Source organism: Vagococcus hydrophili (assembly GCF_011304195.1).
GTDB classification, from domain to species: domain Bacteria; phylum Bacillota; class Bacilli; order Lactobacillales; family Vagococcaceae; genus Vagococcus; species Vagococcus hydrophili.
The window spans coordinates 2,881,117-2,938,787 of record NZ_CP049887.1; the positions used below are offsets into that span (position 1 = coordinate 2,881,117).

The following is a 57,671-nucleotide window of genomic DNA, read 5'->3' on the forward strand; positions in this document are numbered from 1 at the left end:
AGTTGAATTAGCTGTCCATGGGCGTAATTTCAAATCAAACATTGGGATAATATCTTGATTTTCTTTAATCCACTCCATAGAAGGATGGATAGCATCAATTTCAGCGGTTTCTCTAGCAAAATTTATTTTTCTTTCTGATTTATCCATAATCATCGCTTTAGGACGCTCTTGATCTAGAGAAATCACTCGCTTCATTGTTTCCATGTTAAAACTTGAGAATATAATTTGGCAAGATAACTGATATTTTTTCAAGCTTTCAATGACAGATTTTTCAATCCCATCATAATCATATTCATCCGTTTTAATTTCAATATTTAAGATACCGGGATAGTTACTCTCTTCCAATAATGCCAGTACTTCATCAAAAGACGGAATTGTTTCTTCTTGATATTTAGCATCAAACCAACTACCAGCGTCTAATGTTTTAATTTCTGCTAAAGTGTAATTTTGAACTAAGCCTTCTTTGTTAGTTGTTCGGTTCACGTCACCGTCATGAATAACAACTAATTCTTTATCTTTTGTATACTGAACGTCTAATTCTATTCCGTCAGCTTGCACTCTAATCGCTTCTTTAAAGGCAATCAATGTATTTTCAGGATGCGTTCCTTTACTTCCTCTATGGGCAAATACTAATGTCATCAAATCACTCCATTTCAGATAATAGTTTAACATTTTTTTGTTAGATTTAACATGAACAATCTATGATATGACTAGATTTTTTTGTTAAAATGAGGGATAATGGTATTGTACAAAATATAGAGGATGTGTGAAAGATATGAAAAAATTTACTTCAGGATTTTTAACAGGTACAACAGTAACCCTTGCTGCTTTAGCTGGCGTTGCCGTAGGTATCAAAAAACTTGTGATTGAACCAGTCGAAGAAAAAGAAATGATTATTGACGATAACCGCAAGAAAGCAATGCGTAAAAGTCGCGCACGCTAATTAATAATAAAAAAGAAAGTGATTACTGTAAAAAGCAATCACTTTCTTTTTATTTTTTCTTTGTTTTACCTGACCAGTCACTATATCCACCTTTTAAAATGTAAATATTAGTGTAACCTTCTTTTTTTAATAACTTCGCCATAAACGATGACATATTTGTTCTATTATCATAAAGATAAATTGGTTTATCTTTTCTAATAGCTGTCAAATACTCTTTGTGAGCTTTTGAAATCGTGTAGGGAACACTGCGAGCGCCCATAATGTGACCACGATTAAATTCTTCTTTTTCACGAACATCAATGACCTGTGCATTTCTCATATTTTCTTTAAATTCGTCTTGTGTTAGTAACGTTGCACTTCTTTTTCTCATGATAAAGAAATACGTGCGATATAAACCGTAGATCAAAATAATTGAAAACAAAAAAATGTTAAGTGTTGCTATAAATCCCATGAACTAATTCCCTCTCTTACACTATTATCTTATTTAAACTGCAATGCTAAAGAAGCAGCTCCAATCACACCAGCTTCATTACCTAAAATAGCCAATTTAATTTTAGTACTTTCTCTAACTTGTGGGAAAGTAAATTGTTCAAAATAAGTTTGGATTCTTTCAAGTAAAAAGTCGCCAGCAGCTGAAACGCCACCACCAATGACAATGTCGCTTGGATTTAACATATTACCAATATTACCACATGCAAGGCCTAAATAGAAACAAACTTTGTCAACAACTAATAAAGCAAAGTCATCACCTTCTTTAGCTGCATCAAAAACGTCCTTACTTGTGACCGTTTGCCCATCATCAATTTTGTATTTCAATTCAGAGTTTCCTGAGTATTCTTCAGACATAAAACGAGCTAATTTTACCACACCTGTTGCACTAGCGACGGTTTCTAAACAACCTTTTTTACCACATGTACATTCAAAGCCGTTTGGTTCAACTGTAATATGACCAATCTCACCAGCTGCTCCGTTAACACCATGTAAAAGGTTACCTTCAGCGATAATACCGCCACCAACACCTGTTCCAAGAGTCATGAAAGTTACTTCTGGAGAATTTTCCCCAGCACCTTTCCATCTCTCACCTAAAGCTGCCACATTGGCATCATTATCAATGGCAAACGGAATATTAAGTGCTGCTTCCACCGGTTTTTTAATTTCTTGAAGTGTTTTCCAGTTTAAATTGTAAGCTCCAATAACTGTTCCTAATTCACGATTTACTGTTCCAGGCGTTCCCATACCGATTCCGATAAAGTCTTCTGAAGTCATGCCGTATAATTCTAAACGGTGTTTTATAGACGCGATAATTTCTGGAACGATATGTGTTCCCTCATCGTTAATGTTTGTTTCGATACTCCATTTTTGTTGGATATCACCTGATTCTGTTAGGATTGCAAATTTTGCTGTTGTGCCTCCTAAATCAATACCAATTAATTTCTTACTCACTGTAGCCCCTCCTGATAGTCTGTTTCTAGACGATGTTCTCTTTTTAAGATCATCATGGCATTAATATAATCATTTCTTTCAATCAATTCGTTGTCATATATTTTCTTAAGTTCAATCATCATTAATTCGATATCCCATAAGCGGTTACCTACGTAAATATATGCACCAAATCTCTTTAATAGTTGTTGTACATCATACATTGTTCTCATATTAACGCTCCCATATCATTATACAGATAACAAATTTAAAATCATAGTCGCTTTTCTCATTTTTGGTCAATCTTACCAACTTTTCATCACTTTAGTATTTTAAAATTTGGAAAAGCCATAAAACAGACAAAATCCGATTAGAAAGACGGTAAAAATCCCAGTAGCAATTCGTTGGTGAACATTCATTTTGTTTTGCAAATGATTTTTAGGCACACCGATAACCACCATTATTAACAATCCGCCAAGTGCACCGCCCATATGTCCAAACATATCCACCCCTGTTGAAAATAGATTCATCACTAGGTTCATAATAATCAACATAGTCATTGTTTGTGACATTTGACGAATCATCGGATGATAACTATAGATTCGCCCTAAAACAATGAAGGCTGCAAACATCCCAAAGATTGACGTACTTGCCCCAGCAGAAACACCACCTGAGTTATTAAATGCAAAACTTAATAAATTACCGATAATCCCACTCATCATATATAGAAAGAAGAAACGTAGATGACCGATAATCGGTTCTAACAATCTTCCCGCAAAATATAAAGTTAAGGAGTTTATCGCGATATGAGTTAATCCTATGTGGACGAAGATTGGGGTTACAAAACGCCAATATTCGTGGTTTTCAACGATTAATTGAGGCGACATAGCTCCAAATAAGGTTAGGATATAAGGATTTTCTGATCCGCTAAAAACCCCGAATCTAGCCCCAAAAATCTCCATTAAAAGATAAACCACAATTTGTATGGTTAAAAACAAGTACACCATGTATGGTCCTCTTTTTATTTTGTTCCATGTATCTGACAATTGATTCATCGACTTCCCCCTGTTGTAGTTGCTGTAATCATTTCTTTGACAGGAATATCATATTGACTTGGCTGCCAATCATATCCTGTTTGTTCTTTAAAAACTAAGCTATAGGTCTGCCCTTTAAAATCAGGTAAGTAACGATCATAAAAACCACCACCAAAACCAACACGATACCCTTCTTTAGAAAAAGCCACCCCTGGCACAATTAACAAATCGATTTGTTCCTTTTCGAACTTTTGATTATTTGTTGGCTCTAGGACACCAAAATTGGTTTCTTCTAAAGGTTCTTCCAAATCATAATAGTAAAAATCCATCTTACCTAAACCAAATGTTTTAGGAACACAGATAGTTTTCCCTTCTTCAATCGCTTGTTTGATTAGTGGCAATGTATTAAATTCTTTATCCATTGCGAGAGTTGTTCCAATCACACTAGCCTCTTGCCAAGCTTTCGTTTGAAATAATTGATTTAAAATATTTTCTTCTATTTGTTTCTTTTCCACAGAACGTTTACTTAATTCTTTTAAATCATGTAGTACTTTTTTTCGAATTTCTTTTTTCATGAAGAAACCTCCTGTCTTGATTTTTTTCGAATTACTATCATTATACTCAATTTATGAGCTATGACAAAACAAAATCTAAAGTTTTTCATAAGGGCATTTGCATTTACTGAACAGACATGCTATGATATATCTCACATTAGTTATATTTATATGCAAGATTGAAATATGTTTTAAAGAAGTTTATTTACGAAGAGGCGTAGCTTGAGAGCTACATCGGTGTTTTAGAGGTTGGGACTACACCACTTAGACGAGAAATATTTTAGAAATTAAGCAATAGTAATCGCCACACTTTAGATATAAATAAAAAATTAATCAGATAGCCATTCTTATCAAGCAGATAAGGATGGCTATCGTCAATTATAGAGTTATTTTGGTCCAAACTCCTATTTTATGATACACTAAAAGAAAAGGAGTTGTTTAAGATGAAAAATAAATTTTTACCTACTGAAAATACTAAATTAGTTCGCAACATACGATTATTGAATAGAATCATTTTTTCTTTCAGTATAACTAGTCTCTTACTGATAACAACAAAACTTTATATCAATATGAGTCAGCGTAGAGAATTAATAAATATGATGTCCGAGAACGAAAAGCCTTTCACAGAGAGCCTATCACCATCAGCTTCACCTGTTTTAGATAACTCAATTCTTTTATTTATTTTAGTATTCGGGGTAGTTCTTGCTTTCTTCCTCAATTACTTGATCGAACTTTCCATCAGACATTTTGAAAATGTCGCTAGCTTAAAAGCAATGAAACAAAACGAGCAACCAGAAGAAGAAATTGAATTTTTAAATTAAATAGTAAAAAGAGAAAGATGATGACTTTTGTCATTGTCTTTCTCTTTTTTACTCGATTAAACCTAGTTCTTTCGCCAGTATCATAAACTCGTTGTATTTAATTACGTGAGGTTTCACATCTGCTTCATCCACATACTCCGATAAATCATAACCAACTAACTCACTCCAACTTTCAATGGTCATTTTGCCTGGGATTAAGGTAACCACAACATCGTCACCTTTTTCTTTCATTGAATAGCCAGGTAACTCCTCAGAACCTTCTACCTGATCATCAATATATGTATCATAGTAGATCATTTCAACTTTATTAATGACTTTAAAAACATTGGCACCTTTTGTATAGATAATCATCTCACTTGAACTCTCATCATCTGAAAAAGGAAAATGTTCAGTACCAGTTACTGCCGCTGAATAAATTAAAAAAATCGTTATGGCTAAAACAATGCTTAAGGTGATTGTTACTTTTTTCTTCACAAGAAACACTCCTTTCATTAGTTTAACCCCCATCTCTTAACTCTGCAAATTACTCTTCTCCAGATATCAAAGATAATACAAAAAATACCCACACAATTATATTCACGGGAAACCAAACATAGCTAAATGCTACTACCATTTCTTTCATTCCTGAACCAGTATTACCTGTTGATATTAATGCTATGAACAGAGCAACTGGTTCTATAAACAGCATTATTGTTCCTTGAATCATTAGATAAGTTCTTAATTTCTTAGTTGGAATAGCCATTTGTTTAATCAAAGAAGTTTTAAAACAAACAACATATATCAACGCACTTGATAAGATTCCAGGTAACAGTATCATAGGTACCATCATTTCTCCAAATAAGTCCGCTATACCTATGACTAAGATTTTAACTAGCAAACCACCTACAATTAAATTGGATAAGTATAAGAGAACCAATATAATGACTGCACTGATATATTTATTTAACTTAGCTTTCTTATTCAAAAAAACTCACCTCCATGATAACATTTGTTAAACTAATAATAGCATAACTTGTATACATTAAAGAACATCCATCCTTTTATAATGTGTATTTTTATTTAAAATGTTAATTTATATTCTAAATTAAAAAGCTAGCAACCTCACTTAATAAGGTTGCTAGCTCATAGTTATTAACTATTATTTTGTTTCACGGTGTAAAGTAACTTTACGTTCACGTGGACAATATTTTTTAACTTCTAAACGATCAGGGTTGTTACGTTTGTTTTTATTTGAAAGATAGTTTCTTTCTTTACATTCAGTACATTCTAAAGTGATATTTATACGCATGATTATTTCCTCCAATAATTATATAATTCAAGTACCTTTACTTGACACTCAAATATAATACCATGACTTTTTCTAAATTTCAAGCTTTTTGTAAAGGAGTTTCCCTTTACAAAAATTATTGATGCGTTTCAGCATAAGCATTCACCACTTGTTTCAGGATAGCCACATTAGTAGCATCTTTATCATCCTTAATTTTCGGAAGAACTACACTAACAGCAATTTGTGGATTATCATAAGGTGCAAAACCAACAATTGTACTATTAATCACTGTTTCTACATTATTGTTTGTAGGATTCACAGCAAATGTTTCGGCTGTCCCTGTTTTAGCTGCAATTGGTAAACTTGCTCCTTGGGCCCCGTGAGCCGTTCCCATAGGTCCATTAACTACTTGAACCATTCCTTGATGAATAATATCAAATTCAGATTCTTTACCTTCAATTTTGTTCAATGTTTTAGGTTTAATTTCTTTTTTAACTTCACCTAAGTTACCTGAGTTATCGTTGCCATACACCCCTTTTACAACGTGAGGCGCGACCCTAGTTCCTCCATTAGCAACAGTTGCCACATATTGGTTTAACTGCATTGGTGTATAAGTATCGTAGTTACCAAAAGATAAATCAAGTAAATTACCCATAACACCTGGTAAATAATTACCGTTTTTATCTTTATAGTTTGTTCTCACAATTCCAGTTTCCTCACTTGGTAAATCAATTTCTGTTGGAATTCCTAAACCAAACTCTTCGTAGGTTTTTCTTAAAGTATTATAAACATCTGTTCTAAACGGTAATGACATATTAGGTGTATATGTTGCATCCATCATGCCTAATGCAATCTTCATCATGTAAACGTTGGAAGATACTTCTAGTGCTTGCACTGTTGTAAGTGGATAAGAACCGTACTGATTGAATAATGATGATTTTGTTTGACCGCCTTCAAAGACTAAAGGTTCATCAATCATTGTTTCATTTCCACTGATAATGCCATTTTCATACCCTGACATAATCGTTGCTGCCTTGATTGATGATCCTGGTTCGTAAGCTTTTTTATATGTTCCTAACGCATCATCGACTAGTTCACCTGTTTCAGGATCTTTATTTAAACCAACCATGGATAATACATTTCCGGTTGACGGTTCAGTTACAACGACATAAGCACCATCTGAATATTGTGCTTTACCAGAATTGATCAAACTTTGATAATTACTTTCTAATATTTCTTCGACTTTTTTCTGGAATTCTAAATCAATGGTTAAAACAAGGTTGTCCCCTTTTTCACCCGGTTTGACTTCTTTTTTAGAAGTAATTTTTTGGTTTTTATCTGTAGTAATCTCAGACTCACCACGTTTACCTTTTAAGTCATTTTCGTAAGATTCTTCTAAATAACTCAAACCAACACGGTCATTGATTTTATAACCTTTTTTAAGGTACTCTTCTGCTTTTTCTTCTGGTAAACCTTGTTTCTCAGTCGAAACAGTACCTAGAATCGATCTAATTTGATCTTTTTCAGGATATTCTCTTTCCCAATCTGTTCCTGCTGAAAGACCAGGAATTGTTGCCGTATTTTCTCCGACAACCGCAATTTCTTCTGGTGTTACATCTTTATTTTTAACGGTAACTGGTTGTAAGGCATAAGCACTATTGATTTTTTTAAAGACTGTGGCAATCTTCTCGTCTTCTTTTGTGAATTCATAGTCTTTAACATCAACTTTATCTAAAGTTTTCTTATACAGATCACTTGATGATAATTGCTCGCCCTTTGTATTTAATTTATCTGAAACCGTTAATTTACCTTCTGCTTTTTTTAATTCTTTGGGATCTGACAAAATATAATCTTTTTTATCTCGCTCAGATAATTTTTCTGGCTCAATCGCAATTAAATCGACGATTTGCTTGCTTATTTTTTTTATCTCTTCAGCTGTCATGCCCGTACTTCTTGTAAAAAGAATGGCTTGATTTGCTTTATTTCCTACTAATACTTTTCCTTTGGCATCATAGATATAACCACGAGGAGCATTCTCTTCTATAATACTTTTTTGACCTTTTTCGACAATTTCAGCAAATTCATCGTGCTTATTGATTTGAAGGTAAGAAAGTCTAACTACTAATGCGGTAAATAAAAGAAAGACGATAAAGAAAAGAAAATCCAATCTAAATGGAACGTGGGATTTTTTTGTATCTTGTTCTGCTTTATTTTTCTTTGAAAAGGGACGCCATGGTGTTTTATTATTTCTCATTTATATAAAAAGTCCTTTCGAAATCACAATTAATTATATTTTACACTTTTATCTGATTAAATTTCTTAATAATTTCTGAAATTTAACGAATTCTTATTCTAAAAACTCATTATTGAGTATCTCATGCTTTCCCTTGTTTTTCAATGAAATTCACTTTCTTTTCATAAATTTTTATAATTTAAAAATCATTAAAAAAAGAGCTAAAACACAAGTTTCAAACTTATGCTTTAACTCTTCATAATTCATTATTTACGGCTATAGTTTTTCACGTCAGCGACAACTGATTCAACAAACATATCAACGTTCATCTCACTTGTTTCTTTGCTTCCGTAACGACGAATATTTACGCCACCGTTTTCTAATTCTTTATCTCCAACCACAATTTGATATGGTACTTTTTGAGTTTGAGATTCACGAATCTTGTAACCCATTTTTTCATTACGAGTATCCACTTCAAAACGCAAACCATGCATATCTAATTTTTCTTTGATTTCAAAAGCATAATCACTATGTAAATCTAAGTTTACAGGAATGATTGTTCCTTGAACTGGTGCTAACCAAGTTGGGAATGCTCCTTTATGAACTTCAGTTAAGTGAGCTACAAAACGTTCCATTGTAGACACGATACCACGGTGAATAACTACTGGACGGTGATTATTTTCCCCATCTTCACCCACGTAAGTTAAATCAAAACGCTCTGGTAATAGGAAGTCTAATTGAATAGTAGACAATGTTTCTTCTGTTCCTAAAGCTGTTTTAATTTGAACGTCCATCTTAGGTCCGTAGAAGGCTGCTTCTCCTTCTGCTTCGAAGAATTCAACGCCAGCTTCAACTAAGGCAGCACGTAATGTTGTTTCTGCTTTTTCCCACATTTCATCATCATCAAAGTATTTTTCAGTATTTTTAGGGTCACGTAAACTTAAACGCAAACGATAGTTATCGATGTTAAAGTCTTCGTATACTTTAACCATTAAGTCAAGTGTTCTCATAAACTCATCTTTAATTTGATCAGGACGAACAAATGTATGACCATCATTTAAAGTCATTTCACGAACACGAGCTAAACCAGATAACGCCCCAGATTTTTCGTAACGGTGCATCATACCAAGTTCAGCAATACGAATTGGTAATTCACGGTAGCTATGGATATCATTTTTATAAACCATCATGTGATGTGGACAGTTCATTGGACGTAACACTAACATCTCGCCGTCACCCATATCCATTGGTGGGAACATGTCTTCATGATAGTGATCCCAATGACCTGAACGTTTGTACATTTCTACATCTGCCATAATCGGAGTGTATACATGTTGGTAACCTAAACTAATTTCTTTATCCACGATGTAGCGTTCAACGACACGGCGAATAGTCGCACCTTTTGGTAACCAGAATGGCAGACCAGAACCTACATCAGGGTTAACCATGAATAAATCAAGTTCTTTACCTAATTTACGGTGGTCACGTTCTTTGGCTTCTTCACGCATTTTTAAGTATTCTTTTAATTCTTTTTTATCAAAAAAGGCTGTTCCGTAAACACGTTGCATCATTTTATTGTCTGAGTTACCTCTCCAATAAGCACCAGCTACTGATAATAACTTGAAAACTTGAATGCGTCCTGTTGAAGGAACATGAACCCCGCGACATAAATCAACAAAATCACCTTGGTCATAAACAGTGATTGTTTCGTCTGCTGGAAGGTCGTTGATTAACTCTTCTTTGTAAGGATCCCCTTTAAAAATTTCTAAAGCTTCTTCTTTTGAGACTTCTTTTCTAAGGATTGGGTTATTTTCTTTAACAATCTTCATCATTTCTTCTTCAATCTTAACTAAATCTTCTTCTGAGACCGCTTGACCTTCATTGTCAGTGTCGTAATAGAAGCCGTTGTCGATTGCTGGACCTACACCAAAATGAATATTTGGGTATAAACGTCTCACAGCATTTGCCATTAAATGGGCTGTTGAGTGACGTAGGATTTGAAGCGCATCATCATGTCCTGGTGACACGATTTCTAAAGAACCGTCCTCTTCAATCTCACGGTTTAAATCGATTAACTCACCATTTAATTTTCCTGCTAATGCTTTTTTAGCCAAACTATTACTAATTGTTTTTGCAATATCATATGTTGTCGACTTCGCCTCAAATTCTTTCACTGCGCCATCTGGGAATGTAATTTTAATCATTGACATCTTGTTTCCTCCTATTTTTTGAAATAAAAAAAGCCCTATTAAGCATATAGCTTAATAGGACGAATTAACGTGGTTCCACCTAACTGTTGAATCACTAAATAAGCTGATTCTTCTCGAACGTGATAACGGTACGACCGGCTTAGTTTCGACTAAGCTCTTGAAAGTGGTCAATCATTGGACTTGTTTAGGAAACTTTCAGTCTAGGTTTCCCTCCCTAACAAACAGTTTTCAATCATCGGTGTCTTTCGCATCAATCTATATTATTAATGTTATCCATATTTAAACACTTTTTCTAAATTTTATCAAGTTGAAATGTCTAATTTTTTAATTTAAATGTTTTAGGTGCAAATCTAACAATCACCAACATCCCGATTATAAAGTAAAGAATAGAAATGCCTGAAACTATCATCCCATACATTAAACCGACTGATTTTAATTGTAAACTCAAGTAAGATAATCCGTAGAACACACCATCTACTACTTTGTAGACAGGATTCTTCACCTGAAAATCACTAGTAAAGGGTTGTAGAATATAATAAACAAATAATTCATGGAAGGAAAACAAAATAGTTAAACTCGTCATTACGAACAATAAAAGTAACATAAATGATAGGCTTAAAAAGTGCTGATTAACCACATTAAAAATCACAACCCATCCATAAATTGCTAGTGAGATAAGCCCATTATAGTAAAAAATTTTAAAGAAACGGTAGAAAAAACCACTGACAATTGCCTTTGATTCTCTATAAAAAGGATACGCCAGCATAGAATAGTCACAATTGACAAACAGTGTTTGCACCATTTTCTTTCCAAAGGATAATAAATATAGGATAAAAAACATGACAGGAATCATATTGTAAAGAATTTCTTCTAGTTTATCTCCTTTAATTTGAATAGGAAATACTTGACTTGCAACAACAACACTTAGCATCACAACAGATATGCCAACCAACCTTATAAAAAGTTGCTTACGTAAAGTTGTTTTAAATCGGTTGAATAATAAGGCATTTAAATACTTACTACCTGTGTATTTAGCTAGATTTTTATCACTCTCATTTTTTTCAAGTTTTGTTTTCTGACCTTCTCCTAAATAATAATTATTATCTTTTTTCTGTTTATCTGAGTGATCAATCACTGTTTCTGAAGATTCAAATATTTGTCTTGCATACTCTTCAAAGCGGTTAAATCTAACGTACAAATAGAACAAAGGAAAACTTAAAATCACCCAAATAAAAGCTGTTAACCAGTTAATCGTCAGACGTTCAACTAAATGAACTTGATCAGTTTGATGTAGTGCAAATAATCCAATAAAAGTTAAGGCAATATAACTTAAACAAAGGATGGCTTTTGAAGCGAATCGCCTTTTAAACAGTGTCATACGTAAATTAATAACTGACCAAAATAATGATAAGCTGATTTCTGAAAAGATCCCAATTAATAAATATAAGCCTAAATTTTTCTCTATCAACCCGATAATCACAATACTAGGTAAACCATACACTGTACTTTTTATAATATTTAGAATTGCCGTTCGCTTGATATATTGTTCTTTAGATATTCTAAAATTAGCGATAAAACGAACTTCTTGTTGTTGCAGTATTGGAAAAAGATAGCCAATGCAACAACCGATTCCCACAAAAATAATGAACCAAACCGTAAAAATTGAAATATCCTGATTCAATCCTGAGTTTATTCCCTTACTTATAAAAAAGCTTAAAACAAAAGGAATACCATATATCCCAAAAGAAACAAATAAAGCGATGATAAGTTTAAACAATGCAATAAATTTCTTTATATTGTATTCACGATATAACATGGTTGTTGGAATGATTTTTCCAACTAATGGAATTCGTCCTAAATAATAAATCAAACCATTCGCAAATAAAATCGCCTTAAAATTTCGGTACTTCCATTCTAATTTAAAGAGTTCTTTGATTTCATTCATTGCTGATTCCGCCGTCTTCTTCAGATAACAAACGAACGATTTCTTCTTCGAAGTCAGCGTCATGAATTGAACTTGCTGGGATGCCTCTTAATTTACCGTTATGCAGTAACACGATTTCATCACATAAATCTTGAGCTAGCTGTAAAATATGTGTGGAGAATATTACCACTGATTCTGATTTCATAGAAAGAATCAGTTCTTTCATCTCATGAGCTGCTACCACATCAAAAGATGTTAAAGGTTCATCTAAGAGTAACACAGGTGGTTGAATCATCATGGTTGCGATCATCTGTACTTTATTTTTCATTCCATGAGAATATTCCTTCATCAAACGATGACGGTCTTCTTTTTTGATTCCCACTTTTGAAAGATACGAATCAGGTGTTCGAATATTTTTCATTTGATGGGCATTCATATCAATGAAAAATTTGATAAACTCGTAACCTGTCATAAAATCAGGGACATTAGGTGTTGCATGAACTAAACCAATGTCTGTTTCTTTATATGCTTTATTTTCTGTCTCATCCTCTAAAAAAATATTACCAGAATCATAGTTTATATCTTTAGAAATACAGTTAAACAACGTTGTTTTACCTGCCCCATTACGGCCTAATAATCCGTAGATTTTTCCCTTTTTGAATTCAAAGGAAGCTTGATCTATCACTTTTTTCTCTTTGAAATCCTTTTCAAGATTATCTATAATTAATTTCATTCTTTCCCTCCAAAAATACTACTTGTTATTATATAAAAATAAGTATACCTAATATAGATTATCTTTTCTATCTTTAAGAACAAAACCTATATTTAGTAACTCTTTTATTTTATAATAAGAGCAGAAATATACAAGGAGGAATTTTTTATGAATATTGGAATTTTTGGCGCAGGCCATATGGGGAGTGCTATGATCAAGGGATGGTTGCGTTCTGAGGCTATATCACCTAATGACTTACTCGTTAGAGGTGGACGACGTGGCACTGCTCAAACACTTCAAGAGGAACTACAATTTAAATTAACCAATGATAATCAAGCTTTTTTAGAACAAGATATTATTTTTCTTGCTGTGAATACACCTTTAATTTTATCTATTTTGAAAGAATTAAAAGAAACATTACAAGATAAAGTCATTCCGATTGTTTCAGTTTCAGCGGGTGTCTCAGTGAAAGAAATGCAAGCTGTCATGGGAGGATCTTATCCTTTAGCTCAAGCAATTCCAAATACACCGGTTCAAATCAATCAAGGTATTACTGGTATTGTATATGCCGAGAATATAGCATCTGAAAGTAAAGAACTCATTCAGACTAGTTTCAATTACTTAGGAGAATTAGTAGAAATAACCGAAGATAAAATCGGGATTTTTGGTACATTAGCTGGCTGTGGCCCTGCTTTTGTGGATGTCTTCATGGAAGCTTTAAGTGACGGTGCTGTCCTTAACGGTATGGACCGAGACATGGCTTACCACGTAGCCGCCAAAATGGTCGCAAGCTCAGCCAACCTTTTACTAGAAACAGGCAAACACCCAGGAGAACTAAAAGACGGCGTAACCTCACCAGGAGGGACAACCATCAAAGGCATCACAGCCCTCGAAAAAGAAGGCTTTAGATACGCCACGATTAATGCGATAGATACAATTATGAACTAGCGTGATGAAAAAGGCGCTTAGCTCCAAGCAATTGGAGGAAAATAAAAATAATTCGTGCTCTTTGAATTAATTTTATTTTTCGAAATTGCCGCAGGAGCTGCCTTTTGAATCCAGACTACACAGAGTGATGAAAAAGGCGTTTAGCTCCAAGCAATTGGAGTCAAACGCCTTTTCCACTATTTTACTGCTCAGACAATTCTTTCCTCACCTTAGCCGGTAATTTCTTCCATACTAACTCATACGAAGTCTGAATCATTCTTTTAATCTCTTCATCACTGATTTCTGTGGATTTCAAATAAATAGAATTCCAATGCTTTTTATTCGCGTAATAGCCAGGAACAACGTCCTCATAAGTTTCTCTCAAAACTTCATTAACCTCTGGCTCACCTTTTAACGTAATCAACGAGTCTTCATCAGCATTTTTTGACATCATCCCAAATTGTTTACCTAGTAAATCAAAATAAATACAGTCCCAATCTTCACGGTAATACACCTTCCCGTGAGGCAATTGATTACCAAACTCTTCAAATCTTTTCATTCGTTCTGTTATCATGTGATCACTCCTTATAAAATTGATTATAACAAAAAAATGACCGCCTAACAGCTTGAGAGCTATTGACGATCATTCTATAAGTTAACTTGCTACTGAACGATATAATTTGTTGAAATAGAAAACTCTTGCGATTAAGTAATACACAATTTGAATAACAATAAAGGCACCTAGAACATAAAGTGCTGTTATTTGTAGTCCTTTGCCAAACAAGGCATACATCGCTGTTAGAGCGACTGCTCCGTGAATACATGACACAACAATGGGCGTAAAGAATAAAATGCCAACTTGTTGATACACCACTTTTTTCATTTCTTTTTTACTAAAACCTAATTTATGAATCATGCTGAATTTCTCAATGTCAACAGCCATATCACTGTATAATCTGAAGTAAAGGAAACTTCCGGCTGAGATGAAGAAGATAATTCCGATAAAGAAGCCGATAAATAATATTGGTGCATAAGAATCTGTAATCATTTGGATCGTACTTGCTTTAGCATCAACTCTCTCAAAGGCTTTATTCTTACCTAAAGCGTCACCTGCTTGTTTTTGTTGTTCAAAACTACCTTCGTTAACTAACCATGCATGCATGACAGTCATTTTGTTGTTCTCTTTTAATTTATCAAAGTTAGTATCGGATACAACATAAGTTCCACTATACGTTGGCCATACAGCTTGTTTCACTTCGACTTGTGTGATACTTAATTTTTGTGATTCACTCATTGTAAATTCTGTTGGTCTATCACTCTTTTGACCTGTCAGCATTTCAGCATCGGGAGCACTTAAATCTTTCAGAGAGACTGCTGACTTGTCATCAACTGTTAATTCTTTTTCACCAATTTTTTTAGCAATCTCATTGTATTGAGAAACTTTTAAAACACTTGGTATCGTTTCTTGACCGACTGAATTAGGAACTGATAAAGGTGTGACTTGATACTCGTCAGCTTTCACCTCATTTTTTTTCAATGTTTCATTAATAATTGAAACGTGTTCTTCTGTTTTATCCGCTTGTTCTGGATTTTCTGTTATTGAGTAATCATATGGCATTGAATTAATACCACTTAACGTCATTTCTTTAAAACCAGTCAATGTTCCAATCGCAGAAAATGCAACAGTTGTAATGACTGCAACTAAGAAGAATGAACGGGCATTGTCTTTCATTCTAAAACTTAAATCAGAAAAAACTAACATATTTGTTTTTTTCCAGAAACGATTTTCATTTTTTTTAAGGGCGTTAACAACAAAAACACTTAATTGATTAAATAAGAAACGTGTTCCTAAAATGACTAAAATGATAACTGGTACCATGGCCATAACAACCTGCATACCTTGAACCATTAAAGCAACGGCGTAACCTACACCAATTAAAACAATCGCTAAAATTGATTTAATCGCAGACGCTTTCACTTCACCTTTACCCATATCTTGGCTCTTTAATAATTCTTGAACGTCCATTTTTGGTATTTTAAATTGGATGAAGAATGATATAATCATGAAAAGTAAAATAAAAGAAACAAAAGTTACAGCAATTGCTTTTACTGGAAAATAAAAACCTAAATCAACACGCATGGTGATTTTACTTAACCATAAAATTAATTGTGAAAAGAAAATTCCCACAAACGTTCCGACAACAGTTGAAAGAAAACCAACGATTGTATTTTCTTGGAAAACCATTTTCCTTAATTGTTTAGGTGACATCCCTTGAATGAGCAACAAACCAAATTCTTTCTTACGAGATTGGAGGAAAATATCCATTGAGTACAATACATAAAAGAAAGAAAAAATGTAGATAATCACACTAGACGTAATCATCCCAGCTTTGACAGCCATATGAAGATCACCATTTAATTTTGGATGAAAAGCAAAGACTGCAAAGGTAAAGAAAGTCATAACAGTCGTTAAGGTACTAAAGAAATACGCCATATAAAGACTCTTATTTCGAATCGTATTTTTAAAGACAAACTCCTTAAATCTCATCTACGTCACCTTCTAACTGTCTTAAGTTTTCTAAAATCACATCATAAAACTCACGACGATTGCCGTTGTTATAAATTTCTTGAACTAATTCCCCATCTTTAATAAAGATAATTTTCTCACAGTAACTTGCTGCAAATGGATCGTGAGTTACCATTAAAATCGTTGACTCTTCTTCTTGATTTAAGCGTGATAATAAGCCCATCACATCTCTTGATGATTTTGTATCTAAGTTTCCTGTGGGTTCATCTGCTAATACTAATTTAGGTTGATGAATCATGGCACGAGCAATTGCCACACGTTGAGCTTGTCCACCTGAAATAGTGGCAATTCTTTTTTTAAGTAAACTTTCAATCCCTAAAGTGACAGCTACTTCGTATAACGCTTTTTTCATCACGCTCACTTTTTCCCCGTCTAATGTTAAAGGTAAAACAATATTTTCCTCAACGGTTAAAGTTGGCATTAAATTAAAACTTTGGAAAACAAACCCTAATTGATTTCTTCTGAATTTAGCAAGCTCTTCTTGATTTAATTTAGCAGGTTCAGAACCATCTAAAGTAATACTCCCTGATGTTGGTTTATCAATGGTTCCAATTAAGTTAAGTAACGTTGATTTACCACTTCCTGAAGGACCCATAACACCAACGAATTCTCCTTTTTTAACTTCTAAATCAATTCCTTTTAATGCTTGGTACTTTACGCTATCTCCATAAGTTTTTGTTACATTATTTATTTTTAACATGATTTCTCCCTCTTTCAATTAATTATCTTGACCTTAGTCTAATGGAAATAGGGGGTTTAGAACATCTAATGGACTAACAACAAACGAACATTTTTGTAAGATAACACATTTTGTCTGAAGAAAAGTACAAAAAAATTAAAAAATAGGTGGTTTTTTTGTTATACTAGAATAGAAATAAATTACGGAGGTGTTTCATGGCAGTGTTAGAAACAATTATATTATTGATATTACTCGTTATTATATCGAATATTATCAGCCATTATTTGGTATCCATTCCAACTGCTCTAATTGAAATTACAATTGGGGTACTCGCAGCAATCGTTTTAAATTTACAAATCGATCTTGAAACAGATTGGTTTATGTTACTCTTTGTTGCACCATTGCTTTACAGTGATGCAAAACATTTTCCAAAAAAAGAACTTTGGGAACTTCGGGCACCGATTTTTGCAAACGCTATATGGCTAGTATTACTAACAACTGTTCTAGGTGGGTTTATGATTAACTTCTTTGTTTCAGAAATTTCATTGCCTTTATCATTTGCCTTAGCAGCTGTTTTATCACCAACTGATCCGGTGGCGGTTCAAGGGATAGCGGAACAAGTTAAGTTACCCAAGCGGATTTTGAGTTTAATTAGTGGTGAGAGTTTAATCAACGATGCCAGTGGGTTGATTACCTTTAAATATGCGATGGCAGCCTTTTTAACAGGTGTCTTTTCATGGAAAGTCGCAACAATTGATTTTCTATACATGAGTATCGTTGGAGTCATCATTGGTTATGTTTTATCAAAAGTCTTTTATTTTGTAGAAAATCTACTTCTTAGACAAGGTATTCAAGATGTTATTCTTCATGCCTCACTTCAAATTTTAACTCCCTTTGTCATCTTCATTGCGGCTGAAATATTCCACGCATCAGGCGTGATCGCAGTTGTGGTTGCAGGGGTTGTCTCGATTCAACAAGAACCTTTATACAGACGACAGTATTCAGAAATTAAATTAGTAACCAACAAAGTTTGGGATATTATTATTTACCAATTGAACGGGGTTGTATTCGTGGTCTTAGGGGCACTTTTACCTTTTGCTATGCACTCAGCAATCATCAACCCAACCATTAATAACTGGACATTAATCGGTTACGTTATTTCAATTTGGCTTGTTTTATTAACAATCAGAACATTCTGGTCATACGGTTATATGTGGTTTAGCTACCTTAAATCACGTAACATGGTTAATCACAAACCTAAGTTCTACACTGCCCTTTTAACTGGATTAACTGGGGTTAGAGGTGCGGTTACAATGGCAATGGTGCTTTCGATTCCTTTCTTCTTAGAAGACGGAGAAGTCTTTAAAGAACGCTACTTAATCATTTTCCTAGCCAGTGGGGTTATCTTAACTAGTTTAATCGTCGCAGTTGTGACGCTGCCTTTCTTAACTAAGAAAAGAACCCGCTTAATCTTAACAGGAGATAGTGCTTTTATTGATGAAGAACGAGAGGAAAGTGAAGATGATTCTGATCTTTCAGAAATTGAAGCGAAAAAACTAATGACGAAAAAGGCAATACGTTCACTTAAGAACGACCTCGCTTCTGATAATAAAACCGTCATTACAGATTTGCTCAATGATTTAGATAAACAACTTAAAAATCTTTATTTAAATGATACAGTGACATCTAATGAGCTCTACCATGAAATTGAAATGGGCTACCGTAAAGATGCGGTGCAAAGTGAATTTAACGCTGCTATGTCTTTAATCGAGAAAAATAACTTCCCGAAAATTTTAACAAAGAATTACATTCAAATGTTAAATTATAAAAAGCGTGCCCACAGCACTAACTTCTCAATTATCATGAAACAGTCTTTCTTTAAAGCTAAAAAGAAAACCAAACGAATTATTGTAGAAACGTTCTTACGTCAAAATTATAAACCAGAAGGTACTCATCGGGATGTGATTCTTTTGGAAAGCGAATGTTCTAAGTACGCGATTATGACATTAACAGATATCAAAGAACGTCTAGATGAAACAGAAGAGAATTTTATTTTAAAAAAATCAATCTTAGACCAAATTACTTTAGAATACCAAAGTAAGATGGACCGAATCAAAAATTACCAAACTCGTCAAAAAGATGAGTATCAGACAGCTTATCAAGAGTACTTCTTAAAAACACTTGACGAAGAAAGATCAGTCGTCCAATGTTTACTAGAACAAGGAAAAATTTCAGCTAGCCTAGCAAACCAACTACGACAATCACTAAACTACAACGAAACAACCTTCCTACAAGGCTCGTTTGATGAATAAGCGTGATGAAAAAGGCGCTTTGCTCCAAGCAGCTGGAGGAAATAAAAAATAATCGGTGCTTTTTCCGATTAATTTTTATTTTTGAAGTTGCCGCAGGAGCTGCCTTTTGAATCCAGACTACATAGCGTGAATAAAAAATCATTTTGCTCCAAGTAACTGGAAGGTATATCAAACAATGAACTGTGAAAATAAAAATCACGGTTCATTGTTTTTTTGCTATAATACAGCTAAATTAATCAAAATAGGAGGAAACTTTTATATGAACTCATTGGACTGGACTCATTACCAAGTCTTTACTACCACAAAAGATAAAGGAAACCCTGCTGCTGTCATCAATCTTTTAAAACCCTTAGCAACAAAGGAGCAACAAGCCATTGCTAAAAAAATCAACTTTAATGAGACGATCTTTATTTCAAAGAACTCAACAGTTGACTTTAGTTTTAGATTTTTTGCCCCAGAATCTGAAATGGATTTTTGTGGGCATGCCTTGTTAGCTGGTGTTAGGTACTTATTAGATGAAAAAATAACAGATAAATCTTCGCTAAATATCGAGACCAAGGCTGGAATAGTTCCTATTTCTATTGACTCAGTTGGTAAAATAACCATGTATCAACACCCACCTATATTCCAAAAATTTGAAAGCTCTATTGAAGAATTAGCCAATGTTATGAATATTTCAGCTGATGATATTGACTCAACTTATCCGATTTGCTACGGTTCAACCGGCACTTGGACATTAATCGTTCCTATTAAAAAAATAGAAACATTCAAAAAAATGATTCCACAGAACAAAGAATTTATTCATATTTTAAAGGATTTTCCGAACGCTTCTATTCACCCGATTTGTTTGGAAACGAAAACCAAAGAAGCCTTGATGTATAGTCGTCATTTCTCTGGCGCTTTAACAGGTTCTGTGGAAGATTCAGTGACTGGTTCGGCTTCTGGTGTTATGGGGGCTTATTATGAAAAATATGTAGCTCCTATTCAATCAGGAGAAACGACCTCTTTTTTAGTTGAACAAGGCTATGAAGTCAAAAAAGAGGGCTTTGTACAAGTCCAACTAAAAAAAGATAACGAGCAACTTCACGTGAGTATTTCTGGAGACATTACCTTTGTTTCTAAGAACAATATTTTGATTTAAACTAAAAAAGACCACTGAAACTAGCCTAAAAATCTAGTTTCAGTGGTCTTTATAGTTTATAAGTCTTCGTCAACGAAGGTCTCTTCTTCTGGAATATAAGTAAGCAACACTTTCCGTGGTTTACTTCCTTCTGAAGGTCCAACCACACCGTGCTCTTCTAGTTCGTCAATTAGACGAGCCGCACGATTATAACCAATTCTAAAGCGACGTTGCAAGAGAGAAATACTTGCGGTTTGCATCTCAACAATCAATGCTTTCGCCTCTTCAAAATACTCATCAACTGCTGCACCCCCACCAGATGACGTTTCCACTTCTTCTGAAGGCATCATGTGCTCTTGATAATCAGCTTCCTGTTGATTCGTTACAAAACTAACGATATTTTCCACTTCTTCGTCGGAAATAAAGGCGCCTTGAACACGAATTGGTTTATTTTCACCCATTGGCACAAAGAGCATATCTCCTCGTCCCAGTAATTTTTCAGCCCCATTACCATCGATAATTGTTCGTGAATCAATCCCACTCGATACTGCAAAAGCAATTCGAGAAGGGACATTGGCTTTAATAATCCCAGTAATAACGTCCACACTTGGTCGTTGAGTTGCTAAAATCATATGAATCCCAGCCGCACGAGCCATTTGGGCTAAACGAATAATCGCGTCCTCCACTTCATTACTGGCAACCATCATTAAGTCGGCTAACTCATCAACAATCACAACAATGTAAGGTAATAAAGCTTTATTCTCACCAGTTTGGGCGTTATGTTTTTTCACCATATTGTTATAACCAGTCATATTTCTAACGCCAAATCCTGCAAATAATTCATAACGGCGTTCCATCTCTTCCACTACTTTTTGAAGAGCTTGAGCCGCTTTTCTTGGATTAGTAACAACTGGCGTTAATAAATGAGGAATCCCATTATAAACGTTTAACTCCACCATTTTTGGGTCAATCATCATTAATTTAACTTCATTTGGTTTAGCTTTCATTAATAAACAAGAGATAATACCGTTAATACAAACCGATTTACCACTACCAGTTGATCCAGCAATTAGTAAATGAGGCATTTTCGTTAAATCCGCAGACATGACTTCACCTGAAATACTACGTCCTAATGGCACTTCAAGAAGTGATTCAGGATGACTTTCTTGAGCATCAATCACATCTCTAAATGAAACCATACTCGTTGTTTGGTTCGGTACTTCAATACCGATAAGTGATTTACCTGGAATTGGCGCCTCCATTCGAATATCTTTCGCTGCTAATGCCAGTGCTAAGTCATCGGTTAAACTGACCACTTTACTCACTTTAACACCCACAGCTGGTTGAATTTCAAATTTAGTAACAGAAGGACCCAGGCTTGCACGAACCACCTTAGCATCTACCCCAAAGCTATCGAAAGTTCTCTCTAACACTTTGACGTTTTTCTCGACTAATTTGTATTCTTTACTTTGATCTGTTAAAGGAATATCCTCCAACAAGTCACTAGAAGGTAAGATATAATCTAAATTTTCCACTTCATCAGGGATATCAAATTGTAACTTACTTTCCACTTCTTTAGGTTCTTCACTTGCTACTTTTGGTTCTTTTTTAGGTCGTTCAATTTGCTGACGTTGATAGTTATCTTGATAACTGTCAATTTCTAACTTAATTTGCTCAGGCTCAATGTCTGGTACCTGCTCTTTATTTTTACTAGCCAGTTCCTCACCTGCAGTTGTTTTTCTAACTGAGTTTTCTGAAACTTTCTCATTCTCTTTCGCTATTTTCAGCTTTTTTTTTTCTTCTTTTCGTTCTGCTAATTGCTGCTTTCTTTCATCAACCGAACTAAACAAACTACCTCCCCAGACACGGGTTTTCTCGATGACATCTGACAATCCAACATTTAAAAAGAGTAACACACCTGTCGTCATCCCAATAAATGAAATCACATAAGAGCCAAATTTTGAAACAAGGAAGTAAGTCATGCTATAAAGCGTGGCACCAAGCATTCCTCCACCAACTGATTGACTCACTTGATTTCCTTTAATATCTGCAAATATTTTTTGCCATGTTAATGAAATAATTGCTGTATCTCGATTAATTTGTTTGAATAAACCTATTTCAATGAATAACAGTAAACTAACATAAAAAATCAGCCCACCTATCCAAATTGTTTTTCTTTTAAATTTAGGGTCTTTCCCCATAAATAAAAGCAACACACCATAAATAATGAGTAAAACTGCCATCACTATGTATGTATTCCCAACTAAAAAACGAAAAACATTAGCCATTAGTGTTCCTAAAAAGCCAAGTTTTAAACCACCAATAATACCAAAGACGATAAATCCTACACCAATTAGAAAGTAAGTGGTTTTCTCCTGTTGTTGTTTCTGTTTTTTTGTTGGTGCTTTTCCTTTTTTCTTCGCTGCCATATCTAAACTCCTTACTTTTATCATTCCACATTATACTATAAACAAAGAGACTTGTGAATTTACTTAAAAAAACGGCGAATCAAGTTAGTTTTATCCGCCGTATAAGGTGGAAATAACAAAGGTATCCTTAATAAGGTCGATCTCTTTAAAATTGATTTTGTGTGGGTAAATGTTTCTAAGGTTTTGAAACCATGATAACTTCCCATACCAGAAGTTCCTACACCGCCAAAAGGCAGCTCTTCGTTAGCTAAATGAAGAATGGTATCGTTAATTGTCGCCCCTCCAAAAGGAATTTTTTGGATCAAATACGCCAACTCTTCTTGATCACTACTAAAAGGGTAAAAAGCTAGTGGTTTATCTTTATTTAAAACAAAAGTCACTGCTTCATCTAATTTTTGGTAACTCAAAATTGGCAGAATCGGACCAAATATTTCTTCTTCCATTAAAGCTAGCGGCTCTTCAATGTCGGCTGAGACAATCGTTGGTGCCAAATATTGATCAGATTCATTGAACTGACTACCAAATTCGATATATTCTTTGTCTTGATTTAAAAGTATCAATAATCTTTCAAGAGCTTGATTATTAATTAATCTACCATAATCAGGTGACTTTTCTATTTCTTCTCCAAAAAAGCGCTGGATATTTTTAATTAATAAAGGGATAAATTCTTCCTTTATACTCTCATCAATCAAACAATAATCAGGAGCAACACAAGTTTGACCTACATTTAAAAATTTTCCCCAAACAATCCGTTCTGCCGCAAGTTCTAGATCGGCAAATTTTGTTACTATGACAGGACTTTTCCCACCTAGTTCTAGTGTTGTTGGAGTTAAAAATTCCGCTGCTTTTTTTAGGACAATCTGCCCTATTTTTTGACTGCCAGTAAAAAAAATCTTATCAAAACGATGGTCTAATAATAGCTCATTCGACTCTTTACTACCTGTTAAAAAGAAAAGATAACTCTCGGAAAATGCTTCTGCTATCAGCGTATTTAAAATAAGATTTGTCTTTGTTGTGTGTTCCGACATGCTGACAATAGCTGTATTACCACCTGCAATAGCACCAATTAGAGGATCTAAGGTTAACAGTACGGGATAATTAAATGGCGCAATAATTAACGTATTCCCGTATGGTGCTTGTAGAGTATAGCTTCTAGCAGGTAACAAAAAAAGTGGCGTTTTCACTCGTTTTTCTTTCCCCCACTTAGGTAATTTTTTGATCATCTCATCAATATGACGATAAACAAGACCGATTTCAGTGATATAACTTTCACTTGGGGCTTTCCCTAAATCTTGGTACAACGCATCAAGTAAATCATCCTCATACCGCTTCACTTGTTCCTTTAATTTTTTTAATTGTTTTAATCTAAATTCAATAGGATATGTTCTTTGTGTGTCAAAAAATTGACGTTGCTCAGTTACTACTCTTTTAATTTTTTCTTCCATCAAACAGACCCCCTCACCTGCTCATTATACCATTACTTAGCTAAAAAAGAGGCAAGACAGAGGCTTAAATTTTGATTTAAGTTCCTGCCTTGCTTTTATTTATTGATCTTTCATCGCGGCTTTCAATGCTAATGCAAGTGGGCTTTCTTGCTCTTCTTCATCGGCAGCAGCATATTTCTTCACCAAACGACGTTCTTCATGTTTGGTCATTTTTTTGCCTTTACCACCTTTTTTGTCCATTTTTTCAGATAAATTACAGTTCTTACACTTGAAATAAGCCCCGTTTTTATTCTCTAAAATTTCCATTTTCTTCTTACATTGCGGACAACGTTTATTGGAAACTTTCGGATCTTTACGACGTCTGTATGAACACTCGTCACTACTACACACATAGATTTTTCCATCTCGGGTGTTTTTCTCACGTAATTTAGAGCCACAATCTGGACAATCTTTGGTTGTTAAAGCATGATCCACATATTTATCTTCACTCATTTTTATTTCTTTCACCAAGCGTGCGGTTTCTTGTTCAATTTCTTTAATAAACGTTCGGTGATTCAATTTCCCTTGAGCAATTTTTTCTAAAGAAATTTCCCATTTGGCTGTCAATTCAGGTGTCACAAGAGAAGGATTAACTAAAGTTAAAAGTTGTTTTCCTTTTGGTGTCACACTTAATTTCCCATTATTTCGTTCCATTAAATCAGAACTAATCAATTTCTCAATGATTTCAGCTCTTGTGGCTGGTGTTCCTAGGCTATGTTTTTCCATTTGACCAAGTAGCGTTCCCTCATTTAAAGGTGCTGGTGGTGTCGTTAATTCTTTATTGATTGTAAAATTAAAAGGAATTCCTTGGCCAACTTTAAATGTTAATTGCTCTTTCACTTCTTCTTTTTCTTTTTTCCAACCGTAAGACTCAATCTTTTGTTGGCGGAATAAGAAAGTAAATTCACCTGATTTAGCTGTAATTGTTTGATTGCTAGAAACAAATGGCTCTTCAAATAAACCTAAGAAACGTTCCACAATCAAGCGGTAAATTTTCATTTCTTCATTATCTAATTTTTCTAATCTTGGTGCTTGTTCGGTTGGAATTAATCCGTAGTGATCCGTTACTTTCGCATTTTGGAAGACATTTTTTTGCTTCACAACAGCCCCATCTTTAATAATCGACTTCACTCGTTGACTGTCTAAAGTTGTTACCGCATGGAGTCTATCTTTCATCGTATCTTTCATATCTGTTGTTAAATATTTAGAATCCGTTCTAGGGTATGTCACAATTTTATGAGTTTCATACAAACGTTGAATAATTCCTAAGGTTTTCTTAGCTGAATATTGAAAGCGCTGATTGGCTTCTCGTTGCATTTCAGTTAAATCATAAGGTAATGGTGCTGTTTCTGTTTTTTTCTTATCTTTAATATCCACTACTTTAACTGGATTTTTTTCAATCTGTTTAACCACATTTTCAAGCTCTTCACGAGACTTAAATTGTCTTGGGTTCTGTAATTGAAGTCTTCCGTTTAAGTGTTGAAATTTTAAATCTAGCGTAAAATAATTTTCTGGTCTAAATTTTTCTATTTTCTCTTCTTGTTTTCTAACCATGGCTAAAGTCGGGGTTTGCACACGCCCTGCTGACAAGCTATCTTTGTATTTCACCGTCAAGGCACGAGTCACGTTAAGACCAACTAACCAGTCAGATTCTGCTCGAGCAATCGCTGAATAATACAAATCATCATAAGCTTTACTTGGTTGTAACTTTCTAAAACCATCTTTGATGGCTTTATCTGTTTGTGAAGAAATCCAAAGACGTTTGACTGGCTTTTTAAATTTCACGTACTCTAAAATCCAACGAGCCACAAGTTCACCTTCACGCCCAGCATCTGTTGCGATAACAGCTTCTGAGACATCATTTCGGTTAGCGAGATGACTGATTGCTTTAAGTTGTGGGCGTGTTTTAGGCAAGGGTTTAATCCCTGATTTTTTAGGAATCATTGGTAGTGTGTTCATCTCCCAATTTGCCCAATCTTTATTGTAGTCTTCTGGCATTTTAAGACCTAATAAATGTCCCAATGCCCATGTCACAATGACATTTTTTCCTTCGATATAGTTCTTACTTTTTTGAGTTGCGCCTAATACCTTAGCGATATCGCGGGCAACACTTGGCTTTTCCGCTATTATTAATTGCTTCATTTTTTTCTAAGTCTCCATCATCTAATTTTTGGTAATCTTTCACTAACATTAATCCTTTATAGGCTTGAAGTTCTTCATCACAATCTTCGCAATAAATCAACTCTTCATCATTCCAAAATGCCGCAAGTAAAGGAGGTTTCACTCGATTTTCTTCAAATTCTTTTTCAAATTTATTTGCCAGAGTATCATATCTTTTCTTTGCTTGGCAAAAACAATCGTACTCAAATTTTTCTTTAATATCTTCTTGCCACTCGTCAAAAAACCACCATGGCTCATTTTCACTATACGTTACAATCACTTGATACATGACTACGACCTCCTTAAACGTCTTTTCATTATAACATAAGATAGGCAGCTATAGATTTTTCTATTTCTTAAATAGACACTGTAAAAGATACATTGTATAATGATAGACCAATAACTCTAAAAAGGTGGTAATAACTATGACGAACTATACTTTAGAAGACTATTTAAAAGCTAAAAAATCACTTGTTTCAACTTTAAATAAAATAGAAAAAGCCATTATTTCACTAGAAGAAAAGCAAAATAATGGCAAAAATCTTAAGTCTCAAATTACCCTCTCAAAAGAAAGAGTTTTAGCACTCACTATTTCAATTGAATTAATTGAACTGGAAATTGAAAAGTTATCAAAATAAAGGAGACGCATTATAATGAAAAAAATCTATTTACTTATTCCCATTATATTGATTGGTCTAGGAACTATTTTTTTCAGTCAACACAATCATGTCTACCCATTCTTTCTCATTGCAACAGGTATTGTTCAACTATATTTAGTAAAAACAGACCAACCAACGGAACAAACTGATTCTAAATTTCGTAAAAGTATTGATTTTCTCGATACTTTAGAAGGTGTCCTTTTAATTCTAATCGGTTTTGTTTGGATTTTAACGCTGTTCTTTTAAAGAATAATCATAAGACAAATTAATCCATAGCTTTTCTTAAAATCTTTCTGGCAGTTCGTATAAATCAGTCCTGCTATAATCGAGAAAAATATGGCAAAACCCCCTCCAGATATGCCTTGTAAAAGTAAATGAATCACGCCCCATGTTGCTGCTAAAAAGAAACCTCCCACAGGAATTTTTTTATTTATATTAAACTTATCTTCAAAAAATTTCTGTGAAAAAGCAATGCTTAATGTTATCAAGATTGCTTCACACGCATAATACATCATTCTTAATAAAAGCAGTAAATAATTCTGTTTTAACCCATTATTGAATTCCACCATTGGTTTGATTCCTTTAAATAATAAACTAGTGACTAAAATCACAATAATAGTTAAAATGCTAAGAATTATTTTTTCTTTTCTTCTAAGCTCCGTTTTATTTTTTAAGACATCAAAATCAAAACGATTTTTTGAATAGAAAATTAACCCCAAAGAACACAGCAACCATAGCATGCTAGTCATTAGTAAGTGCCACCCTAAACTTAAGGAACTTCCTTTTATACTTTTCACAACAACATCCAGTATCAATTCCAAACTAAAGCCAGCAAATGCGTATAAACCTAACCATAGAAACTCAATACTTGGAACTTTTTTTTTTGAAACCATTTGAAACCTCCTAAAATAATGTTATGGGGCTAGTGGAACTTGAAAGACGATGAGGTAGGTAAAAAAAAGAAATACTAAAAATGAAGGAGTTACAAGAATTATTCCTAAAATATTCCACTTATCTTTTGTTTTTATTAAAGACACAAGTGAACTAATTAAAATAAGAAATGAAATAAAAGTAGATGCTTGATAATACTCAATTAAGACATAATTCACAATAGATGTCCATGTACACAAACAAATGATAGCTCCAGCAACACAATTAAATACCGCCCATTTTTTCATACCTCTCACGCTTCCTTTCTTTTTTACAAGTGGGACGTGTCATTAAATCTATTAATCTCCTGTTGACCATAATTATTTTGACTTAAAACCGTAACTCCACCTGGAGATGAGGCAAAATAAGCATTACTCAACATTTCAGGTTCGAATTTTAGCCACCATGCCACAATATAACCTAATGTACCGCCATGTGTGACAATTATAATATTTTTTCCTTCTTCACTTTGATAAAGCCTAGTTAAACAGTTAGAAACACGAGTATAAAACTCACCCCAACTCTCACCTTTCTCAAACTCACGGTAATTTAATTCAAACCCTTGTTTACTTTTAGGATTTCGATGTTCTTTGGCCCACGCTTTTGTTTTTCCAGCAGCAATTCCAGTATTAATTTCTCGTAAGCCTTGATCCAAATTAACCTCTAAATTTAAGTGTCCTGCAATAATTTCAGCCGTTTGAGAGGCTCTTAATAAATCTGAAGAATAAAGAACATACTCTTCTTCACTATTAATCAAACCAATCATTTTTTCTCCAACTAAATTTGCTTGTTCTCTCCCTAAACTGGTTAAAGGTGTATCTGTCCATCCGCCTGTCATCTCATTAATGTGATGCTCTGATTGGCAATGTTGAACCAATATTATTTTCCACATTCCTTTCTCCTCCTCATAACATTTTCTTTTTAAGAATCACGATATCCATATTATCTTGCAGTCTGATCAACTCATCCACTCTTTCATAGCCTAATTTCTTATAAAAATGAAGTAACTTTTCTTCTTGAAAAATCGTTGCGATGCACCATTCTTTAACTTTAGGAAATTCATTTTCAATGAGGCCAATGACTTTTGTACCATAACCTAAACCATCAAACTTTGGCAGAATGGCGATAGGACTAAATTTTGCCTCTGTTTCTTCCCTATTCGTCACCACACGAATAAACCCAATAACATCTTGTTGCTGTTTTATTAAATAAAAATAATTATTTGGACGTTGAAATTTCTCTAATAGAATCATTTCTGTCTCGTTATAAGGAGATTCCTTATCTTGGAATTTCTCATATAATTTTTTGAAAGCACCTTTTTGAATCGTATGAATCTGTACTATGTCCTTTTGTATTGCTCTTTCTAACTTAAGCATTTTCCAGCCTCACTAACAAAACATTTATTTTTTTTAGATTAATAATATCTATAGAATCACAATTAAACTTCTTATTTATTAATTATATCAAATTATCATTCAAAAATATGGCAGTAGTCAAAATTTGAACTATCTCTTTTTTTGCTATTCCAAACTGGAATACCTAATCTTATTATGTTAGTAAAAATATTTTCTAAAGCTTTATTTTTACCTGTTTCTATGGGTTTACATGGCTTAAAAAATATATAAAAAAAGAGGCAACACAACTGTGTCCACCTCTAACATAAAATTTACTGATAATGATCTTTTGCTGAAACATCACTGGTTAAGTCTAGCACTTCTAAATTAACTTTAGAAAACTGTTCATCTCCACGACGTATCTTTTTCATCACATAACTATTAGATAATACTCTTAAAGTTTCTTGCATAGCATCATAGTCATTTTTCGAGATTATAACAATTTCCTCTTCAATATTACCGTTTGTCACAATTATTCCATCAGAAGACTCATTCACTTGCTTCACATAATTCCATAAATTTTTTAAAAAGTCCGAATACATTATAGTTTCCAATGTTTTCCCCTCCTTACTTATATTATAATTGTACGAAAAAAAAGAGGCAACACAACCGTGTCCACCTCTCATCTAAAATTTTTATAATAATTCTCCAAAACGTTTTACATAAATTTTCTTAACAAACATAACTAATAGTAGATAAGCAATAACCGTAATTGCTAACCAGCCCCAGTAGTTTGATGGTAATGGTGCTAGGTCTAATCTTTCACCGAAAGCAGTAAATGGTAAAATTGAACCAATCGCAATCCCGATCGTTGTCACTGTTGTTAAAATAAATGATGCGTTACTTTGTAAGAATGGTAATTTTGGTGTTCTTAATGTGTGAATAACTAAAGTTTGTGACCATAGTGATTCAACAAACCAACCGGCATGGAACACAGCAATAAACAAGACTTGTTGTTCTGCTGTTAATGTGTGATATGAACCACCCACAACTGCTGGACAAATCACGAAATACATTAACGCATAAGTTGTAATATCAAAAATTGAACTTGTTGGTCCTAACCACTTCATGAATGAACCAATACTTGATGAATCCCATTTTTTAGGCTCTTCTAAGTACTCTTTGTCCATGTTATCCCAAGGAATTGACATACAAGACACATCATAAATCAAGTTTAAGAATAGTAATTGTAATGGCAACATTGGCAAGAATGGTAAGAAAATACTTGCAACAACCACTGAGAACATGTTACCAAAGTTTGAGCTGGCTGTCATTTTCACATATTTCATAATGTTTCCAAAAATAGTACGTCCTGATAAAATACCACGCTCTAAAATCATTAAATCTTTTTCTAACAAAATAACATCTGCTGATTCTTTAGCAATATCAACGGCTGTATCCACTGAAATACCCACATCCGCTTCTTTCATAGCTGGTGCATCGTTGATTCCGTCTCCCATAAAGCCGACTGTGTGACCTGCGCTTCTTAAAACACGAACTAAACGTGTTTTTTGGGCAGGTGATAACTTAACAAAAATGTTGTGTTTTTCTGCAATTACCGTTAATTCAGCATCACTCATTTTAGAAATTTCACTACCAGTAATTAATTCTTCCTCGGCTAAACCAACTTGTTTACACACTGATTTAGTTACAAGTGCATTGTCTCCAGTTAACACTTTAACGCCAACACCATGTTTCTTAAGTGCTTCTAACGCGTCTTTGGTTGTTTCTTTTGGCGGATCTAAGAACGCTAAGTAACCAATTAAGACCATTTCGCTTTCATCTTTAATAGAAAACTCACCAACAACACTTGGGTTTGTTTTTTGAGCAACTGCAATCACACGTAAGCCGTCTTCGTTTAAGTCATCGACTGTTTTTAAAATCGTATGCTTGATTTCTTCAGTTAAAGCAATAACTTTGCCTTTGTAATCTACATAACTAGAAATTTCAAGCATCTCTTCAACGGCACCTTTTGTAATCATCTGTGTCTTACCGTGATTATCTTCAATCACAACACTCATACGACGACGTTGGAAATCAAATGGAATTTCATCCACTTTATTGTAATTAGCCACATCAATGTCTAGCTCTTCATTAGCTGAATCAATAATCGCTTTATCCATTAAATTACGTAAGCCTGTTTGATAGTAACTGTTGAAGAATGCATGACGTAAGACACGAGCATCTTCTTTACCATCAACATCTAAATGATATTCTAAAATAATTTTATCTTGAGTTAACGTTCCTGTCTTATCTGTACATAAAATATCAATGGCACCGAAATTTTGAATGGAATTTAAGTTTTTAATGATTGTGCCTTTTTTCGCCATTGTTGAAGCGCCTTTGACAAGGTTCGTTGTCACAATCATTGGTAACATTTCAGGAGTTAAACCAACTGCTACTGATAAACCAAATAGGAAAGCTTCTAACCAATCACCTTTCGTTAAACCATTAATTAAGAAAACTGTTGGTGCCATAACTAACATAAAACGAATCAATAACCAAGATGTTTTGTTAATACCAATATCAAAATTAGTTAAGGTTTTTGATTCAGTCACGTCTTTTGCGATTTGACCAAATAAAGTTCTATTTCCTACCGCAACAATAACACCTGTCGCACTACCACTGACAACGTTACTTCCCATGTAAGCAATGTTTTCTAAATCAGTTTCACTGCTGTGTTCCATCATTTCATAAGTCGCTTTTTTCTCAACTGGGTAACTTTCACCTGTCATGGCAGCTTGTGAGATGAATAAATCTTTTGTTTGGAATAAGCGGACATCTGCTGGAATCATGTCTCCTGCAGCTAACTTAACAATGTCCCCACAAACTAATTCTTCAATCGGTAGCTCAATTTCTTGCCCATCTCGTAAAACAGTGGCAGTTACTTTAACTAAATTGCCTAATTTTTCTGCGGCTTTACTTGATCTCACTGATTGAATCAAGGTCATCGTACCACTTAAAAAGACCATAGCTGCAATAATTAACACACCTGTTAAATCTTTATCATCCGCTGGTGCAATCACATAATCTGTAAAGAAAGAAATAATGGCTAATGTGATTAATACAATCGTGAATGGTGTGAAGTATGCTTTTAAAATCTCCACAATCAGTGGTGTTTTTTTACCATGAGAAATCACATTTTCTCCGTGAATTTCTCTTAAATTTTCAGCCTCTTGTGTCGAAAGACCTTTTTCATTACTTTTAAATTTGTTTAAAACGCTCTCTGTGGTTTCTTGTGAGAAAACTGTATAATTAATCTCGTTTTTTTGAACCACTTTTTCTTTGTTTTCCATTTTTATTTTTTACCTTCTTTCCATAAAATATCACCCAAAGAGACAATCCAACACTTACAAATAGTAAAAATACAATTACTTCTGGCATGTAGGCTTCCTCCTCACTTCATTGGGTTTATGAAAGAAGTACGATAAAGAAGCGGATTACTTATTTCTAGAAACAAATAAACAATAATAGATATCTTCTAAAACATAATTCTTATGACACAAACCCCTTTGACTTTCACTCTGACTACTGTCGTCCATTTGTTTCCATCTCCTTTAACTTTATTTGTTATTCATACAAAAAACCTCTCGCCAAAAACTCGACGAGAGGTATGAATTCATCACTAAATAAGCATTCTTAAGATCCTTTCGTTGAGTTTTAGCACTATACAACGTAAAAGCAGATGCTTTAGCTACGTTAAGAAGAACCTTAAATCGGTAATTCCTGTTATACCCATTGGCGTCTCTCGACGTTTTTGGGCAGTAGCCTATGTTCATATAGGAGCCTCACCTAACAAATCTATTTAATTGTCTTAACACCTAAGACTATAAATCATTTTTAAATAACTGTCAACCAATAACTAAAAAAATTTAAACATATTGTCTTTCGACTTCTTCGTTAAAGGCCGCATCAATTAAACCGCCACCTAAACACTCATCTCCATCATAAAAGACTACGGCTTGACCTGGAGTAATAGCTCTCACTGGTTCGTCAAAAATAACAGTCGCTTTTGTTTGATCATCGTTTAAAACAACTTTAACACCAGTATCTTGTTGACGATAGCGGAATTTAGCAGTACAAGAAAATTCTTTTTCAAGAGGAGTATCCACTGTGAAATGAATCTCACTGGCTGTTAATTTTGTAGCATATAAATGTTCATGATGGAACCCTTGTCCCACTAATAAAGTATTCGTTGCGAGTTCTTTTCCCACAACAAACCATGGCTCACTTGACTCACCTTGTCCTCCGCCAATACCTAATCCTTGACGTTGACCAATTGTGTAATACATTAAGCCAGCATGATCACCTTTAACTTGACCATCTAAAGTCACCATTTTGCCTGGTTGAGCTGGTAAGAAACGACCTAAAAATTCTTTGAAGTTTTTCTCACCAATAAAGCAAACACCTGTAGAATCTTTTTTCTTCGCTGTAGCTAAATTCGCACGTTCAGCAATTTCGCGCACTTCTTTTTTCTCCATATGTCCTAATGGAAACATGGTTTTTGCTAACTGTTCTTGTGATAATTGGCTTAAAAAATACGTTTGATCTTTATTATTATCAACACCTCTTAGCATGTGCGTTGTACCATCTTCTTCTCTTGTAACTTGAGCATAGTGACCTGTTGCCACATAATCCGCTCCAAGTTGCATTGCATAATCTAAAAAGGCTTTAAATTTAATTTCTTTGTTACACATAACATCTGGATTTGGTGTTCTACCTAAACGATATTCTGCTAAGAAATATTCAAAAACGCGGTCCCAATATTCCTTTTCAAAGTTCACCGTGTAGTATGGTATACCAATTTGGTTAGCTACCTTGGCAACATCTTTATAATCTTCCGTTGCTGTACACACACCATTCTCGTCTGTATCGTCCCAATTTTTCATGAAGACACCGACTACGTCATATCCTTGTTCTTTTAAAAGTAAGGCTGTTACTGATGAATCAACCCCACCACTCATGCCAACAACAACACGAATCTCGCTGTTATCTTTCATTCTATCACCATCATTTCTTAGATTCTGAATCTAATACGATTTGAAGGTCGTAATTTTTCAGTGTTTTCATTATATACATTTTTTCATAAAAAATCACCTATTTCTTATTATTTCCTTTAAAGTATTTTTACTTTACAGTATTTTTAAACTATGTTATCCTTCACTAGAATAAATAAGAAAGGGTGAAAACCGTGTCTACCTTAGATCAAATCAAGATTATGGTACCTCCATTTCCCTTCAAAGGATGTTTTTTTCGCATAATTTAAAAATTCGGAGGAATTAAAATTGGAAAAAACATCGATAAAAAAACAACCAACTTTATTATTATTAATCTGCTTAGTGGGATTCCCACAAATTAGTGAAACGATATTTACCCCATCATTACCTGAGATTGCTCAAAGCTTTCAGGTATCCATGAATACGGCGCAACTTACTCTAAGTATTTACTTTTTAGCCTTTGCTTTTGGTGTCTTCTTTTGGGGCTATCTCTCAGATATCATCGGACGTAGACCAGCTATGATATACGGCATTGTTTTATATGGAATTGGAAGTATATTCTGTTACACCTCAACATCAATTAACTTCCTATTACTGGCCCGTTTTATTCAAGCTTTTGGTGCTAGTACAGGTTCCGTGACGACTCAAACAATTTTACGTGAAGCCTTTTCTGGCAATAAACGTCATGAACTATTTGCTCAAATTTCTGCTGCTTTAGCATTTACACCAGCAGTCGGACCATTAATTGGTGGCTTTGTGGGAAACTACTTTGGTTTTAGAATGGTCTTCTTAACATTGGTACTAATGAGTTTGTTTCTACTAGCCTATACCTTTGTCGGTTTACCAGAAACTTTTGATGTTTCAACGAGACAAAAAGTTGCCTTATGGCCGATTTTTGTCAGACTCATTAAAAATCCTAAAGTTCTAACTTATGGCTTTTTAATTGGAGCAATTAATGGCATCTTATTCAGTTATTATGCTGAAGCACCCTTTATTTTCATTGAAAAATTTGGTTTATCAGCTTCTTTATATGGCTTTTTAGGGATTGTGATTGCAGGAGCATCAATTGTTGGTGCTCTTCTTTCAAAGAAACTTTTAAAAGTCAGAAAAGCTGAAGTTATTATTTTACTAGGAATAAAAATCATGCTTCTTGGCTCAGTTTGTTTACTACTTTCAAGTTATAGTAGTTTCTTACCAAAATGGGGACAATTTACACTCATTTTAGCAAGTATCTTTATTACTCTACTTGGAACTGGAACCGCACTACCAAACTGTTTAAGCTTGGCTCTTGTGGACTTTAGCGACGTTGTCGGATCAGCTGGGGCGATTTTTAGTTTAGGTTACTATCTACTTGTTAGCCTTATTACATTTGGTATGAGCTATCTTCATAATGGAACCCTTTATATCATGCCACTTTATTTTATAGGATTAGGCATAAGTATGTTCTTATTATCAAAGAAGTACATACAATAAAAAAACGAGATGGACTTTTAATCCATCTCGTTTTTTTACGCTTCTTCTAAACAGCCATAATGCATCATGTCAGCCATGATGTATTTGAATTGTGCTTGTTTCTCTTCGTGAGAGTCACCTTTAAAAATGTTCATGCTCTTCAACCCATTGGGTGTTGTGATTGACATTTTTAATGTTTTTAAATCTTTTGCTACAGTCATTTTTAATTTTGGACTTTGTTTGTTTTGAGGGTTAGTGTCTAAAGGACGAACTAATTGGAAGTTTCCAGAAGCCGTTTCTTTAAATCCATAATCCTTAAAGGCATATGCTCTCGCCGTTTCTTTTACCTTGTAAAATGTTGTTGCACCTTCAACTGTTGCTTTATCTAAAAAAGACATAATTCTCCTCCTAAAACCTATTTATACACTTAATTATAAACAAATCTCTTAGGAAAAGCTACGCTATTTTAATGAAAACCTTGAATACTTGTGACTAATTTATCTGAAAAATCAATAATATCTTGTTTTTCTAAACCATAGCCAAAACTAATACGAATCGATTCAACAGCTGCTTCTGGATGTTCTTTCTTCATCACTTGAATAATCGGTGATGGCGCCACGTTTCCAGCACTACAAGCTGAGCCTGTAGAAATCGCAAAACCTAATAAATCAAGCTTAGATAAGAGAATATTACTAGGAATTCCTTTGAACCAAATATTTAAAATATGAGCCAAATGATTGTCTTCATCGCCGTTAATTTCAAAATCAACACCCGATTCATTCAATTTGGTTAAGATAATTTCTTTAAATACTTGATATTTTTCTTTATTCATTTGTTTTTGCTCATCACTTAAAATCGTAATGGCTTTAGCTAACCCTACAATTCCTGCTAAATTTTCTGTGCCTGCCCGTTTCTTTTCTTCTTGTTCTCCCCGCGAAGCATGACAGGAACTAAAACACCTTTTTTGATATATAGAAGACCCACACCCTTAGGACCATTTATCTTATGACCAGAGACACTTAGATAGTCAACATTTAAAATTTTCACATCAATACTCTCAGTACCAAATGCTTGCACGGCATCTGTATGGAATAAGGCTTGATGATCTTCTAGTAATACTCCGATTTCTTTAATCGGTTGAATCGTTCCGACTTCATTGTTACCATACATGACTGAAACAAGAATTGTGTCTTCTCTTAAAACATTCGCCACTTGCTCCACAGTAATTTTACCTGTTTCATCCACTGGTAAATAAGTAACTTCAAAACCTAATGTTTCTAAGTATTCTAAGGAATGAAGAACAGCACTGTGCTCAATATTTGTTGAAATAATATGTTTCCCTGATTCTTTTTTATCTAAAGCTGTTTGAATAAGGGCTGTATTATCGCCTTCAGTTCCTCCACTATTAAAAATGATCTCATTCGGCTGAGCGTTGATTGCTTTAGCTATTTCTTCTCTTGCGTTTTCCAATTCAAATTCAGCTTTTCGACCGAATCGGTGAATACTTGACGGATTACCATAAACATCCATCATAATTCGCGTCATTTCTTTAATAACTTCTTCATGCATTGGTGTTGTTGCAGCATGATCCAAATATATTTCTGACATACTCCCACTCTTTTCTTACTTATCTTCACCAAGTATCATATCATAAAATATTAAAATACAAGTATATTTTATCCTAAAAAAAAGCTAGATTGGAAGTTATTTTTGCTGAACGCATAATAACTTCAATCTAGCACTTCTTTTATAGTAAAGGTGAGAAAACTGCTAACATCGCTCTTCCTAATCGAGTCGTCCATTTAATATCATTGGCTTCCTCTAACGTAATTAGCTGGCTTGCTCTTTCCGTTTGCATGTGATCTTCGTAAACTTCTAAGACAGAAGGCGTTTTATACATCCAAATACCACACTCGAAATGTAAGAATAAACTTCTGTAATCTAAGTTCACTGTTCCAACTGTGGCATAAATTCCATCTACCACAAAGGTTTTTGAATGTATAAAACCAGGTGTGTACTCATAAATCTTAACTCCTGCTTCAATCAACTGAGCATAATTAGAACGTGTTACCGCATGTACATACCACTTGTCAGGCTGATGTGGCACAATAATACGAATATCAACCCCACTTTTAGCAGAAACACATAAGGCTTCCATCAACAAATTATCAATAATTAGATAAGGCGTCGTAATATACACATAATCTTTCGCCCGGTTAATCAAATTAAGGTAGGCGTTCATCCCTACTGTTTCATTGTCAAAAGGTGAATCCACATAAGGTTGATAATACCCTTCTGATTCAGGTAGTTCGCCTTCTTTATACTCTGGATAGAAATCACTTAATTCGTCATCGTCATTATAGATAAATTCCCATAAAGACAAGAACAGTAACGTGAATCCCCAAGCAGCTTCTCCCTTAATCATGATTGAATTATCTTTCCAATGACCAAAGCGATCAACTTCATTGATATACTCATCTGCTAAGTTAATTCCCCTGTAAAGGCAACTTTCCCATCAATGACTGTAATTTTTCTGTGATTTCGGTTATTGAAAATTGAAGACAAGACTGGTACGAATGGATTAAAAACACAACTCTTAATCCCTAAGTTTTCCAATTTACGGTAATAATGATGAGGCAATGTATACAGACAGCCAAAATCATCATAGATAAAACGAACATCTAAACCTTCTTTGGCTTTTCTGACTAAGACTTCTAAGATAGCATCCCACATCTTACCTTCTTCAACGATGAAATATTCCATAAAGATATATTTCTCCGCTTTTTCTAACTCTTCAAGCATGGCTTTAAAGGCATCTTCTCCCAAAGGATAATACTGACTGGTTGTATTTTTAAACAACGCGCCTTCTCCGTACTGAGTTAAATAATTTGATTGAATCACCGCATCATGATTGCCGTCCTCTATTTGGACTGCTTTTACAGTTTCTTGCATTAATTCCATTTCTTTTTCTTGGATGCGTGACATTTTACGTTTATCTTCTTTAGTAAAACGAATTCGACCAAAGACAAGATAAATCACTGTTCCAAAAATAGGAATCAACATAATCGGAATAATCCAAGCAATCTTGTAGGCTGGGTTGGTTCGACTGTTAACAATTTTAATTATGACTGCTGCTGAAACAATAATGTACGTTGTATAAAAATAAACAAAATACTCTTGAAACCTAAAAATAATAGCAAACAACAATCCTAATTGAAGCAAAATTAATAACCCAATTATAATGGCTCGATTTGATACTAATTTTATTAAATTTTTCATCCTATCACCTCGTTCTCTATCAATACTAAATACTATATTAAAATACTCACTCTTTCAACTATTGTATAATAAAAATGGCAATTATTTTATAAAAAACAGGTTTACTCGCAAACTTAAGCGAAATAAACCTGTTTTTTTAATTTTTATTTTTTGATGCGTTTATTCTTCGTCAGATTTACCCATGTTTTCAAAACGTCTCATGCGCTCACGACGAGCTTTTTTTCTCTTACGATTACTTCTTACTAATAGTAACACAAGGAAGATAATTAAGAAAAAGATAACGCTGAATGTAATCACAACCGCTTTAATGATTGGATTAGACATATCCACTGTTTTATTCACTTCATCAAGAATATTTTTTGTTTGTTTCTTCGTTTGTTCCACAACACCTTGATCGACTTCTTCATATTTTACACCAACTGGTTTTACTGTTTCATTAACTTCTTTTAATGAATTTTCAACAGTCACTGTCTTATCTTCATTTAATTTAAGTTTTGGCGTTTCACCTTTTTTTACCACATCGCTAATTGGTTCAGCTAAATTAACTACTTTATCGTTAATCGTTTGCTCACCTTTTTTAGCTAGCTCTTTATATTCATAATTATTGAACCCATGATTTAACATGGCATTCACGAAAGGATGACGCTTATATTCACCCGTTTGATCGCTCCAATCACCCACACCAAAAGCAATGGCAATCAATCTTAACTCGCCTCTTTTAGCTGTTGCATCAATATTGAACGCACCAGAAGGACTTGAACCTGTTTTTAATCCATCCACGCCTTCAAAATCATAATTTTTATCAACATCTTCATAAACTTTACCGTTGTTTGGAATTGAATAGTTATAAGTTTCGAAAGTTTCCTCTTGCGGCGTTCCCTTCATAACAGTGATTACTGGTGAACTTGTATATTCTAATACTTGCGGATAGTTTTTAATTAAATGGAATGAAAACGTCGCAAAATCTCTTGCTGTTGTCACGTTTGATCCGTTCACATCTAAAGAACTTGTATCCACGCCTTCAGCTCCATATAAACCTTGGAAAGATGAGACTTCAGCACCAGTAGCATTGACAATTTTAGTGTTCTTCATGCCTAATTCTTGTGCTTTATCATTCATTTTTTTTAAGAATGACACTGCATTAGGATCAACTTGTTCTGCTAACATCATAGTTGCCACATTCGATGACGGAACCAATGCCATAGGAATTAATTCCTTGATTGGATAAGAAACTCCTGCTTGAATTTTATTGTTACTAATCTCGTAAATCCCTGCAATTTGTTGATGTCTTGGTGTTGCAACAACTTCTGTGTCCATATTGAACTTACCATTAGCCATTGCTTCATACGTCAAATAGATCACCATTAATTTCATAATACTTGCTGGATTATGTGGTGTATCTTCGTTTTCTCCCCATAATAATTTCCCTGTATTTCCATCAACCAAAATCGCTGATTTGGGTTTATCAGACTCTTGTGCTTGATAGTTAGCCTCTTTGATTAAGTCCATCATAGAAGGTTGTCCGTCTTCAGCGTGAGCCTTCACTCCTACACCTAGAATAATTATTAACCCTAATAAAACTTTACCTAAATATAATCCTAATTTCTTCATTCATAAATCCTTTCTTGCCTCACTCATTTTTTCAATAATCTTACTATAACAAAAAATGAATCGCTTTTGTAGGTTTTATAACAATAGTCAGAAATTTATCATTATTTAGGATAAGTAGTTCTTTGTAATCGATTCTTCAGATTTTGTTATATCATCTAACAAGCCTTCAAACAAAATCTGTCCCCCGTGTTTACCTGAACCTGGTCCAAAGTCTATGATCCAATCACACTGTCTCACAAGTAACATATTGTGTTCAATGACAAGAACAGTGTTGCCTTTTTCTAATAATTCTTCGATAACCAATAAAAGTTTAGTTAAATCTTGATCACTCAAACCTGTTGTGGGTTCATCTAAGACAAAACATTTTTGTTTTTTTAGGAAACAATGTTAATAATTAAACATTCAGCTACTTAATGAGTTTAGGAAAACATGCTACAATAGAGGAGCCTAAGTGGTTAGCCACTCAATTTTTAAATGAACTAGAATACATCAAAAAGAATTATATCTAGATTGGAGAAAAAGCCATGTCAATTTATTACGATCAACATCTGCATACTCATCATTCTTTCGACTCAGAAGAACATTTTGAAAATTATTTAAATAAAACAGATAATACCTTAGTCACAACTGAACACCTTGATTTTTATAATCCAGCCGATGAATTTAAAGATAGTCTTCCTGACTTTATTACTTACAATCAAGAAATCAACGAGTTAGAGGAAAAATATAATCGGAATATTTTAAGAGGAATTGAAGTAGGTTATGTTCCTTCACAACATGATGTCATCACCGAATTTGTAGAAAAAAGTCCCTACGACTTAATTCTTTTAAGTACCCATCAAAATGGTAAAATTGATTTTATGGACCCTATTGTTCGAACTATGGAAAAGAAACGCCTAGTGACTGAGTATTACGAACAAATGATTCTTTCAGTAGAAAATATGACTCAAGCCAATATCCTGACTCATTTTGATTATGGTATGAGACAATTAGACATTTCAGCAGAAGAATATCAACAATTAGCAGAGCCTCTTTTAATTGAACTTTTCAAAAAAGTGATTGATAAAAAATTAGCTGTTGAGTTAAATGCTAAGAGTTTTGTGAAGTATAATAATCAACATTTATATGATTATGCCATTCCTTTATACATCTCACTAGGAGGACAACTTTTCACATTGGGCTCGGATGCTCACGTTGCAGAAGATTACGAACTAGGATTTAAAGAGATGGGGCAGTTATTAAAAAATCATGATATCAAAGAATTAGCCATATTTAACAAACAAAAAATGAGTCTAGTTACTTTTTAAATAAAAAATCCCCCTAAAGTTAGTTTAATGAACTAACTTTAGGAGGATTCTTTAATGATATTCATCTCTTATGAAACAAATAACTTTAATACTAAGAATGAAACTGAGAAAAATAAAAAGATACCAAAAATAATTAAATGTCTTTTTTTCGTTAATGCTAGATAACCAATATACTCTCGAATAAATGCTGTAGGTAAGTAGTATAATTTGGTTTTAGAGCCCACACCTCTGGCAAAGATCCCTAGTTTATAAGCCAATTTCCCAGCTCGTAAAATATGGTAATTATTAGAGGCAATCACAATATTTTTTCGATTAAAATTTTTAATACTATCTTTTTGATACGCAATGGCTTCTGAAAACTGTAAATTTTCTTTTGTATTCGTTGATTTCTCTTCTAAATACACATTGCCTAACTGATAGTTCTTTTCTTCAACATAATTCATCATGGCTCTTGCTTCTGAAACTTTTTCATCCGGACCTTGTCCACCAGACAAAATAATAGTTGGTTGATGGTTCTTTTTGTTTTTTTGTTTGTCAAACAGTTTAACTGCTGCGTCAATTCGACTAGCCAGAAGTGGTGTCACTCGTTCTCCGTCTATTAAACCGGCACCTAAAACGATAATATAATCAACTTTCTTTTGGTGAGGAAAATGATTGTATAAAATAGATGTCATCAGATAGAAGAAAAAGATTGCTACGACATAAAAGAAACTTAAATTGATTAATAAAGATAATGACACAATATAAGGATTACTCCCAAAGTATGCCAATAAGAGAATGGCAATTTGAAACCCAATTAAGCCAAATGCAACTAATAACGGTAATAAGTTGCTTAAAGAAAATCCCTCTCTCTTTAATAACACTCGCTCGTTCCAAAAAAGAGCAATGACTCCTGTAAACATTCCAAAAATCCCGATTAATACTAAGAAAATAAGAATCGGGGTTGCTATCCAAATTGCTAAACTTTGACTAACTCTTTCTGCTTGAATAATTAACATTAGATATAAAAAGCCTGTTAACATAACAAAAAAGAATCCTGTCCAAAGACTTGTCGGTCTAAAAAATAGCCAATAAGAAAAACAAATCAGTGGTATGACAACTGAAACAAATAACCATATAAGACTTATACCCATCCATGTCCTCCTTCAACTATTTTTTAATTACTTTACCTATTTTATCATACTTTAAACATAATTTTCCATTCTAATTGATGGTTTTGACCTAACCATTGTGTCACTTCTTTCAAAGCTAAAAAGTATGATATTTTTCGTTTTTTTATAAGATACACAATGGAGGTTAAAAAAAAAACCGACAAGTTATGCCAGTCTCACTGCTATACATCCTGATTTGAATCTGATACTATTCTTCCCTCTTGAAGTTCCACCACTCGTTGACAAGTTAAATTAATAAATTCTTTATCATGAGAAATAATAATCAACAACATATTAAATTGGCGCATTTTTTCTATCACAAGACTGACTTCTTTCATGTGCTTTAAGTCCAAACCACTTGTAGGTTCATCCATAATGATAATCTCTTTTCCTGAAAGAATGGCACTAGCAATCGCTACTCGCTGTTTCTCTCCGCCTGATAAGGTTTGAGGATGTCGATCTAATAAATGGTTTAAATCTAAAATTGTCACAACTTCGTCAAAAATTTCCATACGCTTCGCTTTTGCGGTAATCTCTTTTTCTACATTTTCAAAAAACAATTGTAGATTCACATCTTGCATCACTAAAAAGCTTTTTTTAATTAACTCTTTTGCAGATTGTTCTTTATTATTGTAAATAATTTTCCCTGAGTTTGCTTTCAAAAGACCTGTCAAAATATGAGATAAAGTTGTTTTTCCTGAACCATTTTCTCCGATAATTCCAGTCACTTCATTTGAATCAAAGTTTAGTTTATCGATTTCTAAATCAGTTGTTTTCTTTTTATAACCGAACGTGATTTTTTCACATGATAAAATATTATGGTCTGATGACACTACCTCTGATGTTCTACTAATTGATAACTTAGTTTCTTCTAGAGATCTTAAACCTAAAGCGTTTAACTCAGACAATGATTTCTCTAAAAACTCATCTTTCGTAAAATTTCCCGTAATCTCTCCATCTTTCACCAATATAAAGCGGTCTACCACTGGCAATAAATAATATAAGCGATGTTCCGCTACCAAAACAGTCTGCTTGTTCTCTTTTAACCACTGAATAGACTCTGTCAGTATCTGAATATTTTTTTCATCTAAATTACTCGAAGGTTCATCTAGTAAAAATAATTTATGGGCCATCATACAAGCAGAAGCAAAAGCAATCCGTTGCTTTTGACCACCAGATAATTGAAACATCGTTCTTGACCAGTATTTTTTCAAATCAAATTTTCCAGAGATTTGATCAACTTGTTCAATCATCTCAGCTCTTTCAAACCCATAATTTTCCATAGAAAATGCTAATTCTGAATACACATCATTCATAAAGAATTGTGTTTTAGGATTTTGAAAAACAACGCCGATATTTTTAACAAAAGCATTAAAATTCTCGATTGGAAGTGTCTGTTTTAACACAACTCCCTCACCCTCTATTTGACCTTCGTAAAGCTCTGGAATCAAACCATTCAACACTCGAATTAAGGATGATTTTCCACTACCACTCTCACCACAAATAACCACACATTCACCGTCATTAATTTCTAAATCTAATTCTTTTAGGATATTTTCTTCTTCATAAGATAAAGATACTTTATTTAATCGAATCATTAAGCAACCATCCTCCTACAAAAAATATAATCAAGCATAGAAACAAAATCACGTCTTGCATTTTGAATTTCACTTCATAAATACTAGAGGATTTTTCTTCATTTCCTAAACCTCGTACCAGAGCTGCTGCAGATAATTCAACTGAAGTAGCCTCGACTGACATTAAGATAGGTACTATAATGTATTCCAATGTTAACAATGGTTGCTTAATCAAATCCACAAAATTTATACCAATCCCTCTAAATTTCATAGCTAAACGAATTTGTTTAAAATCTTGAATTAAGACTGGAAAAAACCGGCAAACCACCGAAAATGGTACAATGATAAATTTTGGAACTCTCATTTTTTTCATGGCAGCAATCCATTCACTCATTTTTGTTTGATTAATCGCAAAGGCAGCTGCCATAACAGGTGGCAGTAGTAAACGATTTGCTACTAAAAAAAAGGATAAAAAAGCTGATACTGCTCCAGTAATTTCTTGAAAGAAAAGAATATCAATCACCATAATGACATAATAACAACTAGTTAAAATCAAGCCTTTTTTCCAAGCGCCATTGATAATGAGAAGGAAACACAGCATTAACACAAACACTGTTTCTGTTAACCAGTTCACTCGAAGCATCAAAAGTAAACTAGCCGATAAAACGACAGCTAGTTTACTTCTCGGATCAAATGAAAGATATTCTTTCTTCATTATTTACTTCCTTTTCTAACTTTCTTAGCAAAATGCTTTTGATAAATTTTCTGACCTAAATACAGCCCTGCTAAACTACCAACAATGACAAATCCCATTGAAACAAAAAAAGAAATTGTTGTGATTGGTGCAAACACACTATTCACATAACTCATATCTTTTCCTCTATTTAGTAAAGAGGTTGTATAGGCTTCTTTCATGAACCATAAAGGTAAAATAGGACCTGTCAAACCAAAACTAAAAATAATATAGCTTAAAGGCACTTTAATTGTTTCTTTTATCTTTGTTTTATTTTGAACGATATCAGCTAGTAACGGGAAAATAATACTTGGTAAAAATGCTAACGGAAAATAGCCAAATATCAAGAAGAACAATCCCATCACTGAACCAACAATCGTTATCGCTCCAAATTTAGGAATTTTATTAATTACCATTAAATACACAACACCAGCAAACACGGCAGATAGGCCTGGAATTAACAATGTATTAAATATTGGAACCGTAAATCTTAGTAAAAATGTTGCGATAGAGACAACAAAAAAATAAACAGTGGCATAAACCCCTGATGATATCAAATCTTGAACTTTTAAACCTTTCATACATAAACCCCTTTAATCATAATCTTTTTTCGTCGTGTTAAATGACTCACATATTATAGCATACTTAATTGAGAACTAGAATCAATAAGAATGTAAAAAGAAAAAAAGGATTGAGACAAAAGCCTCAATCCTTTTCATACGTTTAGAGAACTGCATGCACTCTAAATATTTAACTATTCGTATTTATTGTACTAGACTTACCTAAATAAGTCATCATTTTATTTTGAATTTGTAAATAAAAAGGGGGAAAAGTAACAAAATTCGGTGTTTTGTTACTTTTTTCACTTTACCAGTCACTATTCATTGAATTATTCGGCTAAAGAATAACTAATAAATTATCACTTAAGTAATAAATATCAAGCGAATACATTTATCATTATATGATCAATTATTAATTATTACTAGTTTTTTTTGTATTTTTATTTAAAAATTTTGGATATTTTAAAAATTATTAATTTCTTAACTACTTAAAATAACGAAATAAACTTAAAACACCATCGTTTTTTCTCAAAAAATATGTTTTAATGTGTGTAGTTTATTTTTTTTACAGTTAAGGAGGGGTTATATGTCATTCAAGCGTTTCTTTCAATTATTTGTCTTTTATGTTCTCTCAATCTTAATTCCTTTGTTTATTATTAAACAATTTAATATAAGTAATTTCTGGTTGAGTGCTAGCATCATTATCATTTTAGGTTATATCATTTTAACTTTACCATTGACACTTTTAACAATTAAAAAAAATACGAAATCATGACAAATTCACATGATTTCGTATTTTCTTTTTAATTCTTGAAGCTAAACGCTTTAGTTATAACCTCTATTTAACGGTATAACCTCTAGGCTGCTTTATCGCTTTTTTTCTTTCTGAAGTAATAAACGCCAGTTGCGCCTAACAATCCGATTCCGATTAAACCGAAGTTTTCAACGGCTTCCCCTGTTTGTGGGAAGTATTTTTTACCTGTTGTTGACGTTCCATTCCCACTAGAATTGTTTCCTCCAGTTGTACCTGGATTTGTTCCTGTTTTAACTAAAGCTTTATGAGTATCGGCTAGTGACTTACTTGCTTGAGTAATTTGTTCTCTCGTCACTTCTTCTGTTACTTTTTCAGCACGAGCTAGTAAATCTTTCGCTTCTTTTAATGATTTTTCAAAAATAGTCCATGTCGCTTTAGTAAAGTCTGATTCTTTTAACTGACTGTATTCAGCAACTAACTCTTTTAATTCTTTAATTGAAACTAAGTCTTTGCTCGCTTGATCAAGTTGTTTATTAGCTGCTTCAGCACGTTTCTCGTCTTTAGCCTCTAACTCTTTTTGAGATTTGGCTAATTCTTTTTCAAATTTCGCCCAACTATGTGCTGTGTAATCTTCTTTTTTGAAGGAAGCTATTTTTTTCTTCAATTTATCTTGTTCTTTCGTTTCAACTTTACCTTCTACTGGTTTTAGATCTTTCATTGCTTTTGTTAAGCTGTCATTCGCTGCTTTTGCACGTGTTTCGTCTTTAACTGCTAATTCTTTCTTAGCATTTGCTAATTCTTTAGAGAAGTCTTTCCATGAGCTTTCTGTATAGTCTGCTTCATTTAATTTCTCTGCTTTAGCAATCGTTGCTGCTAATTCTTTTTGATTTTTATCATTTGTTACTTCGACTGGTTTCAAGTCGTTCATTGCTTTTGTTAAGCTGTCATTCGCTGCTTTTGCACGTGTTTCGTCTTTAGCTGCTAATTCTTTCTTAGCATTTGCTAATTCTTTAGAGAAGTCTTTCCATGAGCTTTCTGTATAGTCTGCTTCATTTAATTTCTCTGCTTTAGCAATCGTTGCTGCTAATTTTTCTTGTTCAACAGTGCTAACCTCAGCACGTTTTTCAGAAATAATACGTGTAAATGGTAATTCTTCTTTATATCCAGCTAAATCTTTGTCTGATAATTTAGTTAAGTAACTCATAAAGACTTCATCCATTGATGGCCCTTGCTCTGCCGCTTTTCCAGCTAACATCGTGTAGCCATCGCCACCGGCTGCTAAGAAGTCATTAGTTACCATGTTGTAAGTCACTTTATCACTTCTTGGTACGTCTACAAATTTACCAGATTTATCTTTAATTTGAATGCTTGTAACACGTTTTCCTGGCACATTTTCTTCAGGTTTTGCCCCATCTAAATTAGAGTCATATTTGACTTTAATCGAATCTGAAACTTGTAAGAAACCACCGTTAGCGCCAAGTTTTGGTAGTCCATTTTCATCCATAATTACTTTACCATCTTTATCAGTTGCATGGATTGAGCGTAATGAATGTTCAAACATCGCGTAGACTTCGTTACCTGTTACTTTAATTTGAGAGACTGTGTTACCAAACGGCATAACGCCTACAATATTCCCTTTTGTCACCACTCCTGGTTCAATTGATTGACGAATTCCGCCACCATTCATAATGGCAAAATCAGACGACTCTTTAAAGCCATCTTTACCGTAAGCAAGTAATGAATCACCAATTAAGTTACCTAAGTTTGTTTCACGGCTTCTTGCATTTTCTCTTTCACCATTAAACATAATTTTATTGTCTTCTAAAACCACACCTGACATCTCTTTGTCAAAGTTCGCTTTCGCTGCTGTAACAATTGCTTCAACTTTAGGATCTGGTGTTAAGTCTTTTAATTCTGAGAATGGATGTAAAACAGCTTTTAATTCTGGTTTTTCACCTTCATAATTCCCTGTCATCATTCCCACATTATTTAAATGATTTCCGGTTTGACCAATCAACACGTTATCTGCTTTAATTCCTTCTGGTAAAGCAGTGTGTGAATGACCATCTGCAATAAAGATTTTCTTATTCGGGAAGTTTTTAGCTAATTCAGTTGCTAAATGTTTACTTGTTTCATCTTCCACAGTTGTTTCATCAATACCTAAATGAGTCATAAAGACAAAGTAATCAGCCTTATCACCAATTTCATTCATCATTTTAATTGCAGTTGGTGCTGGTTTTTCAAATTTTACTTTTGCCACATTGTTTGGATGAGTTTTTACTGTTGTTTCTGGTGTTGTTAATCCAATTAAGGCAAAGTTTTGTTTCTTACCATTCACTTCTTTTGTCACAATTGTATAAGGATCAAAAGGTCTTGAACCATCTTTATACAAAACGTTCGCTGAGACAATTGGGAAGTTTAAATCTTTTTTATACTGCAATGCTGTCTCTAAACCAAAATCAAACTCATGGTTTCCAAGAGTCATAGCATCATATCCCACTTCGTTCATGGCTTTCACCATGTCTGCACCCTTAGTATAGTTAGAGATTGGTAAACCTTGCATCGCATCTCCTGCATCCACTAAAAGGGTTGGTTTTTCATGGTCTTTAAATGTTTTCACACGACCTAAACCAATCGATGGACTATATTTATCTTCCATATATTCCATACGACCATGCATATCATTTGTGTGCATGATTTTTACAGAGCTTTTTTCACCCATGTACTCATCTGGAATCAGACCTTGTTCATGTAGTTTAATCGCGTTTAATTTTCTAACATTCGGTGTACGTCCATCTGCAGAAGGCATAATTTCGAAACCTGGTGTGCCTTTTTTAACTTGATCAATCACATATTTGCTAGCTGGGTGATTTAAATCTGCTCCAATAATTTCGAAGTTTTCTTCTAATTCTTCTTTTGGATCAATGACTTGTTTTTTCTCAATGTATTCAACAATTTTACCTCTTAAAGTTGCTGGATCTGACTCATAATAAGGTTCAGGATTAACCAAACCATCTTTTGCCATCCCTTCAAAACGATAATTGTTCATTGCAATTTTAAAGACTTGATCATCTGTAACTGGTTTACCTTCAAAAGTTAAGTCTTCAATACGTGAACCAACCTCTTTTGAGATATTGATTTTGTATTTAACGCCTGAAACCATGTCATAGTTATAAACACGAATTTTCTCGTTAAAGCCAATCGTTACGTCACCTGGTTCATATTGTTGGTAATATGCCCCTTGTTTTTCTAAATATTTTTTAAGTTGTGCCCCAGTCATTTCAGTTCCAACTAATGTGTTTGGGTATTTGTAAATGTTAAAAATATCTGAAAATTTAATCGGCCCTTTATCTAATTTGCTGTCGGCTTTAAATAAAGCTGCCGATCCTAATTGCGCCCCTGCTACTTCCATTTGAACATTGTTGATTAAAGAAATCATCGCTGTTGGTTGTAGTTGTGCTTCTGGAATACCAGGAACACGTTGTTCAGGTAAGAAACTGTCTTTGGCTTCCCCTATGACGCCATTAACATGTTGTTGTGTTTTTTCATGTGCTTCTTTAGTCGCCGCTCTAACTGCTTCGTCACCTTGAACGCCTTTAACTGAAATCGTCGTTGGTGTTGAGTCAACCACATTCCATTTATCATTTTCATCTTGTTCTAAATCTAAATCAATTTTAACCACGCCAGAACCTGTATCTTTAACAGCAGCTACTGGTTTTTCGGCTCCAGTGTTATCTGCAATTTTTTCTGCATACTCACGGTGATCATGTCCTAAAACAAAAGCATCTATTTCAGGAACTTCTTTAATCACGTTACGTGCCGCTGCAGCTGGATCGCTATTATCTAATCCGGCATGAATTGACGCAATAATCACATCTGGTTTTTCTGTTTCTTGTAAAATCTTCACTTGTTTTTTTGCTTCTTCATTTAAAGGTTTAAAGTCTAAATGTTTTACTTTATCCCCATCCCACATTGCCACGTGAGGAATTGTCATACCAATAATACCCACTTTAACGCCGTCGACCATTTTAACTTCTGTTGCTTTGACAAAATTTGTATCTGTTCCTTTTAAATAAGTATTCGCTGAAAGAAGTGGAAAATTCGCATCTTTCTCAACTTTTTTAATTAAATCAGTTCCAAAATTAAACTCATGGTTTCCTAACGCCATTGCGTCATAGCCAATCGTATTCATTGCAGCAATGACTGGATGTGTCACACCTTGTAATTCAGCTTTTGAACTGTATAAATCATCTGTTAAAAGTGTTCCTTGTAAGTTGTCTCCTGCATCCACTAAAATATTATTTGGATTTTTAGCACGTTCACTTTTAACAACTGTTGAAATTTTAGCAAATCCTAAATCAGCCTCTTTATCGTCTTCATAAGACCAATCCCAAACATTCCCATGAACGTCTGATGTTCCTAAAATTGTTAATTTTTTCTTTTCAGTTGCTTTCGTTTCTTTAACATCTTTTACTTCTTTTTTAACTTCTTCGTTCGGAATTACCGAACTTTCTACTATTTTTTCTTTTTTAGTTTCAGAAATCACTGTTTCTTGTTTTTCTGAACTTTCTACTATACCTTTTACTTCTTCAGTTGAACTAGTTGTCGCCTCATCTTGATTTTGAGTAACGCTTTCAATTGTCTCGTTAATCGTTTGTGTTTCTGCTAAAGCTGTAATTGTTGGACTAAATGTTCCTAATAATAACAGTGCTAGCATGGCTAAATTCAACTTCTTAAACCATTTCTTCTCTTCCAAAAAACTTCCTCCCAAAAATAATATTTTTTATTCTACTAAAAAACATATACCACTTCCCCAATTTAAAGTAATAACAACTTTTATTGTATCAAAATATCAAAAAAATACCACAGTATTACGTAAATTTTATGTATTGAAAGTGTAAAATGTTCGGTTTTCTGAAAATTAGATATAATTTCTGAAAAATGATTTAGGTTTTCTCCAGTTGTTCAGAGATAAACGCTTTTTCACCACTCTATTAAAAGAAGTTTATACAGTCATCCACTGCATAAACTTCTCCTTTATTTTAGATAGATTTCTAAGGCTGCTTGCACGGCTTTTCCGGAATTGATGTTTGCTCCTTGATATAAGAGTGCTGCTTCAAGAGCGCCCAAAACATGTAAGACATTTTCTTTTCGGCTACTATAACCCATATTCCCAATTCGCCAAACTTTACCTTTTAAAGGTCCAAATGAGGAAGCAATTTCCACACCAAATTCATTAAGGAGCATATCACGAACATTTTCACCGTCAATCCCTTTAGGAATCATAATCGGTGTTACCGTGGGCATTTTAGTTGTTAAATCACCGTAAAATGTTAATCCCATTGCCTCGATACCAGCTTTGATGGCTTGATCATTTAATAAATGACGTTCATAACTTTCTTGAATCCCTTCATTTAAAAGTAGACGCAAACCTTCATGTAGTGCGTAAATCATACTTGTGGCTTCTGTGTGATGATTAATCGGTTCATGACTCCAATAACGCTGTAACTGACTTAAATCAAGGTAGTTACTACTAATATGACGCTCATTTCTAATCTCTTTACTTAAACCTAATTCTAGTTGATACCTAGCTTCAATGACTTCTTTCACTCGGTCATTATAAGTGACTAATGACAATCCTGCTGGAACACTAACACATTTTTGACTACCGGCAATGGCGATATCGATTTGCCATTCATCCACTTTTATTTCGACACCTCCGTAAGTTGCGACTGTATCGACCATAAAAAACAAATTATTCTCGCGACAAAACACACCGATTTTATCTAAGGGTTGCATTTGACCATTGGCCGTTTCTCCGTGAATCATGGCAACTATTTTTGGTTGATGAGTTTCGATTGCTTCAATAATATCTTCTTGTTGAAACACACTGTCCCATTCTTTTTCTATTAGTATGACTTCTGCTCTTGCTCTTTCTGCAATTTCAGCTAAAAGATAAGCAAATCTTCCGTATGATGGGATTAACACTTTATCACCTGGTTCGATTAAAGCAATCAATGCCGCTTCTAAACCAGAACGACTTGTCCCATCAATGGCGAAAGCCTCTTCATTTTTTGTTTGAAAAGGGATTTTAATCATCTCTTTGACTTCTTGCATAATTTTTAAAAATTCTGGATCAAATTGTCCTAAAATGGGCGTTCCCATCGCTCTTAACACAGACGGATACGCTTCAACCGGACCTGGTGTCATGATGGTTCTTGTTGAGGTAGTGAATGGTTGAATCATTGCTATCAACTCCTTTTAGTTAATTATCTAAAAAAGAAAAAGCGAATTCATTAGTCAATTTGGCTAAAATTAGATATTTTTAGTGCAAAACAGCTAATGGTTCGAAAAGACAAGCACTTTATAATATAATAAGGTCAAAAATACTATGTTGAGGTGATTTTGTGACTATCTTAAAGGATATTCTTCCCGTCCCTAGATTTTCCGATTTTAAATTATTAACCACCATTGAAACAACCGAAATTGAATTAAAGAATGTAGATATTAGTGAAACACCTGATATTGCTGATTTTACATCAAGTCACACCCTTGTTTTAACTACAGCAATGGTTTATAAAGACAACCAAAACGGATTGAAGGAATTAATTGATTCTCTGGTTTCTATTAATTCTGCTGGGTTAGGTATAAAAGTTGGCCGTTTTATTGATGAAATTGACCAAGAAATCATTGACTATGCTAATGAAAAATCATTAGCTATTATTGAGATTCCTGTCACTCACCGGTTAGGTAGTGTTCTACAAAAATTTTCTAGTTTCATTAATCAATCTAAAACAGAACAAATTAGTTATGCCTTAGACATTCAAAAACAATTTTCCAACCTTATTTTAAACGATGCCAGTTTATCTAAAATTGTTTCTGAATTCAATCATAGTGTCAATTGCCCCATCATTCTATTAGACCCATTTAAGGAAGTCATTTCTTCTTCACGGGATATTACTGAGTTAAACTTACCACCTAAAGAAATTGTGAAACGATTAAAAAAACAAAAAGCCTTTGGTATTGAGCAACAAACTTCAAGTAAATTTGTGGATTTAGGTGAAAATAATCAAGTCGAAGTAGCGGTTTACCCAATTAAAAGCAATAATTACTTCCCTTACTATTTAATTATCATTTCGCCTGAAAATATTCCCTATCCTGTTTCTGAATTTGCTATTGATCAAGCCTTACTTGTTCTAAGTTTTGTTTTATTGAAAAATGACAAAGTTTTAGAATCCAAAAAACAAATCAAAAGTGATTACTTTCTAAATTTAATCGAAAGACAACAGCATAATTTAATTGATGAAAAAAATTGGCTGAGCTATGATACAAATTTTGGCGTTCAACTCTCTCAGTTTTATCAGATTGTCTACGTTACGATGGATACCACACTTTCAAATAGCTATAAGATAAAATTAAATGAAGAAAAGATGAAATTAGCCTACCAGTGGTTAGAAAAGAAAGTCACTCATTTCTTTAATGATGCGTTGATTTTCCCTGAAAAAAATAGTTCTCATTTAATCATTATGCTTCAAAATAAAATTTCTCAGCGACAAGTAACGGATTCATTAATTCAACTAGCAGGTCAATTAAAAGAAGTTCTACCTATTGATTTACTATTTTCATGTGGACAGCTTTGTCAGTCTATTGATACGATCTCGACTTCTCTTGTTGAAGCAAAAATCATTTTTGAAGAAGGGAAGCATAAAAAAAATATCAATTCAGTTAGTTTTTACAAATCAAAAGGTATTCTAAACTTGTTTGATAGTATGCAACCAGAAGAAATTCGTTACTTTTGTCAAAAGCTTCTTAAAGAACTAGCCTTTCCTAGCGAAAGTATGTACATTGAACTTAGGAAGACACTAAAAACATTTCTAAACAATCAGTGTGAGATTACTAAAACTGCCAATGAGTTGTTTATTCATCGAAACACTGTAAAATATCGAATCGATAATTGCGAAGAAATATTAGGTCTTGATATTACCTCACCAGAAAATAGTTTGAATTTACGACTTGCTTTAGAACTATCCGAACAATAACTAACAAAAGGAAGAACACCATGACTTCAACATTTATATACCATAGTTATAAAAATTTACCCTTAAAAGCTACCCTCCATACACCAACAAATGAATCAAAGAAAGGACTAATCCTCTATTTTCACGGCGGTGGGCTGATTTTTGGGAATCGAAACGATTTGCCAATGCCTTATATTAAAGAACTAACTCAAGCAGGTTACTCACTTTTAGCCTTAGATTATCCACTTGTCCCAGAAGTTAAGCTTGATGTGATAATGACTTGTTTAGAAACAGGAATCCAAAATTTAGCCCAGATGCCTGAATTAAAGCATGAAAGAGTCGATCATTTAATTTACTTTGGTCGTTCTGCCGGTGCTTACTTGGCTTTACAATTAGCCAACTCGCCTTGTCTTAAGGCACCTAAACAAATCATTTCTTTTTATGGCTACTATTCTTTAGAAGAACCTCTTCTAACAATGCCTAGTGAACATTATAAAGAATATAAAATCGTTCCTTTTATGACGGCTCATTCATTGATTCAAAAAACGCCCATCGCAGAATTTCCTATTGAAGAGCGCTTTCCTATCTACTTGTCTTACCGTCAAACTGGAACGTGGATCAAAGAATTATTAGGCCGAAAAAACAGTGCTTCTGATTTTAGTTTAACGAAAGAAAATTTAGCTCAGTTACCACCTACTTTTATCGCAGCTAGTTACACAGATCAAGATGTCCCTTTTCAGATTAGCCAAGAGATGAGTCAACTTATCCCTCAAACTCAAACTTTCTTTGTGGAGAATATGCCCCATGACTTTGATAGTAATCTTGCCTTTAATGAAGGGATAAATGCCTATCAATCAGTTATTTCTTGGTTAGATAATTTAAATACCTAAAAAACCAGTCGAACCTCGTTGTTCGACTGGTTTTACTATCTTAATATTTATCCTACAATTCTCGTTCCAGCAGTTCCTTCTAAAGCCTCTACTGCATCTGATAAGGCACAAATAATTGCTGTCTTACCTAACTTAGCAAACTCAATACAAGCTGCCATCTTGGGTCCCATACTACCATCTGAAAAATGACCTTCATTGTAATATTGTTCCGCTTTTTCAATACTAATGCTTTCTAATTTTTCTTGATTTTCTTGACCGTAATTAATATAAACATTAGGTACATCCGTTAAAATCATTAATACATCTGAAGCCACATCTTTTGATAATCTTAAAGCTGAAGAATCTTTATCGATGACAGCAGCCACGCCTTCTAGTTTACCTTCTGCATTCTTAGCAACTGGAATACCACCACCACCAGTTGAGACTACAACGATTTCATTTTCTAACATTGTCTTGATAACATCTACTTCAACAATTTGTTTAGGCTCAGGGGAAGCAACTAAACGTCGGTAACCTCGACCTGCATCTTCACCCATTACCCAACCTTTTTCCTCAGCTAATTTTTGGCTTTCTTCTTCTGTATAAAAAGAGCCGATTGGTTTTGTTGGATGATTAAAGGCTTCGTCTTTTAAATCCACCTCTGTCATGGTTAAAACAGTTGCCACGTTTTTTTCTGGCAAACGGTTTTTTAATGATTCTTGTAACATGTACCCGATAAACCCTTGTGATTCTGAGCTACAAATTGGTAACGGTTGAACAGGAACTTCTTCTTTTGCTAATTCATTTTGACGTAAAATCTGCCCCACTTGTGGTCCGTTTCCGTGAACAATCACTAATTCATGACCTGCTTTAATTATTTTTGAAATGCTATCTGCACTTGTTTCAATATTAGCTTTTTGATTTTCATAAGTTCCTGCTTGTCCTGGTTGTAAAATAGCATTGCCACCTAAAGCTAAAACGACACGTTTTTTCATTAATATCTTCCTCTTTTCCTAAATTTTTCATTTTTTTCGTAATTTAAAGAGCGTGGCTGATTTTTGCCACACTCTTCATATGTTTTTAAGATAAGCAATTAATTACATACCTAATTTTTTAGCATAAGCTTGAATCGCTTTTTCAAAACATGACACAGGTGGATTAACAGTTCCTGCACCAATTTGTCCGATTCCCGCTTTTTTATGAGCAATCCCTGTATTGATAACTGGTGTAATGCCTTTTTCAACCACAAGTCTTGCGTCAATACCTAAACAAATCCCTCTAAAGTCCCAAGTAGGTACAGGGAAGTTTGGATTTTGACTCATACAAATTTCAGACATTTCGTTTGATGTATTAAGAGCGTCATAGAAACCACCTGAACCAACAAAACGTGTTACAGCAGGTGCAGCAATCATCGCCATACCACCAACACCAAATGTTTCTGTAATCGCAGAGTCCCCAATATCTTTATTAGCGTCTTCCCCACTGTAACCGGCAAAATAAAGACCTTGAGGAGTGTTAACTGGTCCTGTGAACCACTCATCGCCCATGCCACTAATACGGATACC

The 57,671-nt window shown here is 33.9% G+C and carries 52 protein-coding genes, 1 pseudogene and 1 riboswitch (2 of these 54 only partly in view); of the genes and pseudogenes, 12 read left to right on the forward strand and 41 right to left on the reverse strand.

What is annotated here, in order from left to right:
• A protein-coding gene (locus G7082_RS14135) for a glycerophosphodiester phosphodiesterase (protein WP_166035844.1) crosses the window boundary here: on the reverse strand, positions 1-639 show its 5' portion. It extends 90 nt beyond the left edge of the window; 639 of the gene's 729 nt are visible here — the first part of the coding sequence; the start codon lies at positions 637-639; its stop codon lies beyond the left edge, outside the window.
• 136 nt (positions 640-775) lie between these two features.
• On the opposite strand from G7082_RS14135, the gene G7082_RS14140 reads away from it, so the two are divergent.
• A complete protein-coding gene (locus G7082_RS14140) occupies positions 776-943 on the forward strand; it encodes a DUF3042 family protein (RefSeq protein ID WP_086952296.1) in 168 nt (55 codons plus the stop codon).
• A gap of 49 nt (positions 944-992) precedes the next feature.
• Here G7082_RS14140 and G7082_RS14145 read toward each other — a convergent pair whose 3' ends face one another.
• The 5 genes from G7082_RS14145 to G7082_RS14165 form a co-directional block, all read right to left on the reverse strand.
• Complete coding sequence (locus tag G7082_RS14145; protein WP_166035845.1) at positions 993-1,394, reverse strand: rhodanese-like domain-containing protein; 402 nt, start codon at positions 1,392-1,394, stop codon at positions 993-995.
• 29 nt (positions 1,395-1,423) lie between these two features.
• The gene (locus G7082_RS14150; protein ID WP_166035846.1) at positions 1,424-2,386 is read right to left on the reverse strand and encodes an ROK family glucokinase; all 963 of its coding nucleotides are present in this window, start codon (positions 2,384-2,386) and stop codon (positions 1,424-1,426) included.
• Positions 2,383-2,595 (reverse strand): YqgQ family protein, encoded by a 213-nt coding sequence (locus G7082_RS14155; RefSeq protein WP_166035847.1) that lies wholly within the window; start codon positions 2,593-2,595, stop codon positions 2,383-2,385. The genes G7082_RS14150 and G7082_RS14155 overlap by 4 nt, the downstream gene beginning before the upstream one ends.
• A gap of 99 nt (positions 2,596-2,694) precedes the next feature.
• On the reverse strand, positions 2,695-3,417 hold the full coding sequence (locus G7082_RS14160; protein WP_166035848.1) for a rhomboid family intramembrane serine protease: 723 nt from the start codon (positions 3,415-3,417) through the stop codon (positions 2,695-2,697).
• A complete protein-coding gene (locus tag G7082_RS14165; RefSeq protein WP_166035849.1) occupies positions 3,414-3,971 on the reverse strand; it encodes a 5-formyltetrahydrofolate cyclo-ligase in 558 nt (185 codons plus the stop codon). Before G7082_RS14165 ends, G7082_RS14160 begins: the two co-directional genes overlap by 4 nt.
• 422 nt (positions 3,972-4,393) lie before the next feature.
• On the opposite strand from G7082_RS14165, the gene G7082_RS14170 reads away from it, so the two are divergent.
• Positions 4,394-4,771 carry a hypothetical protein gene (locus G7082_RS14170; protein WP_166035850.1) on the forward strand — a complete coding sequence of 126 codons (378 nt, stop codon included), beginning with the start codon at positions 4,394-4,396 and terminating at the stop codon, positions 4,769-4,771.
• A gap of 48 nt (positions 4,772-4,819) precedes the next feature.
• Here G7082_RS14170 and G7082_RS14175 read toward each other — a convergent pair whose 3' ends face one another.
• The 7 genes from G7082_RS14175 to G7082_RS14205 form a co-directional block, all read right to left on the reverse strand.
• Positions 4,820-5,263, reverse strand: a complete 444-nt coding sequence (locus G7082_RS14175) for a hypothetical protein (protein WP_166035851.1) — start codon at positions 5,261-5,263, stop codon at positions 4,820-4,822.
• 31 nt (positions 5,264-5,294) lie between these two features.
• On the reverse strand, positions 5,295-5,735 hold the full coding sequence (locus G7082_RS14180; protein WP_166035852.1) for a hypothetical protein: 441 nt from the start codon (positions 5,733-5,735) through the stop codon (positions 5,295-5,297).
• 174 nt (positions 5,736-5,909) lie between these two features.
• Positions 5,910-6,059 (reverse strand): 50S ribosomal protein L33, encoded by a 150-nt coding sequence (gene rpmG / locus G7082_RS14185; RefSeq protein ID WP_166035853.1) that lies wholly within the window; start codon positions 6,057-6,059, stop codon positions 5,910-5,912.
• Positions 6,060-6,174: 115 nt separating this feature from the next.
• A complete protein-coding gene (locus tag G7082_RS14190; RefSeq protein ID WP_166035854.1) occupies positions 6,175-8,292 on the reverse strand; it encodes a penicillin-binding transpeptidase domain-containing protein in 2,118 nt (705 codons plus the stop codon).
• A gap of 245 nt (positions 8,293-8,537) precedes the next feature.
• Positions 8,538-10,475, reverse strand: coding sequence for a threonine--tRNA ligase (gene thrS / locus G7082_RS14195; RefSeq protein ID WP_166036110.1), 1,938 nt, complete (start codon positions 10,473-10,475; stop codon positions 8,538-8,540).
• A 322-nt stretch (positions 10,476-10,797) separates the two neighbouring features.
• Positions 10,798-12,426, reverse strand: coding sequence for a hypothetical protein (locus G7082_RS14200; protein WP_166035855.1), 1,629 nt, complete (start codon positions 12,424-12,426; stop codon positions 10,798-10,800).
• Positions 12,419-13,138: an ABC transporter ATP-binding protein gene (locus G7082_RS14205; protein ID WP_166035856.1), complete on the reverse strand. Its 720-nt coding sequence runs from the start codon at positions 13,136-13,138 to the stop codon at positions 12,419-12,421. The genes G7082_RS14200 and G7082_RS14205 overlap by 8 nt, the downstream gene beginning before the upstream one ends.
• Before the next feature lie 147 nt (positions 13,139-13,285).
• On the opposite strand from G7082_RS14205, the gene proC reads away from it, so the two are divergent.
• Positions 13,286-14,065 (forward strand): pyrroline-5-carboxylate reductase, encoded by a 780-nt coding sequence (proC, locus tag G7082_RS14210; protein ID WP_166035857.1) that lies wholly within the window; start codon positions 13,286-13,288, stop codon positions 14,063-14,065.
• Positions 14,066-14,246: 181 nt separating this feature from the next.
• On the opposite strand, the gene G7082_RS14215 is transcribed toward proC, so the two are convergent.
• The 3 genes from G7082_RS14215 to G7082_RS14225 all read right to left on the reverse strand — a co-directional run bounded on the left by G7082_RS14215 (position 14,247) and on the right by G7082_RS14225 (position 17,331).
• The gene (locus tag G7082_RS14215) at positions 14,247-14,618 is read right to left on the reverse strand and encodes an MmcQ/YjbR family DNA-binding protein (RefSeq protein ID WP_238842662.1); all 372 of its coding nucleotides are present in this window, start codon (positions 14,616-14,618) and stop codon (positions 14,247-14,249) included.
• Between the two features lie 81 nt (positions 14,619-14,699).
• On the reverse strand, positions 14,700-16,592 hold the full coding sequence (locus G7082_RS14220; protein WP_166035858.1) for an ABC transporter permease: 1,893 nt from the start codon (positions 16,590-16,592) through the stop codon (positions 14,700-14,702).
• Positions 16,582-17,331 carry an ABC transporter ATP-binding protein gene (locus G7082_RS14225; protein ID WP_166035859.1) on the reverse strand — a complete coding sequence of 250 codons (750 nt, stop codon included), beginning with the start codon at positions 17,329-17,331 and terminating at the stop codon, positions 16,582-16,584. Before G7082_RS14225 ends, G7082_RS14220 begins: the two co-directional genes overlap by 11 nt.
• Before the next feature lie 194 nt (positions 17,332-17,525).
• Here G7082_RS14225 and G7082_RS14230 point away from each other — a divergent pair, with 194 nt between their 5' ends.
• Both G7082_RS14230 and G7082_RS14235 read left to right on the forward strand, forming a co-directional pair.
• On the forward strand, positions 17,526-19,622 hold the full coding sequence (locus tag G7082_RS14230) for a Na+/H+ antiporter (protein ID WP_166035860.1): 2,097 nt from the start codon (positions 17,526-17,528) through the stop codon (positions 19,620-19,622).
• A 259-nt stretch (positions 19,623-19,881) separates the two neighbouring features.
• Positions 19,882-20,763: a PhzF family phenazine biosynthesis protein gene (locus tag G7082_RS14235; RefSeq protein ID WP_166035861.1), complete on the forward strand. Its 882-nt coding sequence runs from the start codon at positions 19,882-19,884 to the stop codon at positions 20,761-20,763.
• Positions 20,764-20,819: 56 nt separating this feature from the next.
• On the opposite strand, the gene G7082_RS14240 is transcribed toward G7082_RS14235, so the two are convergent.
• From G7082_RS14240 to G7082_RS14255, 4 genes are all read right to left on the reverse strand, one after another.
• Entirely contained in the window at positions 20,820-23,171 is a 2,352-nt protein-coding gene (locus tag G7082_RS14240) for a DNA translocase FtsK (RefSeq protein WP_420825015.1), read from the reverse strand.
• A gap of 59 nt (positions 23,172-23,230) precedes the next feature.
• A complete protein-coding gene (locus G7082_RS14245; protein ID WP_166035863.1) occupies positions 23,231-24,616 on the reverse strand; it encodes an aldehyde dehydrogenase family protein in 1,386 nt (461 codons plus the stop codon).
• 99 nt (positions 24,617-24,715) lie between these two features.
• Positions 24,716-26,797, reverse strand: coding sequence for a DNA topoisomerase 3 (locus G7082_RS14250; protein WP_166035864.1), 2,082 nt, complete (start codon positions 26,795-26,797; stop codon positions 24,716-24,718).
• Positions 26,745-27,104: a DUF1033 family protein gene (locus G7082_RS14255; protein ID WP_166035865.1), complete on the reverse strand. Its 360-nt coding sequence runs from the start codon at positions 27,102-27,104 to the stop codon at positions 26,745-26,747. Before G7082_RS14255 ends, G7082_RS14250 begins: the two co-directional genes overlap by 53 nt.
• Before the next feature lie 136 nt (positions 27,105-27,240).
• On the opposite strand from G7082_RS14255, the gene G7082_RS14260 reads away from it, so the two are divergent.
• Both G7082_RS14260 and G7082_RS14265 read left to right on the forward strand, forming a co-directional pair.
• Positions 27,241-27,453: a hypothetical protein gene (locus G7082_RS14260; RefSeq protein ID WP_202983114.1), complete on the forward strand. Its 213-nt coding sequence runs from the start codon at positions 27,241-27,243 to the stop codon at positions 27,451-27,453.
• Between the two features lie 15 nt (positions 27,454-27,468).
• A complete protein-coding gene (locus G7082_RS14265; protein WP_166035866.1) occupies positions 27,469-27,720 on the forward strand; it encodes a hypothetical protein in 252 nt (83 codons plus the stop codon).
• On the opposite strand, the gene G7082_RS14270 is transcribed toward G7082_RS14265, so the two are convergent.
• The 7 genes from G7082_RS14270 to mnmA form a co-directional block, all read right to left on the reverse strand.
• Positions 27,717-28,367, reverse strand: a complete 651-nt coding sequence (locus G7082_RS14270; protein WP_166035867.1) for a hypothetical protein — start codon at positions 28,365-28,367, stop codon at positions 27,717-27,719. The genes G7082_RS14265 and G7082_RS14270 overlap by 4 nt on opposite strands.
• Positions 28,368-28,675: 308 nt before the next feature.
• Complete coding sequence (locus G7082_RS14275; protein ID WP_166035868.1) at positions 28,676-29,296, reverse strand: histidine phosphatase family protein; 621 nt, start codon at positions 29,294-29,296, stop codon at positions 28,676-28,678.
• Positions 29,297-29,309: 13 nt separating this feature from the next.
• Positions 29,310-29,780, reverse strand: coding sequence for a GNAT family N-acetyltransferase (locus G7082_RS14280; RefSeq protein WP_166035869.1), 471 nt, complete (start codon positions 29,778-29,780; stop codon positions 29,310-29,312).
• 290 nt (positions 29,781-30,070) lie between these two features.
• Entirely contained in the window at positions 30,071-30,352 is a 282-nt protein-coding gene (locus G7082_RS14285; RefSeq protein WP_166035870.1) for a type II toxin-antitoxin system Phd/YefM family antitoxin, read from the reverse strand.
• An 81-nt stretch (positions 30,353-30,433) separates the two neighbouring features.
• Positions 30,434-33,094, reverse strand: a complete 2,661-nt coding sequence (gene mgtA, locus G7082_RS14290; protein ID WP_166035871.1) for a magnesium-translocating P-type ATPase — start codon at positions 33,092-33,094, stop codon at positions 30,434-30,436.
• Positions 33,054-33,182 (reverse strand): hypothetical protein, encoded by a 129-nt coding sequence (locus tag G7082_RS15160; RefSeq protein WP_275115395.1) that lies wholly within the window; start codon positions 33,180-33,182, stop codon positions 33,054-33,056. Before G7082_RS15160 ends, mgtA begins: the two co-directional genes overlap by 41 nt.
• Positions 33,183-33,436: 254 nt before the next feature.
• Positions 33,437-33,605: riboswitch (M-box (ykoK) riboswitch) on the reverse strand.
• A gap of 65 nt (positions 33,606-33,670) precedes the next feature.
• Positions 33,671-34,798, reverse strand: coding sequence for a tRNA 2-thiouridine(34) synthase MnmA (mnmA, locus tag G7082_RS14295; protein ID WP_166035872.1), 1,128 nt, complete (start codon positions 34,796-34,798; stop codon positions 33,671-33,673).
• Between the two features lie 285 nt (positions 34,799-35,083).
• On the opposite strand from mnmA, the gene G7082_RS14300 reads away from it, so the two are divergent.
• Positions 35,084-36,268 carry a multidrug effflux MFS transporter gene (locus G7082_RS14300; protein ID WP_166035873.1) on the forward strand — a complete coding sequence of 395 codons (1,185 nt, stop codon included), beginning with the start codon at positions 35,084-35,086 and terminating at the stop codon, positions 36,266-36,268.
• 35 nt (positions 36,269-36,303) lie between these two features.
• Here G7082_RS14300 and G7082_RS14305 read toward each other — a convergent pair whose 3' ends face one another.
• The 6 genes and pseudogenes from G7082_RS14305 to G7082_RS14325 all read right to left on the reverse strand — a co-directional run bounded on the left by G7082_RS14305 (position 36,304) and on the right by G7082_RS14325 (position 41,470).
• A complete protein-coding gene (locus G7082_RS14305; RefSeq protein ID WP_166035874.1) occupies positions 36,304-36,645 on the reverse strand; it encodes a DUF1831 domain-containing protein in 342 nt (113 codons plus the stop codon).
• A 68-nt stretch (positions 36,646-36,713) separates the two neighbouring features.
• A pseudogene (locus tag G7082_RS14310) lies at positions 36,714-37,855 on the reverse strand (cysteine desulfurase family protein).
• Between the two features lie 139 nt (positions 37,856-37,994).
• Positions 37,995-38,672 (reverse strand): phospholipase D-like domain-containing protein, encoded by a 678-nt coding sequence (locus G7082_RS15085; RefSeq protein WP_238842663.1) that lies wholly within the window; start codon positions 38,670-38,672, stop codon positions 37,995-37,997.
• Positions 38,673-38,728: 56 nt separating this feature from the next.
• Positions 38,729-39,526 (reverse strand): PLDc N-terminal domain-containing protein, encoded by a 798-nt coding sequence (locus G7082_RS15090; protein WP_238842664.1) that lies wholly within the window; start codon positions 39,524-39,526, stop codon positions 38,729-38,731.
• Between the two features lie 159 nt (positions 39,527-39,685).
• Positions 39,686-41,137 carry a DUF1958 domain-containing protein gene (locus G7082_RS14320; RefSeq protein WP_166035875.1) on the reverse strand — a complete coding sequence of 484 codons (1,452 nt, stop codon included), beginning with the start codon at positions 41,135-41,137 and terminating at the stop codon, positions 39,686-39,688.
• Between the two features lie 105 nt (positions 41,138-41,242).
• Positions 41,243-41,470: a hypothetical protein gene (locus G7082_RS14325; protein ID WP_166035876.1), complete on the reverse strand. Its 228-nt coding sequence runs from the start codon at positions 41,468-41,470 to the stop codon at positions 41,243-41,245.
• Between the two features lie 191 nt (positions 41,471-41,661).
• Here G7082_RS14325 and G7082_RS14330 point away from each other — a divergent pair, with 191 nt between their 5' ends.
• A complete protein-coding gene (locus G7082_RS14330) occupies positions 41,662-42,444 on the forward strand; it encodes a PHP domain-containing protein (RefSeq protein ID WP_166035877.1) in 783 nt (260 codons plus the stop codon).
• A gap of 68 nt (positions 42,445-42,512) precedes the next feature.
• On the opposite strand, the gene G7082_RS14335 is transcribed toward G7082_RS14330, so the two are convergent.
• The 4 genes from G7082_RS14335 to G7082_RS14350 all read right to left on the reverse strand — a co-directional run bounded on the left by G7082_RS14335 (position 42,513) and on the right by G7082_RS14350 (position 46,486).
• Positions 42,513-43,577, reverse strand: a complete 1,065-nt coding sequence (locus G7082_RS14335) for a YdcF family protein (protein WP_166035878.1) — start codon at positions 43,575-43,577, stop codon at positions 42,513-42,515.
• Positions 43,578-43,777: 200 nt separating this feature from the next.
• Positions 43,778-45,193 carry an ABC transporter ATP-binding protein gene (locus G7082_RS14340; RefSeq protein WP_166035879.1) on the reverse strand — a complete coding sequence of 472 codons (1,416 nt, stop codon included), beginning with the start codon at positions 45,191-45,193 and terminating at the stop codon, positions 43,778-43,780.
• Positions 45,177-45,887 carry an energy-coupling factor transporter transmembrane component T gene (locus G7082_RS14345; RefSeq protein WP_166035880.1) on the reverse strand — a complete coding sequence of 237 codons (711 nt, stop codon included), beginning with the start codon at positions 45,885-45,887 and terminating at the stop codon, positions 45,177-45,179. The genes G7082_RS14340 and G7082_RS14345 overlap by 17 nt, the downstream gene beginning before the upstream one ends.
• Positions 45,887-46,486 (reverse strand): MptD family putative ECF transporter S component, encoded by a 600-nt coding sequence (locus G7082_RS14350; RefSeq protein ID WP_166035881.1) that lies wholly within the window; start codon positions 46,484-46,486, stop codon positions 45,887-45,889. Before G7082_RS14350 ends, G7082_RS14345 begins: the two co-directional genes overlap by 1 nt.
• A 565-nt stretch (positions 46,487-47,051) precedes the next feature.
• Here G7082_RS14350 and G7082_RS14355 point away from each other — a divergent pair.
• Positions 47,052-47,240 carry a hypothetical protein gene (locus G7082_RS14355; protein WP_166035882.1) on the forward strand — a complete coding sequence of 63 codons (189 nt, stop codon included), beginning with the start codon at positions 47,052-47,054 and terminating at the stop codon, positions 47,238-47,240.
• 82 nt (positions 47,241-47,322) lie between these two features.
• On the opposite strand, the gene G7082_RS14360 is transcribed toward G7082_RS14355, so the two are convergent.
• The gene (locus G7082_RS14360) at positions 47,323-51,975 is read right to left on the reverse strand and encodes a 5'-nucleotidase C-terminal domain-containing protein (RefSeq protein ID WP_166035883.1); all 4,653 of its coding nucleotides are present in this window, start codon (positions 51,973-51,975) and stop codon (positions 47,323-47,325) included.
• A 281-nt stretch (positions 51,976-52,256) separates the two neighbouring features.
• On the reverse strand, positions 52,257-53,465 hold the full coding sequence (locus G7082_RS14365; RefSeq protein WP_166035884.1) for a pyridoxal-phosphate-dependent aminotransferase family protein: 1,209 nt from the start codon (positions 53,463-53,465) through the stop codon (positions 52,257-52,259).
• A 161-nt stretch (positions 53,466-53,626) separates the two neighbouring features.
• Between G7082_RS14365 and G7082_RS14370 the strand changes: the two genes are divergently transcribed.
• Together G7082_RS14370 and G7082_RS14375 are read left to right on the forward strand one after the other, a co-directional pair.
• Positions 53,627-55,258 (forward strand): PucR family transcriptional regulator, encoded by a 1,632-nt coding sequence (locus G7082_RS14370; protein WP_166035885.1) that lies wholly within the window; start codon positions 53,627-53,629, stop codon positions 55,256-55,258.
• A 20-nt stretch (positions 55,259-55,278) separates the two neighbouring features.
• Positions 55,279-56,127, forward strand: a complete 849-nt coding sequence (locus G7082_RS14375) for an alpha/beta hydrolase family protein (RefSeq protein WP_166035886.1) — start codon at positions 55,279-55,281, stop codon at positions 56,125-56,127.
• A gap of 47 nt (positions 56,128-56,174) precedes the next feature.
• Here G7082_RS14375 and arcC read toward each other — a convergent pair whose 3' ends face one another.
• Positions 56,175-57,101, reverse strand: coding sequence for a carbamate kinase (arcC, locus tag G7082_RS14380; protein ID WP_166035887.1), 927 nt, complete (start codon positions 57,099-57,101; stop codon positions 56,175-56,177).
• Between the two features lie 102 nt (positions 57,102-57,203).
• On the reverse strand, positions 57,204-57,671 hold the final stretch of the coding sequence (locus G7082_RS14385) for a YlbE family protein (protein ID WP_166035888.1). The gene runs 789 nt beyond the window's last position; the window shows 468 of its 1,257 coding nt (coding positions 790-1,257); the start codon falls outside the window, past its right edge; it ends in the stop codon at positions 57,204-57,206.

What these genes read in the sequence shown, in the direction of transcription:
- G7082_RS14335 (WP_166035878.1), bottom strand. Translation starts at nt 43,577, where the DNA reads ATGGGTATAAGTCTTATATGGTTATTTGTTTCAGTTGTCATACCACTG.
- G7082_RS14165 (WP_166035849.1), bottom strand. Translation starts at nt 3,971, where the DNA reads ATGAAAAAAGAAATTCGAAAAAAAGTACTACATGATTTAAAAGAATTA.
- G7082_RS15160 (WP_275115395.1), bottom strand. Translation starts at nt 33,182, where the DNA reads ATGCCAGAAGTAATTGTATTTTTACTATTTGTAAGTGTTGGATTGTCT.
- G7082_RS14220 (WP_166035858.1), bottom strand. Translation starts at nt 16,592, where the DNA reads ATGAGATTTAAGGAGTTTGTCTTTAAAAATACGATTCGAAATAAGAGT.
- G7082_RS14140 (WP_086952296.1), top strand. Translation starts at nt 776, where the DNA reads ATGAAAAAATTTACTTCAGGATTTTTAACAGGTACAACAGTAACCCTT.
- G7082_RS14160 (WP_166035848.1), bottom strand. Translation starts at nt 3,417, where the DNA reads ATGAATCAATTGTCAGATACATGGAACAAAATAAAAAGAGGACCATAC.
- G7082_RS14240 (WP_420825015.1), bottom strand. Translation starts at nt 23,171, where the DNA reads ATGGCAGCGAAGAAAAAAGGAAAAGCACCAACAAAAAAACAGAAACAA.
- G7082_RS14265 (WP_166035866.1), top strand. Translation starts at nt 27,469, where the DNA reads ATGAAAAAAATCTATTTACTTATTCCCATTATATTGATTGGTCTAGGA.
- G7082_RS15090 (WP_238842664.1), bottom strand. Translation starts at nt 39,526, where the DNA reads ATGAAAAATTTAATAAAATTAGTATCAAATCGAGCCATTATAATTGGG.
- G7082_RS14365 (WP_166035884.1), bottom strand. Translation starts at nt 53,465, where the DNA reads ATGATTCAACCATTCACTACCTCAACAAGAACCATCATGACACCAGGT.
- G7082_RS14345 (WP_166035880.1), bottom strand. Translation starts at nt 45,887, where the DNA reads ATGAAGAAAGAATATCTTTCATTTGATCCGAGAAGTAAACTAGCTGTC.
- G7082_RS14205 (WP_166035856.1), bottom strand. Translation starts at nt 13,138, where the DNA reads ATGAAATTAATTATAGATAATCTTGAAAAGGATTTCAAAGAGAAAAAA.
- mgtA (WP_166035871.1), bottom strand. Translation starts at nt 33,094, where the DNA reads ATGGAAAACAAAGAAAAAGTGGTTCAAAAAAACGAGATTAATTATACA.
- G7082_RS14330 (WP_166035877.1), top strand. Translation starts at nt 41,662, where the DNA reads ATGTCAATTTATTACGATCAACATCTGCATACTCATCATTCTTTCGAC.
- G7082_RS14250 (WP_166035864.1), bottom strand. Translation starts at nt 26,797, where the DNA reads ATGAAGCAATTAATAATAGCGGAAAAGCCAAGTGTTGCCCGCGATATC.
- G7082_RS14305 (WP_166035874.1), bottom strand. Translation starts at nt 36,645, where the DNA reads ATGTCTTTTTTAGATAAAGCAACAGTTGAAGGTGCAACAACATTTTAC.
- G7082_RS14255 (WP_166035865.1), bottom strand. Translation starts at nt 27,104, where the DNA reads ATGTATCAAGTGATTGTAACGTATAGTGAAAATGAGCCATGGTGGTTT.
- G7082_RS14190 (WP_166035854.1), bottom strand. Translation starts at nt 8,292, where the DNA reads ATGAGAAATAATAAAACACCATGGCGTCCCTTTTCAAAGAAAAATAAA.
- G7082_RS14230 (WP_166035860.1), top strand. Translation starts at nt 17,526, where the DNA reads ATGGCAGTGTTAGAAACAATTATATTATTGATATTACTCGTTATTATA.
- G7082_RS14270 (WP_166035867.1), bottom strand. Translation starts at nt 28,367, where the DNA reads ATGGTTTCAAAAAAAAAAGTTCCAAGTATTGAGTTTCTATGGTTAGGT.
- G7082_RS14235 (WP_166035861.1), top strand. Translation starts at nt 19,882, where the DNA reads ATGAACTCATTGGACTGGACTCATTACCAAGTCTTTACTACCACAAAA.
- rpmG (WP_166035853.1), bottom strand. Translation starts at nt 6,059, where the DNA reads ATGCGTATAAATATCACTTTAGAATGTACTGAATGTAAAGAAAGAAAC.
- G7082_RS14155 (WP_166035847.1), bottom strand. Translation starts at nt 2,595, where the DNA reads ATGAGAACAATGTATGATGTACAACAACTATTAAAGAGATTTGGTGCA.
- G7082_RS14375 (WP_166035886.1), top strand. Translation starts at nt 55,279, where the DNA reads ATGACTTCAACATTTATATACCATAGTTATAAAAATTTACCCTTAAAA.
- G7082_RS14225 (WP_166035859.1), bottom strand. Translation starts at nt 17,331, where the DNA reads ATGTTAAAAATAAATAATGTAACAAAAACTTATGGAGATAGCGTAAAG.
- proC (WP_166035857.1), top strand. Translation starts at nt 13,286, where the DNA reads ATGAATATTGGAATTTTTGGCGCAGGCCATATGGGGAGTGCTATGATC.
- G7082_RS15085 (WP_238842663.1), bottom strand. Translation starts at nt 38,672, where the DNA reads ATGATTAAGGGAGAAGCTGCTTGGGGATTCACGTTACTGTTCTTGTCT.
- G7082_RS14260 (WP_202983114.1), top strand. Translation starts at nt 27,241, where the DNA reads ATGACGAACTATACTTTAGAAGACTATTTAAAAGCTAAAAAATCACTT.
- G7082_RS14320 (WP_166035875.1), bottom strand. Translation starts at nt 41,137, where the DNA reads ATGAAGAAATTAGGATTATATTTAGGTAAAGTTTTATTAGGGTTAATA.
- G7082_RS14215 (WP_238842662.1), bottom strand. Translation starts at nt 14,618, where the DNA reads ATGATAACAGAACGAATGAAAAGATTTGAAGAGTTTGGTAATCAATTG.
- G7082_RS14275 (WP_166035868.1), bottom strand. Translation starts at nt 29,296, where the DNA reads ATGTGGAAAATAATATTGGTTCAACATTGCCAATCAGAGCATCACATT.
- G7082_RS14170 (WP_166035850.1), top strand. Translation starts at nt 4,394, where the DNA reads ATGAAAAATAAATTTTTACCTACTGAAAATACTAAATTAGTTCGCAAC.
- G7082_RS14355 (WP_166035882.1), top strand. Translation starts at nt 47,052, where the DNA reads ATGTCATTCAAGCGTTTCTTTCAATTATTTGTCTTTTATGTTCTCTCA.
- mnmA (WP_166035872.1), bottom strand. Translation starts at nt 34,798, where the DNA reads ATGAAAGATAACAGCGAGATTCGTGTTGTTGTTGGCATGAGTGGTGGG.
- G7082_RS14350 (WP_166035881.1), bottom strand. Translation starts at nt 46,486, where the DNA reads ATGAAAGGTTTAAAAGTTCAAGATTTGATATCATCAGGGGTTTATGCC.
- G7082_RS14145 (WP_166035845.1), bottom strand. Translation starts at nt 1,394, where the DNA reads ATGGGATTTATAGCAACACTTAACATTTTTTTGTTTTCAATTATTTTG.
- thrS (WP_166036110.1), bottom strand. Translation starts at nt 10,475, where the DNA reads ATGATTAAAATTACATTCCCAGATGGCGCAGTGAAAGAATTTGAGGCG.
- G7082_RS14280 (WP_166035869.1), bottom strand. Translation starts at nt 29,780, where the DNA reads ATGCTTAAGTTAGAAAGAGCAATACAAAAGGACATAGTACAGATTCAT.
- G7082_RS14340 (WP_166035879.1), bottom strand. Translation starts at nt 45,193, where the DNA reads ATGATTCGATTAAATAAAGTATCTTTATCTTATGAAGAAGAAAATATC.
- G7082_RS14200 (WP_166035855.1), bottom strand. Translation starts at nt 12,426, where the DNA reads ATGAATGAAATCAAAGAACTCTTTAAATTAGAATGGAAGTACCGAAAT.
- G7082_RS14245 (WP_166035863.1), bottom strand. Translation starts at nt 24,616, where the DNA reads ATGGAAGAAAAAATTAAAAGAGTAGTAACTGAGCAACGTCAATTTTTT.
- G7082_RS14175 (WP_166035851.1), bottom strand. Translation starts at nt 5,263, where the DNA reads ATGAAAGGAGTGTTTCTTGTGAAGAAAAAAGTAACAATCACCTTAAGC.
- arcC (WP_166035887.1), bottom strand. Translation starts at nt 57,101, where the DNA reads ATGAAAAAACGTGTCGTTTTAGCTTTAGGTGGCAATGCTATTTTACAA.